The following is a 56,388-nucleotide window of genomic DNA, read 5'->3' as shown; positions in this document are numbered from 1 at the left end:
TACACACGTACCTGTTATCGTGAACGAGCAAATGGTTGGTCATAAACTTGGTGAATTCGCCCCAACCCGTACATATCGTGGTCACGGCGTTGACAAGAAATCTAAGAAATAAGGTGCTCATCATGGAAGTAACTGCAAAATTACGCGGTGCCGCCATTTCGGCACAAAAAGTACGCTTAGTTGCTGACGAAGTTCGCGGCAAATCAATCGAGCGTGCATTAGATATCTTAACCTTTAGCAACAAAAAAGCCGCTAAATTGGTTAAAAAATGCTTAGAATCTGCGATTGCTAACGCTGAGCATAACAATGGTTTAGACATCGATACATTGCGTGTTTCTACCATTTATGTGGATGAAGGTATTACGTTAAAACGTGTTTTACCACGTGCCAAAGGTCGTGCTGACCGTATTAGCAAACGTACTTGCCACATCACAGTTAAGGTAGGAGCATAATATGGGACAGAAAGTTCATCCAATCGGCATCCGTCTTGGCGTAATCCGTAAATCAAACGCTAACTGGTATGCAGATCCAAAAAAATACTCTGAATACTTAATCAACGATTTACAAGTTCGTAAATATTTAGAGAAAAAGCTTAAAGCAGCGATGATTAGCGGTATTAGCATCGAACGTCCTACGGGCGCAGCTAAAATCACCATCGCCACGGCACGTCCTGGTATCATCATTGGTAAAAAAGGCGAAGATATTGAAAGCCTACAAAAAGAACTTACCAAATTAATGGGCGTACCAGCACAAGTTAGCATTGAAGAAATCACCCAACCAGACTTAGACGCACGTCTAGTGGCTGATGGTATTGCTTCACAACTTGAACGTCGTGTGATGTTCCGCCGTGCTATGAAACGTGCTGTTCAAAACAGTATGAAAGCTGGCGCACAAGGTATCAAAGTTGAGCTATCAGGTCGTCTTGGCGGCGCTGAGATTGCTCGCTCAGAGTGGTATCGTGAAGGTCGTGTACCTTTGCATACATTACGTGCAGACATTGATTACTCAAATGTACGCGCAGAAACCACTTACGGTACTATCGGTGTAAAAGTTTGGATTTTCCGTGGTGAAGTGCTTGACGGCATGAACCGTGTATATAATCCAGTCAAAGAAGAAAAACAAGCACGTGCACCTCAAAAACGTCGTGCTCGTAATGATCGTAGCGACCGCCCACGTAGTGAGCGCCCAGCTAAAGACAGAGGTTAATCGATATGTTACAACCAAAACGTACCAAGTTTCGTAAAGTACAAAAAGGACGTAATACGGGGTTAGCTCACCGTGGTAGTAGCGTATCTTTTGGTACAATCGGACTTAAATCAGTAGAACGTGGTCGTATGACTGCACGTCAAATCGAAGCTGCTCGTCGTACGATTTCACGTCGTATCAAGCGCGGTGGTAAAATTTGGATTCGTGTATTCCCAGACAAACCAATTACCGAAAAACCACTAGAAGTTCGTATGGGTAAAGGTAAAGGTCCAGTAGAATACTGGGTATGCGAAATCAAACCAGGCAAAATGCTTTATGAAATCGAAGGGGTTTCTGACGAGCTAGCAACTGAAGCGTTCACGCTTGCAGCTGCCAAGTTGCCTTTCAAAACCACCATTGTTAAACGGACGATAATGTAATGAAGATCAGTGAACTTAAAGACAAATCAGTCGAAGAGCTGACCCAATTACTAGACGAAAAACAGTTAGAAACATTTCGTCTTCGTATGGCAAAAGCCACTGGTCAGTTAGGCAACACCCATGAGATTAAAGCAAATCGTCGTACGATTGCTCAAATCAAGACTCTTATATCTGAAAAACAGAACACCGAAAACCAAGGGGCTTAATCATGAGTGAGCAAAATACCAACCAAGCTAACGCTACTGAACAAAGTACAGTCACTGGTAAAGTTGTCAGTGACAAAATGGATAAAACCATTACTGTACTTGTTGAGCGTCGTATTCGTCATGCCAAATATGGCAAAATGATTCGCCGTTCTACTAAACTACATGCTCATGATGAAAACAATGAGTGTGGCGTTGGTGATACAGTTCGTATCAAATCAACACGTCCACTATCAAAAACCAAATCTTGGGTGTTGGTAGACGTCGTAGAAAAAGCAGTTAATATTTAATTTAACTTAAATAGATAGTTATAATTGCAAAGCAAGTCAGTAACTGCTACAATACGCCACCTTAAAAATGGCTTATTGTGGCAAAGACTTGTTTTGCCAATTTATGGAGTAACGCGATGATTCAGACTGAAACAATGCTGGAAGTTGCAGACAACAGTGGTGCAAAACGAGTTATGTGCATTAAAGTGCTAGGTGGCTCACATCGTCGTTATGCATCAGTAGGCGACATCATTAAAGTGACTGTGAAAGAAGCAATTCCACGCGGTCGTGTCAAGAAAGGTGATGTAATGAACGCGGTAGTCGTACGCACGAAGTTTGGTGTACGTCGTCCTGACGGTTCAGTACTACGTTTTGATGATAATGCAGCTGTGTTGTTGAACAACAATAAAGCACCAATTGCAACACGTATTTTTGGACCAGTAACCCGCGAACTACGTGGCGAACAATTTATGAAAATTGTTTCATTAGCCCCAGAAGTATTGTGAGGAAAACATGGCAAAATTACGTAAAGGCGACCAAGTGATTGTAATTGCTGGCAAAGATAAAGGCAAGCAAGGTACAGTACTAGCAGTAAAAGAAGACCGTGTAAAAGTTGAAGGCATCAACATCGTTAAAAAACACCAAAAGCCAAACCAACAGACTGGCGTTGAAGGTGGTATTATCGAGAAAGAAGCATTTTTACACATTTCAAATGTTGCAATTTATAATGCAGCAACCCAAAAGGCAGATCGTATTTCTTACCAATTGAATGACGAAGGCAAAAAACAACGCGTTTATCGTTCATCTGGTGAAGTTGTGGCGACTGCATAACCATCTAAGGGTATCAGTAATGGCAAGACTTAAAACACAATATAACGAACAGCTTAAGCAAAAAATTCAGCAAGAGCTTGGTTTAGCCAACGTTATGGAAATCCCTAAAATCACCAAAATCACCCTAAACATGGGTGTGGGTGATGCTGCACAAGACAAAAAAGTTCTTGAAGGTGCATTAGCGGATATGACGGCAATTGCCGGTCAAAAACCTGTAGTAACCAAAGCTCGCAAATCAGTTGCAGGCTTTAAAATCCGTGAAGAATGGCCAATTGGCTGTAAAGTAACGTTACGTGGCGAACAGATGTACGAATTTTTAGATCGTTTAATCTCAATCGCTATTCCACGTATTCGTGACTTCCGCGGTTTTACAGATAAAGCATTTGATGGCCGTGGTAACTATTCACTAGGTATCAAAGAGCAAATCGTTTTCCCTGAAGTTGACTTTGACAAAATCGACCGTATTCGTGGTTTAGATATTACCATTACGACTACCGCAAAAACTGATGATCAAGGTCGTGCATTGCTTAAAGCATTCGGCTTCCCATTCAAGGGCTAACAGCAAGGATAAGGCAATATGGCAAAGAAAAGTATGATTAATCGCGAATTTAAACGCGAAGCGACTGTTGCTAAATATGCTGAGAAGCGTGCAAAGCTTAAGGCAATTATCAGCGACATCAACGCAACTGATGAAGAGCGTATGGACGCAATGCTTGCATTACAAGCATTGCCACGTGATGCTTCACCAGTACGTTTACGTAACCGTTGTGCATTGACAGGTCGTCCACACGGTTATTTCCGTAAATTTGGTCTTTCACGTAACATGATTCGTGAAAAAGTAATGCAAGGTGATGTACCTGGCGTTCATAAAGCAAGCTGGTAAGGGGAAACAATATGAGTATGCAAGATACCGTTGCTGATATGTTGACTCGTATCCGTAATGCACAAATGGCTCAAAAAGCGTCTGTGACTATGCCAAACTCAAAACTACGTAAATCAATTGCTGATTTGCTAGTGAAAGAAGGTTATGTTGCAACCGCAGAAACTCAAGAAGTTGGTACAGGTAAAACTGAATTAACTATCGAGTTAAAATATTTTGAAGGTAAACCAGTTATTGAGACGATTAAACGTTATAGTCGTCCAGGTTTACGTCAATACCGTGGTAAAGATGCACTACCAAGTGTCCAAAAAGGTCTAGGTGTAGCAATCATCTCTACCAGTAAAGGCATCATGAGCGACCGTGAAGCTCGTGCAGCTGGATTAGGCGGCGAAGTTATTGCGTTCGTAGCTTAATCAACATTAAGAGGGACAGGCATAGTTTGTTGTGCCTGTTCGTTTTTTTATCACTTTTATAGGAATTACCCGTATGTCTCGTGTGGCTAAAGCCCCTGTAGCACTACCAAATGGTACAAGTGTTACTTTGAACGGTCAGCAGGTTGAAGTTAAAGGTAGCAAAGGTACGCTAACTTTACGCCTGCATGATTTGGTCGAGCTAAAACAGGAAGATAATCAAATTATTCTTTCACCAAAATCTGACACCAAAGACGGTTGGATGCACACTGGTACAGTTCGTGCATTATTAAGCAACATGGTTAAAGGTGTTACTGAAGGCTTCGAACGTCGTCTACAATTGATTGGTGTTGGTTATAAAGCCGCTGTTGCTGGCAATAAAGTTAACCTAAACTTAGGCTACTCACACCCAATCGAATATGTACTACCTGAAGGTGTTACTGCTGAAACCCCAACTGCGACTGAAATCGTGTTAAAATCTAGCGACAAACAAAAGCTAGGTCAAGCAGCAGCAAACATTCGTGGCTATCGCCCACCTGAGCCTTACAAAGGCAAAGGCGTTCGTTATAGCGATGAGTATGTCGCTCGTAAAGAAGCTAAGAAAAAATAAGGTGAAATGACATGTTTGATAAAAAAGCTGCTCGCCTTCGCAGAGCGAAAAAAACCCGTGCACATATCCGTGGTTTAGGCGTAAATCGTCTATCTGTTAATCGTACTAACACCCACATCTATGCACAAGTTATCTCACCAACGGGTGGTGAAGTGTTAGCCCAAGCTTCAACGTTAGATACTACTTTACGTGCTGGTCAAACTAGCAACATCGAAGCTGCAACTGCCGTTGGTAAATTAATTGCAGAACGCGCTAAAGCTGCCGGTATTACTAAAGTTGCGTTTGATCGTAGCGGTTTTAAATATCATGGTCGTGTTAAAGCATTAGCTGAAGCCGCTCGTGAAAATGGATTGGAGTTCTAATCATGGCAAAAGTTGAACAAACAGACGGTTTAGTAGAGCGCTTAGTCACAGTTGGCCGTGTATCTAAAGTTGTAAAAGGTGGTCGTATCTTTTCTTTCACCGCACTCACAGTGGTAGGTGATGGTAATGGTCGTGTTGGTTTTGGTCGTGGTAAAGCGCGTGAAGTGCCTGCAGCGATTCAAAAAGCACTAGAAGCTGCCAAACGTAATATGATTACCGTTGATTTAGCGGGTACAACCCTTCAACATCCTATTACTGCTAGCCACGGTGCAAGCCGCGTGTATATGCAACCAGCCTCTGAAGGTACTGGTGTTATCGCAGGTGGTGCAATGCGTGCAGTATTAGAGGTTGCAGGCGTAGAAAACGTATTAGCAAAATGCTATGGTTCAACCAATGCCGCTAACGTTGTACGTGCAACTTTCAACGGGTTAAAAGAAATGTCTTCTCCTGAAAAAGTTGCGGCAAAACGCGGCAAATCAGTTGAAGAAATCTTGGGCTAAGCTAAGGTGATAACATGAAAAAAATGAAAGTTACTCAAGTAAAATCGAGTGCCCATCGCCTAGCAAGCCATAAAGCTTGTTTGAAAGGTTTAGGGTTACGTCGTATTGGACATACTGTCGAAGTTGAAGATACCCCTTCGACCCGTGGTATGGTAAACCGCGTTAACTACTTAGTTAAAGTGGAGGAAGTATAATGGGTCTGCGTTTAAATGAATTGAGCCCAGCTGAAGGTTCAAGAAAAAATAAACTTCGCCGTGGTCGTGGTATCGGTTCTGGTATCGGTAAAACCGGTGGTCGTGGTGTCAAAGGTCAAACCTCACGTACAGGTTCTGGTATTCGCTCAGGTTTTGAAGGCGGTCAAATGCCTTTATACCGTCGTTTGCCAAAATTTGGTTTCACCAGTAAACTTGCAATGGTAACGGCAGAAGTGCGTTTATCAGAATTAAACCAAGTTGATGGTGACGTGGTAAGCGTTGAGTCTTTAAAAGCAGCGAATATCATTCGCCACGATATGCAACGTGTTCGTATCATCCTTTCAGGTGACGTAACCAAAGCATATACTTTTAAAGGTGTTAAAGTGACTAAAGGTGCTAAAGCGGCTATTGAAGCAGCTGGTGGTACTGTTGAGGAGTAATCCTACATGACTAAGCATTCAACATCGATGAATCCTCTAGCATTTATTCGTAAGTACGATGAATTATTTAATCGTTTACTATTTTTGTTGGGTGCTTTAGTCGTCTATCGTTTCGGTTCACACGTACCTATTCCTGGTATGGATCCAGAAAGCTTATCGAAATTTTTTCAAACCAATGAAAATACTATTTTAGGTTTGTTTAATATGTTTTCTGGTGGGGCATTAGAGCGGATGTCAGTCATGGCACTCGGGATTATGCCTTATATTTCTGCTTCAATCATTGTCCAGATGATGACAGCAGTTATACCATCACTGGATGCATTAAAAAAAGAAGGTCAAGCCGGTCAACGCCAAATCAACAAGTATACACGCCAATTAACCCTTGCCTTAGCTTTGGTTCAATCAATTGGTATGTGTACAGGGTTGATTAGTCAGAATCTTACATTGACCAGTGGTCTTGGTTTTTATATTCCTGCGGTAACCTCGTTGGTTGCAGGGTCGATGTTTTTGATGTGGTTAGGTGAACAGATTACTGAACGTGGTATTGGTAACGGTATTTCAATGCTAATTTTAGCGGGTATCGTAGCGACTTTTCCACAAGTGGTCACACAGTCAATTAACTCTGTCCAGCAAGGTCAAATGAATATGATTGCCTTGTTGATATTTAGTTTATTGGCGTTAGCGGTGGTGGCGGGGATTGTATTTATTGAGCGTGCACAGCGCCGTATCCCAGTCAACTATGCCCAAAAGCAATCGCAAGAACGAAAAATATATGCACAGCAGCAATCGCATTTGCCATTAAAAATTAATATGGCAGGGGTTATTCCAGCGATTTTTGCCAGTTCATTGTTGTTATTCCCAGCGAGTTTGGGACAGTGGGTAGGTCAATCACCCAATCCCAATATTTTTCAAAGTTTCTTGCAGAATATGGCATTAGTGTTATCACCCGGCCAGCCGCTGTATTTGGTAATTTTTGCAGCCTTGATTATTTTCTTTTGTTATTTTTATACCGCGTTGGTATTTAGTCCAAAAGAAGTATCAGAGAATTTGAAACGAAGTGGGGCGTATATTCCAGGTATTCGTCCAGGTTTACAAACTCAACGTTATTTAGATCATGTATTAAATCGCTTAACCTTTATCGGTGCGATTTATATGACAATTATTTGTTTGATGCCGATGATATTGCAATCTGCGTTTGGTATTCCGTTTCATCTAGGCGGTACCTCAGTACTGATTAGTGTGGTCGTAATTATGGACTTTATTGCCCAAGTTAAAGCGCACTTAATGACTCACCAATACCATGATTATTCGCTGATGCAAACTATGGAAGTCAAGCATTCATAACTACTACTAGGAGCTGAAAATGAAAGTTCAAGCATCTGTAAAAAGAATCTGCGGTAGCTGCAAAATTGTACGCCGCAAAGGCGTTGTTCGCGTTATTTGTAGTGCAGAACCGCGTCATAAACAACGTCAAGGTTAATCTAAATTGTTAGATTGGACTTGAAATCAGGTAGCGGATACTGTATTATCCGCTACTTGTCGTTATTTTGACACATTTATAGATAACCAAGTGTTTCAAAATGCTACATCAGTAGATGATTAACTCATCTTTTCCTTATAATTGGAGAAATGTCAATGGCTCGTATTGCCGGTGTAAACATTCCGGACAACAAGCACGCTATCATTTCACTCACTTATATTTTTGGTATTGGTCGTACCACTGCTGCTAAAATTTTAGAAGCGGTAAACATTGCACCAACTACTAAAATCAGTGAACTAAATGATACTCAGCTTGATGCTGTCCGTACCCAAGTTGCAGAGTATGCGACTGAAGGTGACTTGCGTCGTGAAATCTCGATGAATATTAAACGTTTAGTAGACTTAGGTTGCTATCGTGGCTTGCGTCATCGTCGCGGTTTACCAGTAAATGGTCAACGCACAAAAACAAATGCGCGTACTCGTAAGGGTCCACGTAAAGCAATCAGAAAATAATTAACTTAGGAAGCTAAAAGATGGCAAAAGACACTCGTAGTCGCAAAAAAGTGACTCGCCGCTCGGTAGCTGAGGGCGTAGCGCACATCCATGCGTCTTTTAATAACACCATTGTAACGATTACCGATCGTCAAGGTAATGCTTTGGCTTGGGCCACCGCTGGTGGACAAGGCTTCCGTGGTTCACGTAAATCTACACCATTTGCTGCACAGGTTGCGGCTGAAGTTGCTGGTAAAGCAGCACAAGAATATGGTGTCAAGAATGTTGATGTCTTGGTTAAAGGTCCAGGACCTGGTCGTGAGTCTGCGGTAAGAGCCTTAGGTGCATTGGGTTATAAAATAAACAGCATTAGCGATATAACCCCGATTCCTCATAACGGAACTCGTCCACCGAAAAAACGTCGCGTATAAGGAGACTTTCATGGCCCGTTATCTAGGTCCAAAATTAAAACTTTCTCGTCGTGAAGGTACTGATTTACAATTAAAATCAGGCGTAAAAGCGTACGAAGAAAAAACCAAAAAAGCTGACCGTGCCCCTGGTCAACATGGTAATCCACGTAGCAAAACGTCAGAGTATTCTGCACAGCTTCGTGAAAAACAAAAAGTAAAACGCATTTATGGTGTGTTGGAGCGTCAATTCTCAAACTACTATAAAGAAGCTGCGCGTATGAAAGGCGCAACTGGCGAAAACTTGCTTCAAATGTTAGAACGTCGCCTCGATAACGTTGTTTATCGTATGGGTTTTGGTGCAACTCGCGCAGAAGCTCGCCAATTAGTTAGCCATCGTGCTATTCTAGTAAAAAAAGCGGGTCGTGATGAGTTTGTTCGTGTGAACATTCCTTCAATCCAATTGCAAGATGGTGATGTGATTGCCGTACACGAAAAAGCCAAAGAACAATTACGTATTAAAAACGCAATTGAATTGGCGGGTCAACGTGGTACACCTGTATGGTTGGAAGTTGATCACAGCAAATTGCAAGGTACTTTTAAACAAGCGCCAGAGCGTGCTGATTTACCAACCGAAATCAACGAAAGCTTAATCGTTGAGTTGTACTCTAAATAATTAATTTTACTATAAAGTCGAGGTGACAAATGATGCTAAATGCTACTGAGTTTCTTACACCGAATGCCATTCATGTGGACACGGTCAATGAAACACACGCCAAAGTCACGCTCGAACCGTTAGAACGAGGTTTTGGGCATACATTAGGTAATGCCCTACGTCGTATTCTATTATCTTCATTGCCTGGTGCAGCTGTAATCGAAGCTGAAATCGAAGGCGTTGATCATGAGTATTCAACCCTTGAAGGGTTGCAAGAAGATGTGCTAGATCTATTGTTAAATTTAAAAGGTTTAGCGATCCAATTGCATGATCAAAATGAAGTATTCTTGACCCTTGACAAACAAGGTCCTGGCACTGTACTAGCATCAGATATTGAGTTACCTCACAATGTAGAGATTATCAATCCTGATTTAGTTTTAGGTACATTAAGTGATCGTGGTCATTTAAAAATGCGTTTACGTGTAGCAGTAGGTCGTGGTTATGAGCCTGCCAATGTACGTAAAGATTCTGGTGATAATAAAGTTATTGGTCGTTTAAAATTGGACGCTAGCTATAGCCCAATCCTACGCGTGGCATATCAAGTTGAAAATGCCCGTGTTGAACAGCGCACTGACTTAGACCGTTTGGTTATCGAACTTGAAACCAATGGTACCATCGATCCAGAAGAAGCGATTCGCAAAGCAGCAACGATTTTGCAGCAGCAAATTGCCGTATTTGTTGACCTTGAAGCGGAAGCTACCCCAGAACCTGTTAAGGAAAAAGAAGAAGTTGACCCTGTGCTACTTCGCCCAGTGGATGACTTAGAATTAACGGTTCGCTCAGCAAATTGCTTGAAGGCGGAAAATATCTATTACATTGGCGATTTGGTACAACGCACCGAAACTGAGTTGTTAAAAACCCCAAATCTCGGTAAGAAATCATTAACTGAAATCAAAGACGTCCTTGCTTCTAAAGACTTAGAGCTTGGTATGCGCCTTGAAAATTGGCCACCTGCTGATTTACGTGTTGATGACCGCTTCTCTTACCGTAGCCGTTAAAATTTAAAGGAAGTTTGACCATGCGACATCGTAACAGTGGAGTTAAGTTGGGTCGTACCAGCAGCCATCGTAAGGCCATGTTCCAAAATATGACCAACTCACTATTTGAACATGAACTCATCAAAACTACTCTTCCTAAAGCTAAAGAGCTTCGCCGTGTGGCAGAGCCGCTAATTACTTTGGCAAAAGAAGATTCAGTTGCTAACCGTCGTCTAGCGTTTAACCGCTTACGTAATAAAGCGACTGTAGGTAAATTATTCACGACACTAGGCCCACGCTACAAAGCGCGTCCAGGTGGTTATTTACGTATTATCAAATGTGGTTATCGCGATGGCGATGCTGCACCGATGGCATACGTTGAATTAGTAGACCGTGACTAATTATACTGATTAAAAAAAACCCCATAGGTTCGCGCTTATGGGGTTTTTTGTTTATAGTGATAAATCCTCAATTTACCTTTGGAAAAATGATGCAATTGAGTTTTGATGTGCTAGTGATGTTAACGTTGGTCGCGGGGATTGCAGGATTTTTAGATGCCATGGCAGGGGGTGGCGGCTTATTGACCATTCCTGCCCTGTTAATGGCAAATGTTCCTACGCTTTATACTTTGGGCACCAATAAGCTGCAAGCTACTGCAGGTTCGCTTTCTGCCTCTATTACCATGATACGCAAAGGCAAAATTCACCCCAAGCAAATTTGGCGTTCGATTATTGCCTGTTTTGTGGGAGCCGTGCTAGGCGCCATGGCTGTGCAACTTTCTCCGCCAGTGCTATTAGCCAAAGGCATTCCTTTTTTAATTGCGCTTATTGGTATTTATTATCTGTTTGCACCCACTATCGGTGAGGTCAAATCTGCACCACGAATCAGCAAAAATACATGGCAATATGGGATGTCACCCTTGATTGGCTTTTATGATGGCTATTTGGGCCCTGGTACAGGGATGTTTTTTGCACTAGGCGGTATCACCATGCGCGGCTTGGATATGATTACCGCGACTGCCAATGCCAAATTACTCAACTTTACCAGCAATGCCGCGTCGCTAATGTTTTTTATACTGGGTGGAAAAGTGCTTTGGTCAGTGGGGTTTGCTATGATGGTGGGGCAATTTATCGGTGCTTCATTAGGCGCGCAGATGGTGGTCAAAGGCGGTACCAAGTTTATTCGACCAGTGATTGTGGTGATGTGTTTTGCGATGCTAATTAAATATGTGTTTTTTTCTTAATAATTTTTATTTATGATAGCGGTAAAATTATTCATACTTTGAGTATCGAAAATATGACAACTGAAATGATTTTAAGTATCTTTCTTGGGATTGGCTTGGCAGCAAGTAGCGGGTTTCGTGTGTTTGTACCGCTGTTTGCGCTCAGCTGTGCCGCATATTTTCATATTATTCCCCTTAATGATAGCTGGCAGTGGGTAGGCTCTACGCCTGCGTTAATTATTTTAGGCGTAGCCAGTATTGCAGAGTCGATCAGTTATTTAATCCCGTTGGTTGATCATCTGTTAGATACGGTTGCTGTACCGCTCGCAGGGATTGCAGGGACATTGGTCATGGCTTCGACATTGACCGATATGAGTCCTGCTATGACTTGGGCGCTAGCGATCATTGCTGGCGGCGGCGCTGCGGCTACGATAAAAGGTACAGCTGCCACCACGCGCGTGGCTTCGACTGCGACGACGGGCGGTTTGGCAAATCCCGCTGTTTCAGTGGCAGAGACCGGGACAGCGATAGGGCTGTCGGCTTTGTCGATTTTTTCACCCATTTTTGCGATGATTGCGTTAGTCATTGGTTTACTGATGATGATTTGGGTGGTAATAATGGTTAAAAACCGCGTCAAACGCTAAGGCATCTTACCTGTTTCTTGTAAAGAAAGCGTGCCATCTTGACCCACGATGATATGGTCAATCAAAGTCATATCGACAAGCTGACACGCTTTTGCCAAACTGTGAGTAATTTCTAGATCTGCTTGTGACGCTGTGGCAGAGGTGCTTGGATGATTATGGGCGATAATAAGCTGACTTGCCCCGTATTTTAACGCACAGCGCAACACTTCGCGCACACACACCGAGCACGATGAAATACCGCCTGTGAATAATACCTCATACTGTATTAAGGTGAGTTGATTGGTCAAAAACAGCACCGCAAACACCTCGCGATTGAGCGGTCGCAGCTGCGTAGTCAGATAGTCTTTGACCAATTGGCTGGCGTTAAGGGTAGGGGCTTGTTTGACTTGGCTGGCAAGGTAGCGTTTGCCCATCTCAAGGCTTGCCAAAATCTGCGCGTATTTTGCCATGCCGATACCATGACACGCCATGACTGCTTCACTAGGCGCAGATAGTAACTGAGCTAGACTGCCAAATTTCTCAATCAAGCCACGAGCCAGTTCGATGGCGGATTGGTCTTTGGTGCCTGTGCGTAAGAATATTGCCAAAATCTCGCTATCGGATAGACTCTCAGCGCCTTTTTGTAGTAGCTTTTCTCTGGGGCGCTCGTCTTGGTGCCAGTCTTTGATTGCCATAGGCATTTCCTAATAAATGATGATTAATCATACCTAAAGTGGCGGAAAATTGTTACTATAGGCGAAATTTTTTAGTGCTTTTATCTTATGAAAAATATCCTTCTTGGTATCACAGGCGGCATTGCTGCCTACAAATCCGCCTCGTTTGCCAGACTATTGATTAAAAATGGCTATGACGTCCGTGTTATTATGACGGCAAGCGCGCAAGCCTTTATTACACCATTAACGCTGCAGGCGTTGACGGGTAACCCAGTGCATATCGACTTGTTGGATGAGACTGCTGAGCTGGGTATGGGGCATATTGAACTGGCAAAATGGGCGGATTTGTTGATTATCGCGCCTGCTACCGCGAATACGATTGCTAAATTGGCTATGGGAATAGCGGATGATTTACTCACTACTGTTTGCCTTGCTACCGCTGCACCGATTTTGGTGGCGCCTGCTATGAATCAGCAAATGTGGCAACATCCATCGGTCAAACTTAATTTGCAGACGTTAACCGATTATGATTATGAAATCATCCAACCAGCCAGCGGTGAACAAGCCTGTGGTGATATCGGTGAGGGAAGATTGCCAGAGCCAGAGCAGTTGCTTGAATACGTGCAATATTTCATCGCAAGACAAATCACCCCGCAATTATTGGCGGGTAAAAATGTGACAATCACCGCAGGTCCGACGATTGAAGCCATAGACCCTGTACGCTATCTATCCAATCATTCCACAGGTAAAATGGGTTTTGCGCTGGCAAAAGCCTGCCGTAATGCAGGTGCGAGGGTAACTTTGATCGTTGGGGGTAAAGTGCCGCTACCAACGCCACTACTTGTCAATCGTATCGATGTGTTATCGGCTGAAGAAATGCTAATGACCGCTCGCCAATGCGCCAGTGACGATATATGTGATTGCCATGACGATCACGACCATGACCACCATCATCATGACCATGACCATCATCACCACCATCATGACCATGATAAATTTGGCAATGATATTGAGGTCGAACCTGTCAGCACAGCGACCGATATTTTTATTGCCACGGCTGCGGTCGCTGATTACCGAACGCGTGATGTCGTACCCCAAAAGATTAAAAAAACGCAAGACCAGATGGCACTGGATTTGGTGAAAAATCCTGATATTTTGGCGACCATTGCCACAGAATTCCCTGAAGTTTTTGTGGTAGGATTTGCGGCAGAAACCCAAGATATCGAAAAATACGCCCGTGGCAAGCTTGACGCCAAAAACTTAGATATGATTGCCTGTAATGATGTGTCCCGCACCGATATTGGTTTTGGCAGTGATGACAATGCCATGACGGTGTTTTTTAAGGGCAAAGACGCCGCAGTCAGCCTCGAAAAAGCCAGCAAGGATATCATTGCCAATCAGCTGGTCAGCTTAATTGGTAAGCAATTAGCGGGTAAATTCACCTTGGTAAGATAGTCGCTGATGGCGATTTTTTCCGTTCAGCAAGGCGTTATGCTTTCGATGCTCATGATCCCCGCGATATTTGCCATCGCCAGTATGTTTCATGGGCTGACAGGGATTGGTGCGACGCTGATTGCGACCACAGCATTGGCAAGTTTTTATCCGATGTCGCATGTGCTGCTGCTGACAGTCGTGCCGTGTTTGGTAATTAACTTGGTGGTGTTTTTGGAGGGTGGCAATATTGGCTACTACCTCAAAAAATATTGGCTATTGGTGTTTACTAGTTTTGTGGGCAGTCTGATCGGCACAAAGTTGGTGTTTCTCATCGCACCGCATTATTTGCTGATAGGGCTTGGGCTATTGATTGTCGGATATGTGCTGACCCAGTTTTTGGCAAGTCAAACGGGCAAAAATATCCGACTGCCCAATAATCAACCAAGTTTAATCTTCAGTGGGCTGGTGGCAGGCGTGCTCGGCGGTGCGACCAATGCCATGTCGCCGCTACTGGTGATGTACTTGCTATCGGCTACCGAAGACAGCCTAGACCCCAAAACCGAGCTGATTAAAGCCAGTAACCTCTGCTATGTGGTCGGCAAAATCGCTCAGTTCATCGTGCTGTGGCAAGGGTTTTTGAGCCTACCAACGACAGAATTGGGCGTGATTGGCGTGGCGACGCTGTTGTCGTTGCTGTGTTTGTATATCGGGTTTTATTTTCGTCATAAAATCTCACAAAAAATATTCAAAAATATGACGTTGGTGATTTTATTACTGTTAGGTCTTAACGCCTTATTCAAAGCTTTTAGTGGTTAATGATTATCGTCTTTTAACATCAACGCCCTTTCATACAAAGCATTTTTTTTCGTTCCTGTGATATCGCTGGCGAGCTGTGAGGCTTTTTTCACACTCAAATCTTGCAACAGTCGTTTTAGCAACGCATCGTGTTTACCTTCATCATTGACAGAATCATTTGCCCCAGCGACCACCAGTACCATTTCTCCTTTTTGCTGATTGGCATCGCTTGCAACAAACTGCTTTAGTTCACCAAGTGTTGATGGATAAATGGTTTCAAACGTTTTGGTTATCTCACGGCAAAACGTCACTTGTCGATTGTCGCCAAGTACCGTAATCATGTCATCGATACACTCAACAATACGATGGGGTGCTTCATAAAAAATCAGCGTGGCGGTTAAATCCTTGATTTTAGTCAATTCGCTTTGTCGTCCTGCAGTTTTGGCAGGCAAAAAGCCATAAAAATAAAACTTGTCTGAAGGTAATCCTGCGACCGATAAGGCGGCTATGGCAGCACTGGCGCCGACAACCGGTGAGACTTTGATGCCGGCTTGGTGACAGGCGCGTACCAGTCGAAAACCAGGGTCGCTAATCAGCGGGGTACCGGCATCACTGATAAGCGCGATATTTTGCCCTGACTGTAATATCTCAATCAGTTTAGGGGTCTGTACTTCGGCATTGTGGTCGTGATAAGCCCAAGTTGTGGTGGGGATGTTAAAGTGGTTGAGCAGTTTGCCCGAGGTACGGGTGTCCTCACAGGCGATGATAGCCACGCTTTTTAGGCAGTCGATGGCGTGGGCGGTGATATCGGATAAATTACCAATCGGGGTGGCGACGATATAGAGTGTGCCGTTTTGCTGCATGATTTTCTCAAATTTTGCTAAATATTGGTGGTATTATAAGGTGTTTTCTGCGGAAAAAAGGATTTGTCATGAAAACAATTTGCTTTGCTATTTTAAGTGTAAGTTTAATTTCAACCGCAGAGGCTTGTTTACCCTCATCCCCGGCTGATGTGTTGGTCGGAAGAATTGCCAGTATCGAAAAAGGCGGTGAATTGCAACGTGAAAGCCAAGCAAAGCAAGGTTTTGGCTTAAAATTCACGGATTATCACTGGGCATTTCGCACGTGGTATCAACGGCTTATTTTGCCATCGGCGCAGCGTTTTGAAGGTGTTTTTGCCATTAGCTCACTAAAACCCAACGATATCGTTGTGGCATTAGCGAGTTATTATGATGGGGGTAAACCGCATAATTACCGCATTGATAGTGTGGCAAAGCTGACTTATCAAAATAACAAGCTGATTTTACAAAACCCGTTGGTGATACCGGTCAGTTGGAATCGGCAACAAAAACGATGTGGGATTGGTCAAAATTATGCAGGGATTTTGGATGGCTTTATCGACAACAACCAAGCCTATTATTTGGCAAAATTACAGCAAAAATACCCAACTTGTGCCGCTTTAGAAAAAGCCTTTGCAACAGTAAAATAACGCAACAATGAAACTCACCGCCCCAAAACAGCGCCAAGGCGACTATTATGAAACCCTCGCCAAAGGCTACCTTGAAGCGCAAGGTTTAACGTTTTTTGCCAAAAACTGGCACTACAAAAACTTGGGCGAGCTTGATTTGGTAATGCTCGAGCTGACGCAAAAAACCCCTTGCCTAGTCATTGTCGAAGTGCGTCAACGAAAAGCCAGCCAATTTGGCACAAGTTTAGACAGTATCACCCCTGCCAAACAACGTAAAATCATTAAAACCACCGAAGCTTTCTTACAGGCGCATCCACAATTTGATAACTTTGACATTCGCTTTGATGTAGTAAGTTATGAAGGCGTTTTAGCTTTAGGGCAGGCTGTCATGCCAATGCCTATGTGGATTAAGGACGCTTTTAGCGTAAATTAAGCATTTTGTATAACGTATAAACTTAGCAAAAATTATGCTATGCTACGCAGCAAAATAGTATAATTTTACCCCTCTTTTATTAGGTATTTCCCATGAACGCACAAGATTTAATTACTTTACTACAACCCCATTTTCCGAGTGGCAAAATCGAAGCTGCCAATCAAGGCAACAAATTTGATGTGCGCGTGGTGGATGACAGCTTTGAGGGTAAACGTCCTGTCGCGCGTCAGCAAGCCGTATTGGGGTTGGTGTCTGATAAATTTGCGTCAGGTGAAATCCATGCACTGAATATCCAAGCGTTGACCTATGCCCAGTGGCATGAGATGCAAGCTAAACAAGCTGCGCAATAAGCCATTTTTAGGAGAAACACATGGATAAATTTTTAATCACGGGTGGCACTCAAGTCAAAGGTGAAGTGGTCATCTCTGGTGCGAAAAATGCGGCATTACCCTTGCTTGCGGCGATGATTTTGGCAGAAACCCCAGTCACCCTGCACAACGTACCGACACTTAAAGACGTCAATACCTTGGTCAAATTGATTGCGGGCACGGGTATCACCATCGAAAAGAACGGCGATACGGTGACTTGCGATACCAGTACCATCAATAGCTACTATGCCCCATATGAGCTGGTCAAAACCATGCGTGCATCGATTTTGGTATTGGGGCCTTTGCTTGCGCGCTTTGGGCAGGCTGAAGTCTCGCTACCTGGTGGCTGCGCAATTGGCTCACGCCCTGTCGACCAACATCTAAAAGCTTTGGAAGCGATGGGTGCGACCATCACTGTTGAAAATGGCTATGTTAAAGCCAAAGCACCCGCTAGCGGTCGGCTAAAAGGTTGTCATTTCACCTTTGATATGGTCACGGTTGGCGGCACTGAAAATACCATCATGGCAGCGGCATTGGCAGAAGGCACCACGCACCTAGAAAACTGTGCGCGTGAACCAGAAGTGGTTGATCTGGCTAATATGCTTGTCAAAATGGGCACGAAAATTGAAGGCATTGGCACCGCTTATATGACCATTGAAGGCGTTGACAAATTAAATGGCTGTGAGTATTCAGTAGTACCAGACCGTATCGAAACAGGCTCATATCTTGCGCTTGCCATGATGACAGGCGGCGAAGTAACTGCCAAAAAAACCGAAGCAAGCTTGATGCAATCGGTGCTTAAAAAATTTGAAGAAATGGGCGCCCAAGTCACGGTTGGTAGCGACTGGATTAATGTCAAAATGGCAGGTCGTCCAAAAGCGGTTGATATCCGCACACTACCACACCCGGCGTTCCCAACCGATATGCAAGCCCAGCTCATGACAGTTTGCTGTATTGCAGAAGGTACCAGTACCATTATTGAAAATATTTTTGAAAATCGTTACATGCACGTCCCTGAGCTGCAACGTATGGGCGCCAATATCAAAGTCGATGGTCATACCGCCGTTGTTCAAGGCGTCGATAAGCTCAATGCCGCGCCTGTCATTGCAACCGATTTACGCGCCTCTATGTCACTGGTAATGGCAGCGGTGGCAGCCCAAGGCGAGACCTGTATCGAGCGCATTTACCATATTGACCGTGGTTATGAGTATGTGGAAGATAAACTGCGCGGCTTGGGCGTCACCATTGAGCGAGTAAAAGGCGAATAACAGGTATAAGACAATGACACAAGCAAATGATGCCAATTATAACGGTCTTACCTTAGCGTTATCCAAAGGGCGAATCTTAAAAGATACCTTACCCTTCCTAAAAAAGGCAGGTATCGAACTACTTGAAGACCCAGAAGAATCACGTAAACTGATTTTCCCGACCACGCATGCTGACGTGCGGATTTTGATCTTACGCGCCAGTGACGTGCCAACCTATGTGGAGCATGGGGCAGCGGATTTTGGTGTGGCGGGTAAAGATGTGCTGATGGAGCATGGCTCAAGCAATTTATATGAATTGCTTGACCTACAAATTGCCAAATGCCGTTTGATGACGGCAGGTAAAGTGGGGCTACAATTACCCAGTCGTCGTCTTCGAATTGCCACCAAATATGTCAATGTGACGCGCGCGTTTTTTGCCAGTCGCGGTGAACAAGTGGATGTGATTAAACTCTATGGTTCCATGGAACTTGCGCCCTTGGTAGGCTTAGGTGATTTGATTGTGGATGTGGTCGATACCGGTAATACCTTAAGAGCCAATGGTCTAGAGCCGCGCCAAGAGATTTGCCAAGTCTCTTCGCGTTTGATTGTCAATCAGGTCAGTTATAAACGTAAATTTGCGCTCCTTGAGCCAATCATCGAAAGCTTTAAGCAAAGCATCGCTGATAACACCCAGTAAGGTTTCAAAAATCACCATGATGCAGCATCTTTTTGTGTATGGCACGTTAGCGCCCAATCGCGATAACCACGCTATCATGACGCCCATCAACAATGGCAGTTGGCAGCCGGCGACTATTCGTGGGCAGTTGATACAAGATGGCGGTTGGGGCTCGGCGCTCGGATTTCCTGCAGTCATCCCAGATGAACAAGGCGACATGATAGCTGGCTTGGTGTTTTCGTCGGATGATTTGGTCAATCATTGGGCGCGGATAGATGAGTTTGAAGGTGAAGCCTATCAGCGCATTGAAGTAACCGCCACGCTTGACAATGGTGCGAAAATCCAAACCTTTGTGTATGCACTCGACAATCTACAGCATTATTAAAGCTGTCTTTGAAGATTAAAACATGGAAGATAAAAACATTAAAAACATTAAAAATTAAAACATTGAAGATTAAAAAAAGACGTTATGAAGACGTCTTTTTTTAACTGGGCGAAAACTAAAAGTGGTGACGGATTGGCTCAGTTTAGCCGATTTTGATGCGTCGATTTTGATGCGCTAGCTTTGATGCACCAATTTTGATGGATTGGCGAATGGCTGTGCAGGCTAAAAAGCCGCTTTCATCCATGAAGAAATTTGTTATGCTATGGGTTAGTCATTTTTATTCTTAGGGGAATACCATGCGATTGTTAAATAGCCAACAAGCCAGTTTTGAGCAGGAATTGACAGAGCTGCTTGCTTTTGAAACGGTAAATGATCCAGCGCTACTGGCTACGGTCGATGATATTATCGCGCAAGTGCGTCAGGGTGGGGATGAGGTGGTGTTAAAGCTGACCCAACAGTTTGACAACCATCCTGCCAAAACTTTTGCTGAGCTAGAGATTTCACAAGAAAAGCTCAAACAAGCATTTGATGGGTTAAATCCTACAATCAAGCAAGCGCTTGAACTGGCGGCACAGCGCGTCACATCCTTTCACGAGCGCCAACGGCAAGAAAGCTGGACGTATCAAGATGCGCTAGGCAATACGCTTGGACAGCAAGTTACGCCACTCGATAAGGTGGGTATTTATGTGCCAGGTGGGCTGGCAAGTTATCCATCCAGCGTCTTGATGAATGCGTTACCCGCCAAAGTGGCAGGGGTCGGGCAAATTATCATGGTGGTGCCTGCGCCTCATGGTGAACTAAATCCCTTGGTATTGGCGGCCGCTTATTTGGCGGGTGTGGATAAAGTGTTTACCATTGGGGGCGCGCAAGCGGTGGCAGCGTTGGCTTATGGTACTAACACCATCCCACAAGTCGATAAAATCACAGGACCTGGCAACAAATACGTGGCAGCCGCCAAACGCGCCGTGTTTGGGCAAGTGGGCATTGATATGATTGCAGGTCCCTCGGAAGTACTCGTATATGCCGAAGGTGTGGCAAATGATAAAGCGGACTGGTTAGCTATGGATTTATTGTCGCAAGCTGAGCATGACACCGTTGCGCAAGCAATTTTTGTCACCCCATCTGAGCCATTACTCAAAAAAGTTGCGCAGGAAATCGAAAAAGCCTTAGCAGATTTGCCAAAAGCTGAAATTGCTAAAGCGGCGATTGCCAACCGTGGTGCGCTGATTTTGGTGAAAGACCGAGCAGAAGGTATTGAGGTGATTAACCGCATTGCGCCTGAGCATTTGGAATTGTCGGTCGATGACCCAGAATCGATGGTCAAAGATGTCCGCCATGCGGGCGCTATCTTTATGGGGCGCTATACCCCTGAAGCGATTGGTGATTATTGCGCTGGCCCTAATCACGTATTGCCAACGTCAGGTACCGCACGCTTTAGTTCACCGCTCGGCGTATATGATTTTCAAAAGAAATCTTCGATTATTTATTGTAGCGAGCAAGGTAGCCAAACGCTGGCAAAAACTGCCGATATATTGGCGGTGGAAGAAAATTTGGATGCCCACGCGCGTTCAGCCCGTTACCGTGTGAAATAGGCTCAAACGCGCCTGTGGTAATTCAACAGGGCGTTTAACTCATTTAACTCATTTTAAGGGGGAAGTTAACGCTGCTTTGTCAATACATCTAGACGTAGCCGTTCTTCAGGCGTAAACATCGTCTGCTGTAACGCCACAATTTGTTGCTGTGCTTGCGGCACATTACCCAATTTGCCCAGTATTTGATTAGACTGTGTCTGATAAGTTGCCACACGCTGCGCAAATGCCGCTTCGGATTGGTCAAGCTGCTCAAGCCGTTTGACCGCTTCAGGGGAGACGTATTGACTACGCATGGCATTGATTTGGCTTTGCGTTGCCCCTTGCTGCTGCATTTGCTGCGTTTGCGCTAATAACTTGTCAATATTGCGCTGCTGGGTTAGCTTTGTCTGTAGATTTGGGTCTTTAACACTGGCGATATAGGCAGTTTGCGCCTTATCAATGATGGCTTGGCGCTGGTCATTGCTCAGTTGCGAATTTTGGTTGGCTTCGACGACCGTCATGTTGTAGTCATTGAGGGCTTGTTCATCCCCAAAAAAAGCTTCACGGGTTTTGGCGTCAAAATAGCGGGCTTGCAGCTGTTGTACTGCGCGTAGTTGGTTCTTAATCGCAGATAAATCTAATGCGCTGACGTTGGGATTGGACTGTGCTTTAGGCTTATCTAGCTGGCTGACAGCGGTCAAATAGGTTAGATAATTTTGAAAAATGTTAACCGCTTGGCTTGCGGCAGGCTCAGGCGTATGTTCACGAATATAGGCAATCACCCGTTGTTCAATCTGGCTTAACGGCTCTTCCCCTTGTGCGGACAAAAAATAATCAAACAGTCGGCGCAAACCGGCGGTCACCACCAATTGCTTGTTTTCATCGATAATAATTTCGCCATCGACTTGGGTGCCTTGTAGTGATTTGGGCAGCGATGTGGGTGAGGCGTTAGCGTTCGCGCTGACGGAGGATGCATTGGCGAGCGTGATGGTTTGATTGGAGGGCAATATACCAGATGGCATCGTACTAGCAGCATCATGCTGTAAATTATTGGCTGTTTTGACAGCGTCCTTAGGTTTTAACCAGAGTATGCAGGCTATCAATAATGCGATGATACCACTGGCTAATATGACTATTAGCCAGGTTATCGGTCGTTGGTTTGTGTCAGGGTTATTTGAAGGAACCATAGGCATAAGCTTACAATGATTGACCTTTCAAGCGATTGACTTGGTTGCGATAGACAGTCAATGGATTGGTGTCTAGCAAACTGACAATGCCAAACACCTGATTGACTGAATCCATATGATTCATTTTATAGTTATCACGAATCACTTCGCCGAGACGACTTGAACAGGGTGAGACAAGCCCATCATTGGCTTCGCCATTGAATGATAAACCCGTCAACCCCAACACTGCATCAGACGGATCGACAAGCATGGTCATAGTTTGGGCGCCACTAAATGAGTAGTAACGTACATTATTGACCACCGTGTTTTTTGGGTATCCACAATAACTGGTCGGCATTGCTGCAGGGAATTTTTGGTTAAATTTGGCTGCGTAATTGGTAGTAAGTGAATTGACGGCTGCCCAGCCATCTTGCTGCTGTAGTTGATTGAGTGGCACGCCAGATCCAATATCCATCACACCGCCCACCAATTCAAAAAACTTGATTGCCATTAAAGAGGCGGTATTAAATTCGCCAGCCGGTAAGCCATCAGCCGCGCTGCCTTCAGTCACCATTTTGACCGTCCAGTCCGCCATTTTTGAGCCTTGCTCAGGACTAGAAATCGCCGTCACAGACGAGACTAGCGATGGCGCAACCCCAGCCACATAGCGAATATCAATCCCACCGTGGCTATGACCGATTAAGTTAACCTTTGGGCTGCCGGTGATTGCAATGATGGTTTTGACTTGTTGGAGTAGCTGCTCACCGCGCACTTCGGTGTCATTGACACTTGATGTCTTGGTCACATATACACTTGCGCCATTTTTGGTGAGATCTTGAGGGATGCCATTAAAATAATCGACCAAACCAAACATTTTGCTCCAGCCACCAAGCCCGTGAGCAAGTACGATAGGGTATTTGGTTTTTGCAAAATCTGAGGTGGCGCTTAGGGAGGTGACTGCGACACAGCCAGTGGCATTGGCACAGTTGTAATAACTTGATGCATAAGAAGATGCAGAAAATGCGATGGAAGAAAAAAGCAATCCTTTGGCGGCACGGCGCATAAAGCGATGATGTGACATATACTGATCCTTGTAAAGTCATAATGAAGTTTCGCTGTCCTATCGATTAAATTAACCTAAATCAAGAATTTGTGAATCAAATAAAATGACTTATCAGTATATTTTTTGGCAATGTCAGTTGATGCAGTATGTAGGTAAGGTTTAGGTAAAGTTAAAGACCAAGTGATGTATTGGCACAATTGGCGTGCCATCTACAAAAGCAGACACAAATTATCATTGATTTTTTGCTATGATTTGTTAAGGTAACGGCTGATTTTTCGTTTTTGCTGTTTTTATTTTTTGCCCCTCATAACAAGAGAATAACTGACCCACTATGTTAGAACTACTATCTGACCCGTCAGCGTGGCTAAGCCTTGCGACGCTTGTCATTCTTGAGATTGTTTTAGGTATTGATAATCTTGTCTTTATTGCCATCTTAGCGAATAAACTCCCGCCGCATCAGCGCGCTAAAGCCCGAAATTTAGGTCTTGGCTTGGCATTGGTCATGCGGCTGTTCTTATTGTCGATTATGTCATGGCTCATTACCTTAACCGATCCCGTTGTCACGTGGGGAAGTTTTGATTTATCAGTTCGCGACATTATTTTATTGGTGGGCGGGGTGTTCTTGCTGTTTAAAGCAACAACAGAGCTGCATGAGCGGCTAGAAGGAAAACCTGAGCATACCAACCAAAGTAAAGTGCAAGCAGGGTTTATTGCGGTTGTCGCACAGATTGTGATTTTAGATGCGGTGTTCTCGTTTGACGCGGTGATTACCGCTGTAGGTATGGCAAAACACCTTGAAATCATGATGGCGGCAGTGATCATTGCCATGGCATTGATGGTGGCTGCCTCTAAAGCACTCACCGAGTTTGTCGGTCGTCATCCAACCGTGGTGATTTTGTGTTTAAGTTTTCTACTGATGATTGGCTTTAGTTTGATTGTTGAAGGACTAGGCTTTCATATGCCAAAAGGTTACTTGTATGCGGCGATTGCGTTCTCAATTTTAATTGAAGCGTTTAACCAAGTAGCCAAACGCAATAAAACCAAATATGAAAATCAAATTCCGATTCGTGACCGTACCGCGGATGCGATTTTACGTTTAATGGGTGGTAAAACTGAAGAAGCGGTTACCCCAGAGAATAATTCAGAACATTTTGATTTTGATAGTATGCCATTTGCGCAAGAAGAGCGTTATATGATTAGTGGCGTACTAGCGCTCAATGAGCGCGATGTACATACCATCATGACGCCGCGCAATGATATCTCTTGGGTCAATATCAACGGTAGCCGCGAAGAAATGCGCGCGCAATTGCTTGATACGCCGCATAGCTTGTTCCCTGTGTGCCGAGATACCATTGATAAAGTGCTTGGGGTAGTACGCGCCAAAGACTTTTTGGATTTGCTTGATAACAATGTCGCAGATATTGAAACCGCCATTAAACCCTTACTTAACAAGCAGCAGCCTGTGTTTGTGTCAGAGAGCATTGACAATCTAAAGCTGCTCAATATGCTTAAAAAAGCCAAAGGTAATTTGGCGATGGTGATTGATGAATATGGTCAGGTCGCAGGGCTAGTGACACCACTTGATGTGTTAGAGGCGATTGCAGGTGAGTTCCCTGATGAAGATGAAACCTTAGAAATTATTCCCTATGACGATTATTGGATTGTGGAAGGTACGGCAAGCTTGCACCAACTACGTTTGGAGCTTGACGATCCAGATTTGCTACTCGATGCCGATCAGTTCACCATTGGCGGGTATTTGATTTCGCAGTTGACCGATGTCCCAGAAGTCAATCAAACCATTGATATCGGTGCCTATAAGTTTACCATTCTAGAAACTTCAACATCGCGCATTTTGAAATTAAAAGTTGAACGTGAAGCCCCGATGGTGGCAACGGTTTAAATCACTGATTGGGTATAAAAAAGGGGTAATTAACCCCTTTTTTTTTATTATTTTTTTAGGGGTATAACAATTAAGGAATTTGCTTAATCGTCAAGGTGATAGTAGGCAAATTGCTCGTTGATGTGGCAGCAGATTGACTGGACACAGGCGTGGATGATAGCGCAGTCAAGGTAATATCCATATTGGCAAAACGCTGTGTTTGACGCAAGTCACCACGCAAATCCCCAATCGATAGGTTGAGGGTTTGTGGGCGAGAGGCGGTAGTCATAGCCGTGACCGCTACTGTGGCATTGCCTGCCCAAATACACTGTACGCCTGTGGCACAGCGACTATCATTGAGCACTTTATCAAAAGTCAGATTTAGCTGATGTTCTTTAACAAAGATGTTTTGACCCAGTGCAAGCGTGACCGTGCGATTGGCATTGGCTGGCTGGTTGACTGTTGAAGGCGTTGGTTTGGCGGGCAACGTAGGCGCAGTCATACAGGCGGTTAATAGGCTCGTAGTGAGGAAAGCGATGCTTGTGGTTTGAATGATTTTTTTCATCGGTAATTTCCTTTTTTTCTTAACGGTTAATTTTATTTCTGGTTTTTAGTTTTGATTTTTAGTGTTATTTTTTAGCAGCAAAAAAACGCTGTAATCCCGCCAATACCAAGTCTTGCCGAATTTCCACGCTGGCTGATAGGTGTGGCTCAAAAGTATGGGCATCACCGCCTGTCATGGTGATTTCAAATTGTGGGTAGCGATGAATTGTTTCATTGATGGCCCCAACAATGGATAACATAATACCATGATGCACCGCGTCTTGGGTATTGGTGCCTGAATCTATACTATCAAAAGTGCCATCAATAATACTAATCTGGCGCGTTCCCGAAAATAGCGACTCGCGCTGCAAATAAATACTGGGGAAAATATAGCCCCCCAAGTGATGACCCTGATCGACCAAATCAATGGTAACGGCAGTGCCGCAGCCAATTACGCATTGTTTTTTGCTAGGCTCGATGATACCGAGCATTTGTAGCCAGCGGTCAACGCCAAGTTGGGCAGGATTATAGTCGCTCGACATCAGCGCGTGCTTGGCATGGACTTGGGCAAATTCAAACGGTTTTTGCAATCGCTCTAGGCTTTCTGCGACGTGATTATTGACGGCTTGTCCAAGCACGGATGATACCCCGATAAAGTCAGGGTTAAGTCGTTCAAGCCGAAAGGTCAACCCTTTGAGCAATTCGGCAGGGGCTTGCAAATGCTGCTCAGCCGCATGATCGAGCACTTGACCGCTATCGTCCGTGAGCCAATATTTTAAGCGGGTATTACCCAAGTCTAGCCAAAGTTTTGTCATAAATAATAGCCTTTGAATGGTATGCTTTATTTGTGTTTATTTGTCTGCAATGATGAAACGGCTGAATCCAAAACTTGAATCGTGCCTGTCCAAATCGTTTGTATGCTGCCATCTGCTTGCTCAATCAGTAGACAGCCTTGCGCATCGATACCTGCTGCAATGCCTGTTATTGATTGCTCAGATAAGGCGTTATGAATTTGCAAATGCTTGTTTTTTAATACGTCTTTTTGCGCAAAATCATGGATAAATTGCTCGCTTGCTTCAGTAGCTTGCAGCTGATTAAATTGCCCAATCGCATTAGCTATGGCATCGCTAATGGGCTGATAAAAATCACTGGGCTGTAAGCGCTGCGCTGTCAAATCTTGCAAGCTTACCGCTTGGTAGTTTAAGCCTTCTTGTGTTTGCTCGGTCAATACAGGGGCATGGGCAATATTGACTCCCACACCGATGACGACCCCTAACATTTGACCTGCGACATTCACAGGCTCTATCAAAATACCCGAGAGTTTTTGAAATTGGTCAGGTAGGTTGTCTTGTGGTTGATAAAAACCCACATCGTTCACCCATTTGACGCCAATGGTTGGCAAATGCTTTGCCAGTCTTGTTTGATTGATATCTTCCATGATAGGGATTTGACTGAGCTGATAACCCACGCACAGTGACAAACGACCATCTAATCGATAAGATAAGCAAAGATTTTGCGGTAATGCATAGGCTTGTGTCGGCACATACAGCGATAAATAAACATTGCCTAGCGGTGATTGCCATGTTCTGCCATGTTGACCACGTCCGCCTGATTGGGTATCAGCAGTGAGTAAATGGGGTCGGCTAAAATGCGGTCGGTTATGGTCGGTGGGCGACTGCGCTTGATAGCTTAGCACCATCCACTCAATCAGCTGGCTGTTGGTTGAGTGGGTTGATGATAAATGGGTATGGCAAAGCGAATCAATTTTCATGGGGATGGGTACATAGGGTCGGGTTCATAAGCTTAGGCACAATGTTACAAACGACAAAAAGATAAGTTTGCTATACTAACGCTATTTTTAATCAAAGGAAATGCAAAAAATGATGTATCTGTGGTTTTTGCTGGCGGGGGCATTTGCTGGCACTTGTGCGGGTCTGTTTGGCGTCGGTGGCGGATTGATTATCGTACCCGTGCTGATGGCGATTTTTAAAGCGTATGGCTATCCAAGCGATGTCATTACCCATTTGGCGGTAGGGACATCGCTTGCCACGATTGTGGTGACATCGATAAGCTCCATGCAATCGCACAATAAGCGCGGTGGTGTGCGCTGGGATGTATGGCGCAATATGTCGATTGGCTTGGTAGTGGGTAGTTTTGTTGGTGCTTATATCGCAGATTTATTGCATGGTAAGGTCTTGGCGTTTTTGATTGCTGGCATGGCGCTGTTTATGGGGCTAAAAATGCTTCTGGCTAAAAAATCGGAAGTTGTTGCGACCACTCACTTGCCCTCTGCGCCTGTGCAAACAGGGGTTGGGGGCTTGATTGGCGCAGCATCGGCGATTTTTGGTATTGGCGGTGGCAGTTTTACCGTGCCGTTTTTGAGCCGTTTTGGTTTGACCATGCAACAAGCGGTGGGTACGTCAGCAGCCTGTGGCTTGCCGATTGCCATTGCAGGGGCGCTCGGGTTTATGTTCTTTGGTAAAGATGTACAGGGCTTGCCGGCTGAGGCGATTGGCTTTGTGCATGTCACCGCGTTTTTGTGTATTTCAGTGATGAGTTATTTATTTGCCAAAGTGGGGGCAAAATTGGCGCACCAATTGCCTGCCAACACTTTAAAGCGCATGTTTGGTGGTTTGCTGCTGATTGTGGGTGCAAAAATGATGCTGAATGTACTCGGGGTTAATTTATTGTAAAAAAACAAAAAATTAATGTTCTAGCATTTTATGAGAATGAGTGTTTATCACTCATTCTCAATCATATGCCCCATACGCGCTTTTTTGGTGTTGAGATAGGCTTCATTGTGGGGGTTGACACCCACCAACAGGGGTACGCGCGCTACCACCTCAATACCAATATCATTGAGATAGTCAATTTTGTTGGGGTTGTTGGTTATCAGCTTTACCTTATCCACACCGACATGCTCAAGCATCGGCTTGCACATTTCATAGGTGCGAGCATCGGCAGGTAAATCGAGCAGCAAATTGGCATCAAGCGTATCATGTCCTTGGTCTTGCAACGCATAGGCACGGATTTTATTGGTCAGTCCAATCCCGCGTCCTTCTTGGCGCAAATATAAAATCGCCCCACAGCCGCCATCTTTAGCATAAGCTTGAAGCATCTGCATGGTGGCATTGAGCTGAGGCCCGCAGTCGCATTTAAGCGAACTAAAGGCATCCCCTGTCAAACATTCGCTATGAATGCGTACCAATGGGATTTTGGATTTATCGGCCGTGGGCAAACCAACCGTCAGCATGACGTGTTCATGTTTGCGATTGCCAAGCGCATCGCGTGCCGTGTCGTCCGTATCTTCAAACACATGAATATCAAATAGCCCATGCGCTGTTGGTAAGGTTGCTTGCGTGATAAATTGATACGACACCCACTACTCCAAAAAAATGACCCACTGACCCAAACAACTGAACCAAGTCGGTAAACCCAAAAATAAAATTGCCCTTTACATGAAGGCATTGATTAAAATATCAAGAAGGATAGCGTCATTACCCATCTTATCAATAAGCCGCAAGCTAGGTTGGCATGCTATATGACGCAACTTTTTTGTCAAAATTTATCAAAAATTCAAGGCGCTAAGCTAAACTTTATAGAAGCTATAAGATACAATCTAAAATAGCGAGGTTTGATGTTTAATCAACAAAAAAATGCTATTATGCCACATTCATGCGCCACATTGGCAATTCAAAGCTGGTAATACTAGCTTAGCCACCTAGATTTTCAAGCGCCCAACGCTTTGGCAGTTTGTCAACTTTGTGCCCGTATTTTGTGCCAATTTTGTGCCAAAAATAAGGTGTCGATAGTCATTGTGCGTTTTACCATTTATTTTTTTCACCTGTGTCAACAGGGCTCATCGAGTGCCTGTAAGCAATGAAAAGTGTCAGCCAAGATATGTCAAAAACTAACATAGCTAACCAAAACTACTCATTAAAAACCTTTGATACCATCCCTATGCTAAAGCCGCATACGCCGCTGCTCGATGGGGTGGACAGCCCTGCTGACCTAAAAAAATTCAGTACCGCGCAATTGCAGCAATTAGCCGATGAACTGCGCGAGTTTTTGCTGTATGCAACGGGCGTCAGCGGCGGGCATTTTGGCTCTAACCTTGGCGTCGTTGAGCTTACCATTGCACTGCATTATGTCTTTAATTCACCCAAAGACCAAATTGTCTGGGACGTAGGTCACCAAGCCTATCCCCACAAAATTTTAACGGGTCGCCGTGACAAGCTTACCACCATTCGTAGCCAACATGGGCTGACTGCTTTCCCTGAGCGTCATGAGTCTGAGTATGATACCTTTGGCGTTGGGCATTCATCGACGGCGATTTCTGCAGGGCTGGGCATGTCGCTTGCTATGCGCTATTTAGGCAAACATGACAAAGTAGTTAGCATCGTCGGTGATGGTGCTATGACAGGTGGCATGGCGTTTGAAGCGATGAATGACGCGGTGCAGCAAAATGCCGATTTGATTGTGGTGCTCAACGATAATGACATGTCAATCTCACAGGCAACGGGCGGATTTTCTAAACATTTAGCCACCCTTTGGCAGCGTGGTTTGGCAGTCGATATCGATAAAAACGGTGATGCGATTTTTACCAAGCGCGTCATTTCCAGTGAAGACCGCCGTATTCGTCATTATTTGCACATGGCAAACGAAGCTTTAGATGACTGGACATCGCGCCTGCCCAATAAAATTGTCGAAAAATTGGCAGAGAAAGGTATTCCAAAACCCTCTCAGTTAGAGACATTGCCTGAGAAAATCGCCAATAAACTCATTGATGAAGTGTTCCCTGAAAACTTGTTTAAAGCCATCGGCTTTCAGTATTTTGGACCATTTGATGGGCATGATGTTGCCAAATTGACTCAAATATTTGAACGGGTCAAGCAGTTAAAAGGTGCGGTACTTGTCCATGTGCATACGGTGAAAGGTAAAGGCTTTTTACCGGCAGAATGTGACCCGATTACTTATCATGCCATTACCAAACTCAAAAAAATCAACCCAGCGCAAGAAAAATCTGTGCCAGTTGACAGCCAAAAGCCCGTACCTACCCTCGCCAAAAAATACTCGCAAGTGTTTGGCGAGTTTATCTGCGATAAAGCCGCCACTGACAAACAACTGATGGCGATTACCCCTGCGATGGCTGAAGGCTCAGGCATGACCGAATTTGCCAAGCGCTTTGCCAGCCAATTTTTTGATGTGGCGATTGCCGAGCAACATGCAGTGACCCTAGCGGGTGGTATGGCAACCCAAGGCGTCAAACCGATTGTCGCGATTTACTCCACATTTTTACAACGTGGCTATGACCAACTGATTCACGATGTGGCTTTGCAAAATCTCAACGTGATGTTCGCCATTGACCGTGCAGGCTTGGTCGGTGAAGACGGTGCCACCCATGCGGGGGTGTTTGACATCGCTTTTATGCGAACCGTGCCTAATATGGTGATTGCTTGTCCAAAAGATGAGAATGAGTGCTATAACTTACTTAATACCTGTTATGAGCATATGGGACCCGCTGCCGTACGTTATCCACGCGGTAATGGCATTGGGGCAGAGATTGATAAAAACCAAGCGATGTATCCAATCGGTAAGGCAGCGCTTGAGCAGACTATTGATGCCACTGCTGCAGGTACTGGCAACGTGGCGAAAAAAGTTGCGGTGCTTGCTTTTGGTACCATGGTAAAGACGGCGGTCACGGCGTGTCAAAACTTAGCCGAAACTTACCCAACGACGACGTTTTTTGTTTATAATATGCGGTTTGTTAAACCGTTAGACAGCGAATTACTGGATACGCTATTGGCGCAAAACTGCTCCATTGTTACCCTTGAAGAACACCAAATCATGGGCGGTGCCGGTAGTGCGGTCAATGAATACCTCGTTGCCCAAGCAGCAAAAACCAGCCAAGCCTTGCCAACGCTACTTAATATCGGTATCCCCGATAAATATATCGCGCATGGCAGCCCTGAGCAGCAATTAGCCGATTGTGGGCTAGATGTCGCGGGTGTGGTCAAACAGATGCAAACGATTTTGTCATAAATTTTAGATTTTTATCCTTCAACAAAAGGTCAAGTATGGAACCGATGGTCGTCATGGCAGCCCGCGCTGCCCAAAAAGTAGGTCAAGAGATTTTAAATGCACACAACAATCGCCACAAGCTAGAGTTCACGATTGAAAGCAAAGGCTTAGATGGTTTGGTGACCCAAATCGACCGTTATAGCGAAGAATTATTGATCGCGATGCTCAAAGAAAGCTACCCAACTCACTCGTTTTTGGGCGAAGAATTTGGGCTACAAGAAGGCAAGGGCAATGATAAAGACTGGTGCTGGGTCATTGATCCATTAGATGGTACCCACAACTTTATTCATGGCTTACCACATTTTTGTGTCTCAATCGGTGTGCAAAAAAATGGCGTCACCGAACATGGTATCATCTACGACCCAGTGCGTGATGAGATGTTCTCAGCCAGTCGTGGTAAAGGCGCGCGTCTCAACCAACGCCGTATCAGCGTCAGTGAGCATAAAACCATTGATGGCGGCTTTTTTACCACAGGTCATCCGCTTGAGCGTAACCGCGCGGAAGGTAAAGTATCGTATGCCAAAGAGCATTTTGAAAGCTTACAAAAAATCTGCGAACAAGGCGGTCAAGTGCGCCGTGTGGGTTCAGCAGCGTTAGATTTGGCATATGTAGCAGCAGGACGGTTTGATGGTTATTTTGAAATGTCTATCAAACCTTGGGATATCTGTGCCGGTGAATTGATTGTCACTGAAGCGCGCGGTACTGTGGTTGACCATACAGGCGCACACAATGCGATGCAAACAGGTTCTATCTTTGCGGCAAATATCAAACTGTTAAAACCATTGATGCAAACCGTGGTGCCAGTTTGGGGCAGTGCCGTAAAAGGCTGATGTTACTGTGACACTAAAAACGCGCTAACCAATGGCGCGTTTTTTTTCATAATCAATTTGTAAAAAAATAGGCTAAGCTAAAGAGGTTAAGTTAAGCAGATAGACAACAACGTTGGCATAATACCAAGGCTGGCATAATAAGAGATGACAATATAAAAACGGCAATCAATATTCACTGATTGCCGTCCTCGTTCTATATGCTGTTTTATAGCATCTTGCTAAAATTCACCTAAATGGCGTATGTCAGAAAGGCTATCTCTCAATATACTGTAATTTATTGGGTACGCCATCCCATTCTTTGGCATCGGGTAGTGGGTCATGCATGGCTGAGATATTTGGCCATTTTTCGGCGAGTTCTGCATTCAGTTCGATGTAGATTTCTTGACCTTTTGGTACTTCATCTTCTGAGAAAATCGCATTGGCAGGACATTCTGGCTCACACAGCGCACAATCAATACATTCATCAGGATGAATGACCAAAAAATTCGGACCTTCATAGAAACAGTCCACAGGACAGACTTCAACGCAGTCAGTATATTTACAACGAACACAGTTATCAGTAACGACGAAAGTCATGGCGGTGGCTACCTTTTTTTAGTTGCACAAATGTTAAAAGCATAAAAAATACAATCGTATTATTTTAGCGCGTTACGCTTTTTTTAACAATTCCTTTAATGAATAAATAAATTCTAACGCTTGTTTCGGCGTCAGCTCGTCAGGGTTTAGGGCTTTTAGTTGTTGAGTAAGTTTATATTCATCAGCCTTCAACGTTTGATAGTCAGCCGCTGCACTTTGCAAATCAAGACCCATTTGTTTCTCATCTTTTGGTGGATAGGGTAAAGGATGGTTTGACAAGCTTTTTTGTTCGCTTTGGTTATCCAAATAATATTGCGCCTGGGCTAATAAGTCTTGCGGCAAACCTGCCATTTTGGCGACATGCAATCCAAAACTGCGATGCGTCGCCCCCGCTGCGATTTTATGCAATAGCAGCAACTGCCCATTGATTTCTTGGGTGACAAGGTGCTGATTAAACATTTTGGGATGGCGCTCAGCCAGTTCAGTGAGCTCAAAATAATGGGTGGCAAATAGGGTCAAACAGCCGATTTTTTCTGCTAAATAATTCACGCACGCATGCGCAATCGCTAGACCATCTTGGGTGCTGGTGCCGCGACCGACTTCATCCATGAGTACCAATGAGTTGGCATTGGCTTGGTTCATGATATTGGCGGTTTCAATCATCTCAACCATAAAGGTTGATTTACCACTTGCCAAGTCATCTGCCGAGCCAATGCGGGTAAAAATCCGCTCAATACGACCGAGCGTCACCGACTGGGCAGGGACATACGCGCCACAACAAGCGAGTAGTACGATGAGGGCGGTTTGACGCATGTAGGTCGACTTACCGCCCATATTGGGGCCTGTGATGAGCATTAAGCGTTCAAGTTGGGTGGCTGTTCCCATGACACAGTCATTGGCGACAAATGGGTCAAGCGATGCCGTCTGATGGTGAGCTTGGCGCTGTTGACCTGCTTCAACCACGATATGGCGTCCGCCTTGGATATTGAGGCTTACAGTATCATCACTGGCATTAAACACGGGGCGGCACCAGTTTTTACTATGAGTAGAATGAGTGTGCAAACGCGTTAGGCTGACCCAGTTGGCAAGCACGTCCAAATATCCAATCGCTTTGGCAAGGCGCTGCACATCGCCAAGCTGTGACTTGAGCTGACCCAGCAGATTTTCATAGATACGTTTTTCAAGGGTCAACGCTTGCCCTTGAGCTGATAAATAGGATTCTTCAATGGTTTTGAGTGCTGGCGTGATAAAGCGTTCAGCATTTTTGAGCGTTTGACGGCGAGTAAAATACTCAGGCGCATTCTTGGCTTGCAGGGCGCTAAGTTCAAAATAAAATCCGCTCACTTTATTAAAGCCCACTTTGAGCATGGGCAGGTTGTTTTTTTGCCGCTCTTGCACCGCCAATGCTTCCAAAGTTTGCTCGATATTGCCATGCAGATTTTGCAATTCATCAAGCTGTGGGTCATAGCCTTTTTTTATCATGCCGCCATCACGGATGTGGGCGGGCGGCTCATCGACAATCGCTTGCTCTAGCAAGGCATGGATATTGGCAAAACTGTCAGTTAAAGCTAAATCAGGTAGCTGTTTGCTAAGCATGGCAAGCAAAGGCGTCTCGGCAGTTAGCGTCGTTATGTTGTTAAAATCAAAATATTGCTGCAACTGCTTTGACAACGCTAACGCTTGCGCCAAGCTCAGACGCAATTTGAGCAAATCGGTCGGTTTTGCTGAACCCAAGCCAATTCGTCCCCCAATGCGTTCGATATCGCTGATTTCGCTTAAGGTTTGTTTAAGCAATTCAAACGCTGCTATCGGTAATGTCATCAGTTGTTCAACCGCATCAAGCCTGCGGTTAATCAGGGTGACATTGCGTAGCGGTCGGTGCAAATGATGGACTAAAGCGCGTTTACCCATCGGCGTTTGGCAGTGGTCAATCACCGATAACAGCGAAATACCCGATGCCAACACGGGTTTAAAAATTTCCAAATTTTGCTGACTGATAGTATCAAGCTGCAAAAAATCGCCGTTATGCTCGAGCTGCAGGCTGCGAATATGGCGTAAATCAGCTTGCTGGGTCTGTTTGCCGTAATGCAGCACAACCGATGCCGATGAGATGGCAAGCGGTTTTTGCTCAATGCCAAACCCTGCCAGCGTGGTGACACTTAGATGCTGGGTGAGATGTTCAAACGCGTTATTGGGCAGAAAATAACTGTGCGGCTGTGACAAAATCGGCGGTAGGGTGGCTGTTGGGCTATTTGCGCTCAGACAATCCTGCAAAAAATGTTGCCATGCCTCAGACAGCTGGTCATCTATCAGCACTTCACTGGGATCAAAGCGGGCGAGCGCGTTAGCAAGCTCGCTTTGTAGCTGGGCATGACTGTCGCAGTTAAGCTCAGTGACGCGGATTTGTCCTTGTGCCAAATCCAGCTGTGCCAATCCCACCGACATTTGCTGTTTGGCAAAGCTAATCGCGACGACCGTTGGCGTCTGCCCTTGGGTGATGAGGTTATCATCGGTCAGCGTTCCTGCGGTTAAGGTACGGACGACTTTACGCTCCATAATCTTAGCGGCATTGGCTTTTGTTTTGCTAGTTTTTTTTGCTATGCTTTTGGCTGCAGTGTCTGTTGCTACAGTGTTTTCTTCAAAGCTGTCTTCTGGCTTTTCTTCTTCGACTTGTTCACAAACCACCACGGTTTGCCCGGCATTAATCAGCCGAGCAATATAGCCGTCTGCCGAATGAAATGGCACACCTGCCATCGGGATGATATTGCCCTGTTTATCTTTGCCACGTCGGGTCAAGGTGATGCCCAAAATATCGGCAGCAAGCTTGGCATCATCGAAAAACAGCTCATAGAAATCGCCCATCCGGTACAGCACCAAGGCATGCGGATAATCCGCTTTTAGCGTAAGATATTGCTGCATCATGGGGGTGTGATGGTCAAGATTGTGAGGCATGGTCTGGGGCATAATAGTTAAACGTTATGAAATTAAGCAACAGGTGCGTTTGTGGCACCATGTTGGGTGTGTGAGGTTGGTTAAGGCTGGCATGCACGTTACTTCTTGCTTCTTCCAGCTTATTTAAAAGCTTAAAGTGATGCGATTTTTGAGATCCAATGCTGTTTTTCAGCATCCCCTATAAAAGACGCGTTAAAGCTGTTAATCGCCAATTGTTTGATATCGTCATTTGATAGCGCTAGCGCCCGCTCAATGGCGACAAAGTTGTCATTCATATAGCCACCAAAATACGCCGGGTCATCTGAGTTCACCGTCACGCACACGCCTTGGTGCAGCATGATTTTGATATTGTGCTCGCTCATGTCTTGCACCACTTTTAGTTTAAGATTACTTAATGGACAAACCGTCAACGGCATTTGCTCCGCTATCAAGCGTTGCATGAGTTTATCATCTTCTGCCGAGCGCACACCATGATCGATACGATTGACCTTTAGCAAATCCAACGCTTCCCAAACATACGCGGGATCGCCTTCTTCGCCCGCATGCGCAACCGTCAAAAACCCAAGCGCACGCGCTTTGGCAAATACTCGTTCAAACTTGGCGGGCGGATTGCCCACTTCGCTAGAGTCAAGCCCCACGCCAATGATATTATCTTTAAAGGGCAAGGCCTGCTCAAGGGTGGCAAACGCGCTGTCTTCGCTCAAATGACGCAAAAAACACAAAATCCAATGCGAGGTGATACCCATTTTTGCTTTGGCATCTAAGCTTGCTTGATAAAGCCCTTGAAAACAGGTGGCAAAATCCACCCCCCGCTCAGTATGGGTCTGTGGGTCAAAGAAAATCTCCGTATGCACCACATTATCAGCCTGGCATTTTTCAAAATACGCCCACGCTAAATCATAAAAATCCTGCTGTTTGACCAAAACCTTTGCGCCGGCATAGTAAATATCTAAAAACGATTGTAAATTATGAAAATTGTAGGCATTTTTGACATCTTCAATGGTTTGGTAGGGTATATCGATTTGGTTGCGCTTAGCGATGGCAAACATCAGCTCCGGCTCAAACGTGCCTTCGATATGCACGTGTAGTTCGGCTTTGGGTAATTGATGAATCAGTTGTTGTGGCGTCAATGAGGCAGTCATGGCAAACTCGATAGCACAATGGCAAAGATAGGGTTAAAATCTTCCAAGAAAATTTCAACAATGAAAATTTCGAAAATAAAGCTCAATTATGGGGATGGATTGATAAAGATAAAGGTAATAGAGGCAAGCGGTTCAAACTTACAGGCTGTCATAACCTTGTATCTAAAAAAAGCAAACCCATATATAATAGCAAAATTTATTTTGAACACCTTTATTAACCGTCATCGTATTAAAAGTCATCGCACTTATTGATTTGAGCACTTTAGGAAAATCCTCGTATGTTAGGCAAAATGATAGGCAAGGTTATTGGCACCAAAAACGACCGTGAGCTTAAGCGAATGCGTAAGTTGGTCGACAAAATCAACGCCTTAGAACCCAAAATCCAGCCCCTCTCTGACGAAGCATTAAAACAGAAAACTGCGGAATTTAAAACCCAGTTTGAGCAGGGTACTAGCCTAGATACCATTTTACCTGAAGCCTTTGCGGTCTGTCGTGAAGCCTCAAGCCGTGTCCTTGGTATGCGTCACTACGATGTACAGCTCATCGGGGGTATCACCCTGCACGAAGGTAAAATCGCCGAGATGCGCACGGGTGAAGGTAAAACCTTGATGGCAACGCTTGCGATATATCTCAACGCCATTAGCGGTAAAGGCGTGCATGTCGTCACCGTCAATGACTACTTGGCAAGCCGTGATGCCGAACTAAACCGCCCGTTGTTTGACTTTTTGGGCTTGACTGTCGGCGTGATTTACTCACAGCAAGACCCGATGGAAAAGTTTGAGGCCTATGCCGCGGATATTACCTACGGTACCAACAACGAATACGGGTTTGACTACCTGCGCGACAATATGGTATTTCGCCTAGATGAGAAAAAACAGCGCGGACTCAACTATTGTATCATCGATGAGATTGACTCGATTTTGATTGATGAAGCGCGTACGCCGCTGATTATCTCGGGTCAAGCCGAAGACTCATCGGCTATGTACAGACTGATTGACACCATCATCCCGCGCCTCAAACGTTCAGAAACCGAAGAAGGCAACCGCGAAAACCGTGAGCAGGATTTTTGGATTGATGAAAAAAATCGTCAAATCGAAATCAGCGAAAAAGGCTACGAGAAAATCGAAAAATTCTTGGTGGAAAAAGGCGAGCTTGGCGAAAACGAGAGTCTATATAGCCCAACGCGCTTGCCACTACTAGCCCACGTCCAAGCCGCGATTCGTGCGCACCATTTATTTGTTAAAAACATTCACTATATCGTGCATGAAGGCGAAGTCATCATTGTCGATGAAAACACAGGGCGTACCATGCCAGGTCGCCGCTGGTCAGAAGGTTTGCACCAAGCGGTTGAAGCCAAAGAACAGGTTGAAATCCAAGCCGAAAACCAAACGCTCGCCACCACGACATTCCAAAATTATTTCCGTTTGTATGACAAACTCTCAGGCATGACGGGCACAGCGGATACTGAAGCCGCGGAGTTTAAACAAACTTACGATCTAGATGTGGTGATTATCCCAACTCACAAACCAATTCAGCGTATCGACCTTGATGACCAAATTTTCCTAAGTAAAATGGGCAAATATCAAGGCATCATCCGCGAAATCAAACGCATTCAAGAAAAACAGGCGCCAATTTTGGTGGGAACGGCAACCATTGAAGCCAGTGAAGTGCTTTCAGAGTTATTGACGCAAGAAGGCATTCAACATAACGTCCTTAATGCCAAACAGCATGAGCGTGAAGCCGATATTATCGCGCAAGCGGGTAGGCCTAATGCGGTCACTATTGCCACCAACATGGCAGGTCGCGGTACCGATATTATCTTGGGGGGTAACTGGCAAGCCGAGCTCGCCAAAATCGACAACGTCACCCCTGAAATGAAACAGCAAGCCCATGCTGAATGGCAAGTGCGAAACCAACAAGTGCTAGAGGCGGGTGGCTTACATATCATCGGTTCTGAGCGTCACGAATCGCGCCGTATTGATAACCAATTGCGCGGTCGTGCGGGTCGTCAAGGTGACCCGGGGGAGTCGCGTTTTTTCTTGTCGCTTGAAGATGACTTGATGCGGATTTTCGCTGGCGATCGCGTGGTGAATATGATGCGCGCCATGGGGCTAAAAGAAGACGAAGCCATTGAGCACAAAATGGTGTCACGCTCGATTGAAAACGCCCAACGCAAAGTGGAAAACCGCGACTTTGATGCCCGTAAGAGTCTACTTAAATACGATGATGTTGCCAACGAACAACGTAAGGTTATCTATAAACAGCGCGATGAACTGCTTGCCCAAAGTAATCTACAAGCAGGTATCGAAGCGATGCACTACGATGTGTACAATGCCTTGATTGACCAGTTCGTGCCACCCGGTTCGATTGATGACCAATGGGACATTGATGGGCTTGAAGACGAGCTTGAAAATGAGTTTCGTATTTATATGCCAATCAATGACTGGCTAGATGCCGATCGTCGTTTGGATGAAGAAGGTTTACGCCAAAAAATCATTGAGGCTGCGTTACTCAACTACCGCGCTCGCCGTGAGCAAATGGGTGAAGAAAATGCTGCCCAGCTTGAGCGTCACTTTATGCTATCTAGCCTAGATAAGCATTGGAAAGAACATCTAAACCAAATGGATCAACTGCGTAAAGGTATCCATTTGCGAGGCTATGCGCAAAAAAATCCTGAGCAAGAATATAAATCTGAATCTTTCTCATTGTTCCAAAGTATGCTCGGTGCTATCAAGTCTGAAACTGTGCAAGATTTAGCGCGCGTTCATATCCCAACGCCAGAAGAAATCGCTGAGCTTGAGCGCCAGCAACGTGAACAAGCCGAGATGATGCGTCTGCATTTTGAGCACCAGGAAATGAATGGCGTGACCGGTGAGCTGAGTGACGATGAAGACATGATTGCGCGTAACAGCCAGCAACGCACGCGAGCCACGTATTCATTTGGTCTAAGCGGCTCAGCCGCGGCAACCGCGAGTCCAGAGATGGCTGAAAATGGTGACAATCCATATGCCAACCTAGCGATTAGCCGAAATGCCCCTTGTCCATGTGGTTCAGGTTTAAAATACAAGCAATGCCATGGCAAAATTTAAGGTGACATCATTATCATCTTTGAATTAGCAACCTTGTTGATTGAACAATTTTTACTATATAGGCTATCAAGTACGTTGTCGGGTTGAGCGATTTATTGATAGTAGAGGAATACCCATGCAAAACACACTAGCAAAAATCACCATGCTGAGTTTAGTATCGGCGCTTACGTTGACAGCTTGTGATAAAAAGACTGACAGCACAGACAATGCCGCGGCAGCGTCAGCGGCAGAATCACAAGCCGTACCAATGTCAGCTGCGCCTGCCGATGAAAAAAATAGCGCCGCTGTGACCGAAGCCAATGCTAACGTGGATGCCGGTCCTGACGCTACCAGCGCCAGTGGCACCGCAGCGACCACTGTTGATGCGATGCCAGCGAGTAGTAATGAGGCAGACGCTACAGATGACGGCGGCGCCGATAATTCAGACATGGATAAGATTACGGAAAATGATACCGTGATTGATAATGCACCTGCCTCGCCCAATGCACCAAAAGCCAGCGATGATGCAGCGCCTGCCGTTGGTAACCAAAAGGTCGGTCAATAACAACTACACCCACAAAAAAAGCTGATACCCATCAGCTTTTTTTAACACTTCATCTAAACGCTGTTCAAACTAAATGCTGTTCAAATAATTATCAAAACGCACGATATCATTTGATAGGCTTAGGTTGGGCGATTGGTCGGCAAGAAAAGGCGCTGATTTGGGTCGTTTGACTACCACCATACCCTGTGGCGTTATTTGCGCTAACGCTGCTGACAATAATTGTTGTGATTGCGCAATCGACGGTGGGGTCGTCACAGTATGCAACATCTGCATATGTTTATTAACCGCCGATTTATAGCTATCAGCGGGAAACATCGGATCCAGATAGACACGGTCGACTTTTGGCAATTTAGCCAGCAACTCTATCGCGTCGCCATGATAAATCGTTATTCGACTCATCAATTTTTGCCAGTTGCGATGCTGCGCCATTTTTTGCTGCTCCAGTTGCAGTAGCAAAAACATGAGTGGCTGCTGTTCAAGCAAAGTCACACTGGCACCGGTACTTGCCAAGATTAGGCTATCATGCCCAAATCCTGCGGTTGCATCAATGACAGTCATGTTAGCTTGTAGCTGCATGGCTTTGAGTAGTAGTTCAGTTTTTTTGCCCGCTTTGACCACCCGCTGTTGTAGGTTTAGCCAATTTGGGCTGACTTTCATGCCCGCTGCGATGACAAAGACATCGCCTACCTCATCAATCAGCACACTGTTATCATCGACTGATTTCAGCCATTTTTGAGTTACTTTGCTAGTAATCTTTTGTGGTTGTAAATTGACGGATAAAGGGGTGAGTATGGTTTCAACGTTTGCCAAACGCTGCTCGCTTGGCAAAGTGTCAACATAATACAGTTGGATTGATTGATGAGATAGCATGGCGAATTAAATATAGCCCAACATGCCAGCGATGAGTACCAGTACGCCTACCACGATGCGCCACCAAGCAAAAATCGTAAAATCACGGGTACTGACCCAGTTAACCAACCATTTGATGAAAATCATAGCAAAAATAAATGAGACCACCACACCCACTGCCATGATGGTCCAGTCTTCAGCACTGGTCAAAATATGATGGTTTTTGGTCAGATCTAATAGGCCAGCACCTACTAATACAGGAATGCCTAAGAAGAAAGAATACTCTGCAGACGCCTTACGTGATACCCCCAAAAATAGGGAACCAATAATGGTAGACCCTGAGCGAGAAGTACCAGGAATCAAGGCAAGACATTGAATCAAACCAATGATAATCGCCGTTTTAATATCAATATCTTCCGCTTCGGCATATTTGACCGTATGTTTGTGTTGTTGGCGCTCTGCCCAAAAGATAATCAAACCACCGACAATCAATGAGATTGCCACCACGGTTGGGTTAAATAACGCCGCTTTTAACGCTTTATCAAACATCAAACCTATCAGCATAATCGGGATGGTGGAAATAATCAGCGAGATGCCCAATTGACGCGGGTTTTTACGCTCCGGATCTTTACCCGTAATAAGTCCCATCAAGGCACGCCATAGCCGTCCCCAGTACAAATAAATTACCGCTGAAATCGCACCTAGCTGAATGACGACGATAAACAAGTCGGCTTTGTCTTTGGTCCAAAAATTTAACAGGGAGTCGGCAAGAATTAAATGCCCGGTACTTGAAATCGGTAAAAATTCGGTAATGCCTTCAACCATGCCCATGATGATGGCTTTAAAAATCAAAATAAGATCCATAACGTATCCAACAATGTTAGTGATTAACAGTCAAAGGTAAAAATTTTTGCGCTTATAACAAGATAAAGGGTAGCGAGTCAAACTTAAGACAACATGAGTAGGCAATAAATTAAGCCTTTTGTTGTTCGGCTAGGGTTTTCCAAGCATTATTTCTTAAATAAACTGGCAACGCCAGATCAGCAGGGACGGATTGCTGCTGCTGATACAAGGCTAGCCCAAGTTTCGCAATGATAACCGCTGATGGGCGAATATCGGCAAAGATGGCCTGACCTAGCTGCGCATTGACCAAAGTCGCGCCATTACCTACTAAGGCTAAGTCTTTGTCTATCACACTGTCATAATCAAGCAACTGCTCAGTAGCACCTGCCACAAGCTGCATGATACCATCGCTCATGGCGTATTCACCGGCGTACACTTGGTTCATGCGCGCATCTGTCAGCGCCAATACGTGGGAGCGTTGATGTAGTTCAAATGCCGCTTGGGCGACAGTTTGCAGGCTTGATACCGGCAAACAGGGCACATCATGGGCAAAGGCGATGGCTTGCGCTACCGCCGTATTAATGCGTATGCCACTAAAAGCCCCGGGACCTCGATTAAAAGCAATCGCAGTCAGTTGTGACCAATCAATCGATGATGCTGTCATCAGCGCGTGTATCATCGGCAAAATTTGCTGGGTTTGTAGACGATTCCCCGTCAGAGTCTGTTCAGCGACCACATTACCTGCTAAATCCACGAATGCTACTGAGCATTGGTCAAACACACTTTCAAGTGCCAAAATCATAACAAATTGCCTTTACCGTTTGCAGTAATCATGCGCTTAAAGCACACAAATTTTGCCTAAAAAATTGCTTGGTATGATACCACTAAAAACAAATTTGAGCACAATTTAGTTAACAGGGATTTGGGTAAAAATGCCCTCAACCCCGTCAATAAAGTGCTATAATCCTCACTATTTCTAAGGGTTTAAAGACAGTTTATTGAGCCAAATAACGAACGGTTAACAATGGTTTGCAAAGTCACTCAGAGTTATTCAAAGTCACTTTGCTGGACAATTTTATAGCGTGTGTGATAGCGTTTTTTATCAGTAATTTAAGTTTTATTTATCGGTTAAATGGGTAGATAGGTTATGAGCGGTAAAATAATTTTTGATAATGGCAAGCATCAGTGCATTATGTTTAGTGATTTGGTAAAAGGCGACGGTATTCAGTCCAATCAATTTTTAATTTTGCACTCAGATGAAGAAACTGTCGGCGCTGTTATTGACCCAGGTGGTGATTTGACCTATACGCCGCTAACCCTCGCACTGCTCAAACATACGGATATCAGGCATATCCGCTATGTGATTGGCTCACACCAAGACCCCGATATCATTGCGTCATTGCCGCGTTGGCTATTGCATACCCAAGCCAATATCGTCATCTCAAGATTGTGGGAGCGTTTTTTACCGCATCTTAACTCCGCGTTTACTACTGACCGTCTGCAAGAAGGGTATCTTAAGCGCTTGATTGCGCTGCCAGATGAAGGCGCGGTGTTGCCTTTGGGAAAAACCCAGTTATTTGCTTTGCCTGCGCACTTTCTGCATTCAGAAGGTAATTTTCAGTTTTATGACCCCATCAGCAAAATTTTATTTTCAGGCGATATGGGGGCTTCGTTGCTCGGTGATGCGAATGTGCCAGTGGAAGATTTTGACGCGCATATTCCGACCATGCGAGGGTTTCATCAGCGCTACATGGTCAGTAATAAAGTCACCCGTTTTTGGGCAGATGCGGTTCGGCAGTTAGATGTCGAGATGATTGTGCCGCAGCATGGCAAATCTTTTGTTGGCAAAGCCATGATTAATCGCTTTTTGGATTGGATAGGCAATTTGCCTTGTGGGGTTGATTTGCTCACACAAGACGATTATGACTATGCAGGGCTGATTAATAGTGTTAAAGTTGACTGATTTGTTGTTTTAGTCGATGATGTCCTGTACTGTTACCCCTGTTTTTGAACAATTTGCCAACTCATACGATGCCGCCACGCCGATTCAATCGCAGGTGGCAGAGCACTTGGCGCAGCTCATTGTGCGTTACCATACCGGCGTAACCGATATGTGCGTGGTTGATGTGGGCTGTGGCACAGGAAAATTGACTCAGGCGGTGATGTCAAAGTTTTTACAAAACGCAGCGCTAGCTTCCGCTCAGTTATATGGCGTCGATACTGCTGCCAGTATGCTTGCAATTTGGCAACAGCGAGTCGAGCATCTTTTGTCGACGCCGCTGTCATCTACTCCAGTCTCGTCGCTACCAAATTCCCCAATGACGCTACACAGCCAAGCGCTCTGCGCCAATATGGCAAATATGGCATTGGCAAATCAATCAGCCGATTTGGTGATGAGTAGTTTTGCCCTTCATTGGACGTCGCCAAGCGTTATCGCAGAGCTTGGGCGCATCGTCAAAACCAAAGGTCAGCTGCATTTGGCGATTCCGGTGGCAGGTTCTTTTCATCAAGTCCGTCAGCGCTTTCCCAAGTTGCCTGTTTTTGATTTTTTACCCAGTCAAGCTTGGCTAGCGGCGATAGAGACCTTGCAGCAACAGCGTCAAGGCACGCTAATATATCACACCGAGCAATCGTTTGCTTTTTCTTATGACAATTTAAAAAGTCTGTTAAAAAATCTCAAGCAAATGGGCGGCGCCGTCTCTGGCAAAGACAGCATCGATACGGCGGTATTTAGACGCTATTTGCAAGACCAATCGCCGATTGGGCTGGATTACCAACTGCTGATGATTGGCTTACAGCTGTAAGTTTAAGGTAACAAATTTATCGACGATTTGGCTAACATTTAGCGTTACACTATTGCTTAGCGTGACACCAGTGCCTAGCGCTACGCTAGCGTCAACCTTCTACCTCTTTTTGATTAGTTTAATTAACAACTCTATGACTACACACACTCTGTCTTTTAAAGATAAGCTACAAGCCTATATTCACTTGACCCGCTTTGATAAGCCTGTGGGCATTGAGCTGGTGTTTTGGTCGACTTTATGGGCGGTGTTTTTGGCGGCAAAAGGGTTTGGGCAACTCCCCCCTTGGCATGTGGTGGCAATCTTTGCCACGGGTGCGGTGTTAATGCGAGCAGCAGGCTGTGCCATCAATGACTTTGCTGACAGAAAAGTCGATGGGCATGTGTCGCGAACCAAAGGTAGGCCGCTGGCGGATGGTCGCTTGACGGGTAAAGAAGCGGTTTGGACGTTTTTAATTTTATCTTGGGTGAGTGCAGCGCTATTAATATTTTTGCCTGTGCAGGTTTTTATTTGGTCATTTGGTGCAGTGGCGTTGGCGTTTATCTATCCGTTTATGAAACGTTTTACCCATTTACCGCAAGTATTCTTGGCAGCAGCTTTCGGCTGGGCGATTCCGATGGCGTATGTTGCGGTATCGCAAGTATTAACGGGGCAGACCGAGGTTGATATTTGGTGTTGGCTGCTGTTTTTCGGCTATATGTGCTGGACGGTGGCGTATGATACCCAATATGCAATGGCAGATCGTGAGGATGATTTAAAAATTGGGGTCAAATCCACCGCGATTTTATTTGGTAAACACGATGTATTGATAATTAGTCTACTTCAAGGGGTATTTTTGCTCAGTTTGGCGGGCGTGTTTTGGCATTATTTTGGTGCGCTTTCAGTATTGGCGCTGCTACCTATCGTTGCCATGTTTTACCGACAAAATAAACAATGTCTCACCTATGATCGCACGCTTTGCTTTAACGCATTTTTAGATAACGTGTGGGTAGGGCGCTATGTGTTTTTGCTAATCGTGATATTGAGTGTATCGGCACTTCGAGGGTAAACTGTGATAAACATAAAAAACGCCTAAATTTGATTATAGGCGTTTTTTTTGACTAGAACCATAATTTGACTATAGCCATAATTTGATAGGCAGATTGAGTCCAAGGCGGTTGTTCAGTTGGTTATTTTTCAGTGAAACAATCCGCTCAGCAAATAACCCCACCACCATAGGCAGCAGTTGGTGTTCCATCGCATGAACGCGCTGCTGTAACTGGTCAGCGCTTTCAGCCGCGTTGACGCAGGTCACCGCTTGGGCGATGACTTCCCCTGCATCGAGTTCGCTGGTTACCAGATGGACGCTGCAACCATGATAGCGCTCGCCAGATTGTAGCACGCGGGTATGGGTATCTAAGCCTTTATAATTGGGTAGCAGTGACGGGTGCAGATTTATCATCGGCACGTTTAATCCAGTGCTACTGGTGACACCATCAATAAACAGCGGCGTTAAAATCCGCATAAATCCTGCCAATACCACCAAATCAGGTTGCCACGCGCGCAATTCTTGCAGTGCCTGTTGCTCAAAACCGACACGGGTATATTTTTTGCCATTATCGTCACGCTCAATCACCGCGGTTGCAATATTGGCTTGCTGCTCATTGGCAAGGCGGATGCGCTCAAGCGCGTAGGCATCGGCTTTATTACTAATCACGCCCACGATTTGAATGTTCAATAGTTGCTGTAGCTGCTTATCAATTAATACTTGCAGGTTACTGCCACTGCCAGAGACGAGGACAGCAATTTTTAACGGGGTAGGGTTTGTCATGTTCAACTTCATAAGGATAGCAAAGCAATAGGTTGGAAAAACTAAGGTGCGTAAAAACGCACCTTTTAAATTAACTAAAGGGTAAATTGGCTCAAGGGTAAAATAGCCTAATAGTAAAGTAACCGATTGAGTCGCGGATAAAATTAGCGATAGGTTACCGCATCACCTGTTCTTTCAACGATTTCACCCAATTTCCATGCGGTTTCGCCTTGTTCATTGAGTAAGTCAATGGCTTGGTCTGCTTTATCTGCCGGTACCACGACGACAAAACCCACGCCGCAGTTGAAGGTGCGGTACATTTCCATCTGCTCGATATGACCTTTTTGCTGAAGCCATTGGAACACAGGCGGGAATGTCCAAGAACTCACATCAATTTGCGCCGCCAAATGGTCGGGCAATACGCGTGGTAGGTTCTCCGTCAAGCCGCCACCGGTGATATGTGCCATCGCATGCAAGCTTGCGTTGCCCAAGGTTTTTTGCAGGTGTCCAATGGCTTTGACATAGATTTTTGTCGGTGCCATCAACACGTCTTTTAATGCTTTGCCGTCTAATTGTTCAGTGGCAACATCGGCACCGCTGACTTCAATGACTTTACGCACCAGCGAATAACCATTTGAATGCACGCCGCTAGAGGCGATACCGATTAATACATCACTGTTGGCAACGTTTTTACCCGTGATAACTTCCGACTCTTCGACGACGCCCACACAAAAACCTGCCAAATCATAGTCGTCATCTTGGTACATACCCGGCATTTCAGCCGTCTCGCCACCGATGAGCGCGCAATTTGCCAATTTACAGCCGTCACCGATACCGGTAATAACCGTTGCCGCGGTATCGACGTCCAGTTTTCCTGTGGCGTAATAATCTAAGAAAAATAACGGCTCGGCGCCACAGACTAGCAGGTCATTGACACACATCGCTACCAAGTCTTGACCAATAGTGTCGTGCTGCTGCAGTTGTAAAGCCAGTTTGAGTTTGGTACCGACACCATCAGTCCCTGAGACCAATAAAGGGGATTTATAGCCTTGTGGAATACGGCACAAGGCACCAAATCCACCCAAACCACCGACTACTTCAGAGCGGCTAGTTGCTTTGGCAACTGATTTAATGCGCTGAACTAACGCTTCGCCAGCATCGATATCGACGCCAGCATCTTTATAACTTAACGAAGTGGGTTGTGTAGTCATGGTCTTCCTATCGCCAGAATCATTGGGAAAAGTAATACGCGCATTATACCCAAATTCCCATCAAAAAGAAAAATAATCCATCGCTTTCTAGCTGGCTAATATTGGGCTGTTTATCTTTCCTGACGCCTTCTAGCCCCACAAATGTGATAGGGCTTTATAACATAGCTTTGAATATTTGTATGAGTTGTGCAGTTTGCGCTATCTATTTTTGTCAAATTACCTAAAATTAGTCGAAAATACAACGATGGCAGTGACCGTCTTTTATTTAACTTTACCCTTATATTTTTGGCGTATTTGGCTTTTTTGAGGAACCTATGTACAACCCATTCCCTTATCGATTTACGAAAGATGTGTTTTTCAAACGGGTATTTATATCGCTGTTTTTGGTTGCAATAGGCTATATCATTTATCAATTACAATCGGTGATTTTGCCATTTTTGGTAGCATTTATTTTATCGTATGCGATTAATCCGTTGGTGCAAAAATTACAGGACAAGGCGCATATTCGCCGCTGGGTGGCGATTTTGCTGGTATATTTGTCCACTGCGCTGATGATTGGATTAATACTTTGGTGGCTCATTCCACTGGTGTGGGAGCAGTTACAATCGGCATGGAAGTATGTACCGACGGCAATTGACTATTATAACAATACGCTACGAGGCTGGGTGCGTTCTCACACGCCCATACGCTTGCCTGCCATGCAAGTACGTGATATGTCCAAAGGCTTGGTCGATTTTCTCAAAGAAAACTACAATATCACCGATGCCCGGTCATTTTTTACCAATTTAATGTTATCAGGCATGAATGTAATCAACGTGGCGGGCATTGTGGTGCTGGTGCCGATTTTGATGTTTTATTTTCTATATAATTGGGATGAGCGCTTGGTAAAAATGCGTCATATGATTCCCAACCGTTATATTCCATCGGTCTATCGTATCGCCAAAGAAAGTGATGAAGCATTGATGTCATTTATCAAAGGTCAGTTACTGGTAATGGTGCTGCTCGGTATGGTGTACGCGGTGCAACTGCAACTCATTGGACTTAAAGTCGGTCTTATTATAGGTATGATGGCGGGTATCGCAAGTTTTGTGCCTTATCTTGGCTTTACTCTTGGCTTTATTGCGGCGATTATTGCAGGGCTGTTTCAATTTGGCGTAGACTGGGTACATTTACTACTAATTATCGGTGCCTTTATGGTAGGGCAGGCGGTTGAAGGTTATATTCTGCAACCGTTATTGTTGGGTGATAAAATTGGTTTATCACCATTGTGGGTGATATTTGCGGTCCTTGCAGGGGCGGCACTGGCAGGCATTGCAGGTATGCTGATTGCTTTGCCGCTCGCCGCTGTGCTCAATGTGCTATTCAAACATGCGTATGACAGTTACCGTGAAACTGAGTTTTATAAAGGCGATGCCCAATATGGTTTATTTAAAGAAAAAAATCTGATGGACATCAAGCTTGAGGAGCAGCAAAAACAAATTAAGGAGCAAATAAAAAAAGAAAATACCAGTTGGATGACGCGGATAAAAAATATCTTCTAAAACAGCAAGATGTCATTCAAATGACTACAAGCGCGTAATTTTACCGTATAATAGCCGACTATGTGATAGGCGTTTTCTATCTGATAGGCGGCTATAGATACGCTCAATCAAGCATTTATTGTGGGTGGTATTTTAGTCCGCCTTATGTTAGATGCTTTTTTTATTTGCAATTTTCCCAATAAATGACGCGTCATTGATAGCCGATAGCGTCCTCATAGGTTTATTTATTGGTTTATCATCAGTTAGGTATCTTATGCAATCAAACAATTCTGTAAGCCCAGTAGCAGCCATGTCTGTCGCTAAATTAAATCCCCAATTATCAGCCCAACTATTAGAGAGTGACGTAGACATGCTTGATGATAAGGATTGGGATGATGATGCGTCAGACAGTGACGAGCAGCAAAGCTTGGTCGATGCTAAAGATAACAGCCAAGGCGATGACATCAAATCCGCGCGTTTTCGCAAGCTACAAAAAAAATTACGTAAGCTGGTCTCTTGGGCGATTCGTGACTACAACATGATTGAAGACGGTGATGTGGTCATGGTGTGTATTTCAGGCGGTAAAGACAGTTTTACCTTACTGGATATTTTATTGTTCTTAAAGAAAATAGCACCGATTCAGTTTGATGTGATTGCCGTCAATCTTGACCAAAAGCAACCTGACTATCCTGAAGATGTTTTGCCCAACTATCTGACCAAGCATGGCATTCCGTATTATATTTTAGAAAAAGACACCTATAGCGTGGTCAAGCAAATCGTACCAGAAGGTAAAACTTACTGTTCTGCGTGTTCACGTCTGCGCCGTGGTTCGTTATATGGATTTGCCAAACAAATCGGCGCAACCAAAGTCGCACTGGGTCATCACCGTGATGATATCATGGCGACGTTTTTCTTAAATTTATTTCACGGCGGTAGTCTCAAAGCGATGCCACCAAAACTGCTATCGGATGATGGGCAAAATATTTTGATTCGTCCGCTTGCGTATGTGGAAGAAAAAGACATTATCAAATATGCCAATTACAAGCAGTTTCCGATTATTCCTTGTAACCTGTGCGGCAGCCAAGAAAACCTACAACGGGCAATGATTAATGACATGCTACGCACATGGGATCAACAATACCCAAATCGCTTGGATTCGATATTCGGCGCGATGCAAAATGTCGCACCGTCACAGCTCGCTGACCGTGAGTTGTTTGACTTTGAAAATTTGCAGTTAAAGCGTGATGAGCATATCCGTGTATTTGAAGGGGAAAACATCCAAGCGGGGCAGATTGATGAGCAGCTTCAGCAAAAAGGGATGCCAACCGCACCTGATGTGCAAACCTTTGACCCCACCAAATCTCAAAAAAACAAAGCGCCTCAAAAATCCAACGCCAGCCAAAACGCTGAGAGCCAAAAAATACCGACAATCAATCCTTTGATTTGATAAACAAGCGGGTCAAGCACACGGCTATTTTGGTTGTTGTAATGAGTTAGGCTATTGAGGTGATAAGCGGTTGATTTAATAAGTTACTGGTTTAATAAAAAAGTTCGGTTAAATACACCCGAACTTCTTTTTTAGTTTTAATTTGTAAATTATTGTCATCACGCAGCGAGTTATATTGTTCAATGAGATTGCGCAACAAAATTTCACAACGAGTTGTCATGTTATTTTTTATCTTAGCTGCGATTATTTTTTTGAACCTATGGTCGCATCATTGCTAGGGGTAATAGGGCTAGGCGCTACAGGTTGGCTTGATGTAGGCTGATGGGTATCGCTGTATTTTGGGTAACGGTTGTTAGGTACACTCCGCGGATAATACGGACGTGACCTTCTATCTAAACCGCCCCAACCACCAAAACGACTACCGTAGAAGGGTGAGCCCCAAAATGGGTCGGTGTTGTACCACAGTTGATTTAGCCTTTGCTCACGTTGGTAGTTGAGATAACCTTCGTCATGCGCTTTTAACAAATCAAGCGTCATCGATTGTGGGCATACATCATTGTAGTCATAGCCTTCACGTCCCAACTGGTAAGCGCGTAGCGGTGTGCAATAACGTTTTAATCCTTCTTCACGACCTTGTCGCCACTGTTGCTGATCAGGCACAGTATTGGCTTTAGCGCATTGCTTGATATGCTTTTGAATATAATCTTGACTGCGACCCAGTAAACCATCTTGATAACCAATGGTTTGCCAATTGCTTTGTTGGCATTGAGTGGGTGTTAATCCGCCGCCTAAGGTGGCACAACCTGTCATCGAGGCAGTGACAGCAAACAGTCCAAGCATTTTTTTTGAGGTGGTTGCTGGGTGATAGGTCTCTATAAATGAAAGCATCGTCATGGTGGCACCTTTGAGGTTTACGGTCGCCATTAGTCAGTCAAAAACTGGCTAAACCGATCAAACCGTTAATGAATTGATATTTTTTAATTTAGCAGATTATTTATATAAAAGCATTTATCAATGGTTAAAATTTTGTTAGGCTACTTAATACAACCAAATGAATAGCGTCAAATTAACAGCGTCAAAATTTGGGTTAATGTGGTGATATTGCATTAATTTTTTATCAACAGGGTGAGGGTCATGCAAAAAATTTTAATCGCCAATCAAAAAGGGGGATGTGGTAAAACCTCGATTGCGGTAAGTCTAGCGGCGGCATTGGCAAACCAAGGCAAAACAGTGGCATTGGCAGATGCAGACCCCCAAAAATCAAGCCTACAGTGGCTAAAAATGCGCCCAGCGGACGTACCTGCCGTTATTGGTATTGACTGGCGCGATAGCAATGATATAGGTGATATCCCAAAAACCTTGGGTAAAAACGACTGGCTGATTATTGATGCCCCAGGTGCGTTATCAGGCACTAAAGCCGAGCAGCTGATTGCCGAATGCAAGGCGATTTTAATTCCTGTTTTACCTGCTTTTTTTGATATTGACAGTACCAAACGCTTTTTAAAAAGCCTAGAAGACATCAAACGTATCCGCAAAGGCAAAGTCGATATTTATCTGGTTGCCAATCGCGTGCGTAGTCAATTGATGCAGGACAATGAACCGACTGAAAAACTGATGGCGTATTTTGCTGATATCGGGCAGCAGCCACTGGCTTGGCTATCTGAGCGTAGTATTTATCAAGCCTTGGCAGAGCGCGGCTTGACGATTTTTGATAAAAGCCAAAAACCGTACCGCGACATTCAAGCCCAGTGGCAGCCGATTATGGATATGCTAGCTTCCGAGCCGCAGCCGACTGACAAAGTTGACGCCAAAGCCGAAAACAAAGCTGACACCAAAACTGAAGCAAAAACCTCATCTAAAAAATCCAAAAATAGCAGCTGGTACGAGTAATATAATCAATGGGAATATGGATAGCCATCGCCATCGGGGTGTTTATTGTCGGTAGTATCATGGGGTTAAAACCATCTGCTCGCGAGACCATGCGTGATAATCTGCGTATGGCAGCCAGACGCGTGGGCGTGCAGCCAAAACTGGTCGCATGCCCCGATTGGATTATCGGCGATACAGGCGAACGCGGTAAAGGCATGATGGCGCAATACGGCGTGGTGATTGAGGACGCGAAGATGCGCCCCTGTGATTATCAAGTGATTGAGGGCAAATGGCGACCCTTTACTGGGCATTATCCCGCTAATTTTGCGCTTGATAATCGGGACGTGGATTTACCGGCATCCATCGCAACAACCGTTAAAGGTTTAAGCTGTAAAGCCAATTTTTTGTGTATTTATTGGCAAGAAAATAGCCAACTGGGCATGAAATCAGAACTTGAAACCACCGAAAAAGACCTAATCATGTTAAAAAGTAAATTGCATGATTATGCCAAATTGGTGCAGAATAACTAACTTTTCGTATTTTAACTTACCCTTTTTAATGATTTTGTGAACCCAACATGAGTAAAACACCGACAGCGAGAAAATCAACCAAAACCACGGATACGGCTGATACAAAAGCAGACACCAAAGCTGCCGCGCCCAAATCAACAGCCACATCAAAAGCATCAAAAACAACGCCTAAAACGTCGGGGCAAGGCAAAGCCTTGGTGATTGTGGAATCCCCTGCCAAAGCCAAAACCATCAATAAGTATCTGGGAAATGATTTTATCGTTCGCTCTAGTGTGGGGCATGTGCGTGATTTACCTGTGTCGGGTTCTGGCGCAGCGAAAACCGATGATAAGTCGGATACCAAACTCACTAAAGAGCAAAAAGCGCAGCAAGCCTTGGTACGGCGTATGGGGATTGACCCCGAGCACGACTGGGTGGCACATTATGAAATTCTACCCAGCAAAGTTAAAGTGATTAAAGAATTAAAATCCCTTGCCAAAGACGCCAAAGAAATTTATCTTGCAACCGACTTGGATAGAGAAGGGGAAGCGATTGCCTGGCATCTTAAAGAAGTCATCGGTGGCAGTGATGACAAATACAGCCGTGTGGTATTTAACGAAATCACCAAAAACGCGATTCAAAATGCTTTTAAAAGCCCCACCAAGCTAAACTATGACCGTGTCAACGCGCAGCAAGCCAGACGATTTTTAGACCGTGTTGTTGGTTTCATGGTATCGCCATTGCTATGGCAAAAAGTAGCGCGGGGATTGTCGGCAGGGCGAGTACAATCTGTTGCCACGCGTCTAGTGGTGGAACGTGAACGTGAAATTCGCGCTTTTACCCCAGTGGAATATTGGGAAATCCACAGCAATACCCACAGTCAGCAAGCCAAACAAGAGACCATTCGCCTAGAAGCGGTAAAAAAAGCGGGCAAACCCCTGTCGCTAGAAAACGAAGCGCAGACCCATGCCGTTGTTGCATTGCTTGAGAAATCCGATTTTATCGTGGCGGATCGGGAAGAAAAACCCACCCAGTCAAAACCCGCTGCACCCTTTATCACCTCGACACTGCAACAAGCTGCAAGTACTCGCCTTGGTTTCCCTGTCAAAAAAACCATGATGCTGGCTCAGCGCCTGTATGAAGCAGGTCATATCACCTATATGCGTACTGACAGTACTTTTTTGTCAGCGGATGCACTTACCAGTGTGCGCGGTTTTATTGACAAGCAATACGGCGCAAAATATGTCCCAAAATCGCCCAATGTGTATGGCAACAAGCAAAACGCCCAAGAAGCGCACGAAGCGATTCGCCCCTCAGACGTTTTGGTGCAATCTGCCTCGCTAAAAGACATGGAGCGAGATGCCCAGCGCTTATATGAGCTGATTTGGCGCCAGTTTGTGGCGTGTCAGATGCCACCTGCGCAGTACCAATCCATGACGTTGATTGTCAACGCTGGTGAGATTGAGCTGAGAGCCAAAGGTCGCGTGATGACCTTTGATGGGTATACCAAAGTACAGCCCCCTGCCAAAAATGAAGACAATCTATTACCTGATGTAAAAATCGGGGAAAAATTGGTGGTCGATAGTATCGAGCCTACCCAACATTTTACCAAGCCACCGGCCCGCTATACTGAAGCGAGCTTAGTCAAAGAATTGGAAAAACGTGGGATTGGTCGTCCGTCCACGTATGCCGCTATCATCTCAACCATTCAAGAACGTGGTTATGTCAAGGTAGAAAACAAACGTTTATTCGCCGAAAAAATGGGTGATATCGTCACCGACAGATTGGTCAACAGCTTTCCACATTTGATGGATTATACTTTTACCGCAGGGCTTGAAGAAAACCTAGATGAAGTCGCTGAAGGTCAGCAAAACTGGAAAAAAGTGCTGGATGATTTTTATGGCGATTTTAAAGGCAAATTAGAGCGTGCCAAAGACGAAGACGGCATGAAGCCTAATGACCCAACCGATGTCCCAGATATTCATTGTGACTTATGTCAGCGCCCAATGCAGATCCGTACCGGTTCAACAGGGGTGTTTTTGGGTTGTACCGGCTATAATTTACCACCCAAAGAGCGTTGTAAAGGCACCAAAAATTTGATGCCTGTGGAAGCCTTTCATAGCCAAACCAGTAAAGAGAGCCAAAATCTCGGTGAGGACGACGCGGACAACAACGACGAGATACAAGCGCTACTTGAGAAAAAACGCTGCCCGAAATGCCATACCGCGATGGATGGGTATATCGTCGATGGCGGGTTAAAACTCCATGTCTGTGGTAACAATCCTGACTGTGATGGCTATCTATTAGAAAAAGGCGTCTTTGAAACCGCAGGCAATGACGATGTGCCTACCATACCTTGTGATAAATGCGATGGGCAAATGGTGCTCAAAACTGG

General features: G+C 44.9%; 65 protein-coding genes (1 of these 65 only partly in view). 48 read left to right on the top strand and 17 right to left on the bottom strand.

What is annotated here, in order from left to right:
• From rpsS to RT143_RS02725, 25 genes are all read left to right on the top strand, one after another.
• Positions 1-112: the final stretch of a 30S ribosomal protein S19 gene (gene rpsS, locus RT143_RS02845; protein WP_007115549.1), read on the top strand. Its footprint begins 164 nt before the window's first position; only the last 112 of its 276 coding nucleotides appear in the window; the start codon falls outside the window, past its left edge; its stop codon occupies positions 110-112.
• Positions 113-122: 10 nt separating this feature from the next.
• The gene (gene rplV, locus RT143_RS02840) at positions 123-452 is read left to right on the top strand and encodes a 50S ribosomal protein L22 (protein ID WP_007115550.1); all 330 of its coding nucleotides are present in this window, start codon (positions 123-125) and stop codon (positions 450-452) included.
• A 1-nt stretch (position 453) separates the two neighbouring features.
• On the top strand, positions 454-1,206 hold the full coding sequence (gene rpsC / locus RT143_RS02835; protein ID WP_007115551.1) for a 30S ribosomal protein S3: 753 nt from the start codon (positions 454-456) through the stop codon (positions 1,204-1,206).
• 5 nt (positions 1,207-1,211) lie between these two features.
• Positions 1,212-1,625 carry a 50S ribosomal protein L16 gene (rplP, locus tag RT143_RS02830; RefSeq protein ID WP_007115552.1) on the top strand — a complete coding sequence of 138 codons (414 nt, stop codon included), beginning with the start codon at positions 1,212-1,214 and terminating at the stop codon, positions 1,623-1,625.
• Positions 1,625-1,831, top strand: coding sequence for a 50S ribosomal protein L29 (gene rpmC, locus RT143_RS02825; protein WP_007115553.1), 207 nt, complete (start codon positions 1,625-1,627; stop codon positions 1,829-1,831). The genes rplP and rpmC overlap by 1 nt, the downstream gene beginning before the upstream one ends.
• Before the next feature lie 2 nt (positions 1,832-1,833).
• A complete protein-coding gene (gene rpsQ, locus RT143_RS02820; RefSeq protein WP_007115554.1) occupies positions 1,834-2,118 on the top strand; it encodes a 30S ribosomal protein S17 in 285 nt (94 codons plus the stop codon).
• 116 nt (positions 2,119-2,234) lie between these two features.
• Entirely contained in the window at positions 2,235-2,603 is a 369-nt protein-coding gene (gene rplN, locus RT143_RS02815; protein ID WP_007115555.1) for a 50S ribosomal protein L14, read from the top strand.
• A gap of 7 nt (positions 2,604-2,610) precedes the next feature.
• Positions 2,611-2,928 (top strand): 50S ribosomal protein L24, encoded by a 318-nt coding sequence (rplX, locus tag RT143_RS02810; protein WP_036593426.1) that lies wholly within the window; start codon positions 2,611-2,613, stop codon positions 2,926-2,928.
• A gap of 19 nt (positions 2,929-2,947) precedes the next feature.
• Positions 2,948-3,487 (top strand): 50S ribosomal protein L5, encoded by a 540-nt coding sequence (gene rplE, locus RT143_RS02805; RefSeq protein ID WP_007115557.1) that lies wholly within the window; start codon positions 2,948-2,950, stop codon positions 3,485-3,487.
• 18 nt (positions 3,488-3,505) lie between these two features.
• On the top strand, positions 3,506-3,811 hold the full coding sequence (gene rpsN / locus RT143_RS02800; protein WP_007115558.1) for a 30S ribosomal protein S14: 306 nt from the start codon (positions 3,506-3,508) through the stop codon (positions 3,809-3,811).
• Positions 3,812-3,822: 11 nt separating this feature from the next.
• Entirely contained in the window at positions 3,823-4,221 is a 399-nt protein-coding gene (gene rpsH, locus RT143_RS02795; RefSeq protein WP_065253364.1) for a 30S ribosomal protein S8, read from the top strand.
• A 73-nt stretch (positions 4,222-4,294) separates the two neighbouring features.
• Positions 4,295-4,828, top strand: coding sequence for a 50S ribosomal protein L6 (rplF, locus tag RT143_RS02790; protein WP_007115560.1), 534 nt, complete (start codon positions 4,295-4,297; stop codon positions 4,826-4,828).
• An 11-nt stretch (positions 4,829-4,839) separates the two neighbouring features.
• Positions 4,840-5,190 (top strand): 50S ribosomal protein L18, encoded by a 351-nt coding sequence (gene rplR / locus RT143_RS02785; RefSeq protein WP_007115561.1) that lies wholly within the window; start codon positions 4,840-4,842, stop codon positions 5,188-5,190.
• A 2-nt stretch (positions 5,191-5,192) separates the two neighbouring features.
• A complete protein-coding gene (rpsE, locus tag RT143_RS02780) occupies positions 5,193-5,690 on the top strand; it encodes a 30S ribosomal protein S5 (RefSeq protein ID WP_007115562.1) in 498 nt (165 codons plus the stop codon).
• A 14-nt stretch (positions 5,691-5,704) separates the two neighbouring features.
• Entirely contained in the window at positions 5,705-5,884 is a 180-nt protein-coding gene (gene rpmD, locus RT143_RS02775) for a 50S ribosomal protein L30 (RefSeq protein ID WP_007115563.1), read from the top strand.
• Positions 5,884-6,324 carry a 50S ribosomal protein L15 gene (gene rplO / locus RT143_RS02770; RefSeq protein ID WP_007115564.1) on the top strand — a complete coding sequence of 147 codons (441 nt, stop codon included), beginning with the start codon at positions 5,884-5,886 and terminating at the stop codon, positions 6,322-6,324. The genes rpmD and rplO overlap by 1 nt, the downstream gene beginning before the upstream one ends.
• A 6-nt stretch (positions 6,325-6,330) precedes the next feature.
• On the top strand, positions 6,331-7,668 hold the full coding sequence (secY, locus tag RT143_RS02765) for a preprotein translocase subunit SecY (protein ID WP_007115565.1): 1,338 nt from the start codon (positions 6,331-6,333) through the stop codon (positions 7,666-7,668).
• Positions 7,669-7,687: 19 nt separating this feature from the next.
• Positions 7,688-7,804, top strand: a complete 117-nt coding sequence (gene rpmJ / locus RT143_RS02760) for a 50S ribosomal protein L36 (protein WP_040403280.1) — start codon at positions 7,688-7,690, stop codon at positions 7,802-7,804.
• Positions 7,805-7,959: 155 nt separating this feature from the next.
• Complete coding sequence (gene rpsM, locus RT143_RS02755; protein WP_007115566.1) at positions 7,960-8,316, top strand: 30S ribosomal protein S13; 357 nt, start codon at positions 7,960-7,962, stop codon at positions 8,314-8,316.
• 20 nt (positions 8,317-8,336) lie between these two features.
• Positions 8,337-8,726 carry a 30S ribosomal protein S11 gene (rpsK, locus tag RT143_RS02750; RefSeq protein WP_007115567.1) on the top strand — a complete coding sequence of 130 codons (390 nt, stop codon included), beginning with the start codon at positions 8,337-8,339 and terminating at the stop codon, positions 8,724-8,726.
• A 10-nt stretch (positions 8,727-8,736) separates the two neighbouring features.
• The gene (gene rpsD, locus RT143_RS02745) at positions 8,737-9,378 is read left to right on the top strand and encodes a 30S ribosomal protein S4 (protein WP_007115568.1); all 642 of its coding nucleotides are present in this window, start codon (positions 8,737-8,739) and stop codon (positions 9,376-9,378) included.
• A 29-nt stretch (positions 9,379-9,407) separates the two neighbouring features.
• Positions 9,408-10,415, top strand: a complete 1,008-nt coding sequence (locus tag RT143_RS02740; RefSeq protein WP_007115569.1) for a DNA-directed RNA polymerase subunit alpha — start codon at positions 9,408-9,410, stop codon at positions 10,413-10,415.
• A 20-nt stretch (positions 10,416-10,435) separates the two neighbouring features.
• A complete protein-coding gene (gene rplQ / locus RT143_RS02735; RefSeq protein WP_036593417.1) occupies positions 10,436-10,795 on the top strand; it encodes a 50S ribosomal protein L17 in 360 nt (119 codons plus the stop codon).
• Positions 10,796-10,884: 89 nt separating this feature from the next.
• Positions 10,885-11,637, top strand: coding sequence for a TSUP family transporter (locus tag RT143_RS02730; protein WP_313091004.1), 753 nt, complete (start codon positions 10,885-10,887; stop codon positions 11,635-11,637).
• 53 nt (positions 11,638-11,690) lie between these two features.
• Positions 11,691-12,260 carry a DUF4126 domain-containing protein gene (locus RT143_RS02725; RefSeq protein ID WP_313091003.1) on the top strand — a complete coding sequence of 190 codons (570 nt, stop codon included), beginning with the start codon at positions 11,691-11,693 and terminating at the stop codon, positions 12,258-12,260.
• On the opposite strand, the gene radC is transcribed toward RT143_RS02725, so the two are convergent.
• Complete coding sequence (radC, locus tag RT143_RS02720; protein ID WP_313091002.1) at positions 12,257-12,934, bottom strand: RadC family protein; 678 nt, start codon at positions 12,932-12,934, stop codon at positions 12,257-12,259. The two genes, RT143_RS02725 and radC, sit on opposite strands and share 4 nt — an antisense overlap.
• Before the next feature lie 87 nt (positions 12,935-13,021).
• On the opposite strand from radC, the gene coaBC reads away from it, so the two are divergent.
• Together coaBC and RT143_RS02710 are read left to right on the top strand one after the other, a co-directional pair.
• Positions 13,022-14,368, top strand: a complete 1,347-nt coding sequence (coaBC, locus tag RT143_RS02715) for a bifunctional phosphopantothenoylcysteine decarboxylase/phosphopantothenate--cysteine ligase CoaBC (RefSeq protein ID WP_313091001.1) — start codon at positions 13,022-13,024, stop codon at positions 14,366-14,368.
• Positions 14,369-14,413: 45 nt separating this feature from the next.
• Positions 14,414-15,163 (top strand): TSUP family transporter, encoded by a 750-nt coding sequence (locus RT143_RS02710; RefSeq protein ID WP_313091000.1) that lies wholly within the window; start codon positions 14,414-14,416, stop codon positions 15,161-15,163.
• Here RT143_RS02710 and rsmI read toward each other — a convergent pair.
• Positions 15,160-16,005 carry a 16S rRNA (cytidine(1402)-2'-O)-methyltransferase gene (gene rsmI / locus RT143_RS02705; RefSeq protein WP_313090999.1) on the bottom strand — a complete coding sequence of 282 codons (846 nt, stop codon included), beginning with the start codon at positions 16,003-16,005 and terminating at the stop codon, positions 15,160-15,162. The two genes, RT143_RS02710 and rsmI, sit on opposite strands and share 4 nt — an antisense overlap.
• 68 nt (positions 16,006-16,073) lie before the next feature.
• Here rsmI and RT143_RS02700 point away from each other — a divergent pair, with 68 nt between their 5' ends.
• The 7 genes from RT143_RS02700 (at position 16,074) to hisD (ending at position 21,311) form a co-directional block, all read left to right on the top strand.
• On the top strand, positions 16,074-16,631 hold the full coding sequence (locus RT143_RS02700; protein WP_313090998.1) for a hypothetical protein: 558 nt from the start codon (positions 16,074-16,076) through the stop codon (positions 16,629-16,631).
• A gap of 7 nt (positions 16,632-16,638) precedes the next feature.
• Positions 16,639-17,043 carry a YraN family protein gene (locus RT143_RS02695; RefSeq protein WP_313090997.1) on the top strand — a complete coding sequence of 135 codons (405 nt, stop codon included), beginning with the start codon at positions 16,639-16,641 and terminating at the stop codon, positions 17,041-17,043.
• Between the two features lie 92 nt (positions 17,044-17,135).
• Positions 17,136-17,393, top strand: a complete 258-nt coding sequence (locus RT143_RS02690; protein ID WP_065263076.1) for a BolA/IbaG family iron-sulfur metabolism protein — start codon at positions 17,136-17,138, stop codon at positions 17,391-17,393.
• Between the two features lie 20 nt (positions 17,394-17,413).
• Positions 17,414-18,679 carry a UDP-N-acetylglucosamine 1-carboxyvinyltransferase gene (gene murA / locus RT143_RS02685; RefSeq protein ID WP_313090995.1) on the top strand — a complete coding sequence of 422 codons (1,266 nt, stop codon included), beginning with the start codon at positions 17,414-17,416 and terminating at the stop codon, positions 18,677-18,679.
• 13 nt (positions 18,680-18,692) lie between these two features.
• Positions 18,693-19,355: an ATP phosphoribosyltransferase gene (gene hisG / locus RT143_RS02680; protein ID WP_313090994.1), complete on the top strand. Its 663-nt coding sequence runs from the start codon at positions 18,693-18,695 to the stop codon at positions 19,353-19,355.
• A 16-nt stretch (positions 19,356-19,371) separates the two neighbouring features.
• On the top strand, positions 19,372-19,719 hold the full coding sequence (locus tag RT143_RS02675; protein WP_313090993.1) for a gamma-glutamylcyclotransferase family protein: 348 nt from the start codon (positions 19,372-19,374) through the stop codon (positions 19,717-19,719).
• A 296-nt stretch (positions 19,720-20,015) separates the two neighbouring features.
• A complete protein-coding gene (gene hisD / locus RT143_RS02670) occupies positions 20,016-21,311 on the top strand; it encodes a histidinol dehydrogenase (protein ID WP_313090992.1) in 1,296 nt (431 codons plus the stop codon).
• 65 nt (positions 21,312-21,376) lie between these two features.
• Here hisD and RT143_RS02665 read toward each other — a convergent pair whose 3' ends face one another.
• Together RT143_RS02665 and RT143_RS02660 are read right to left on the bottom strand one after the other, a co-directional pair.
• Positions 21,377-22,477, bottom strand: coding sequence for a lipase secretion chaperone (locus RT143_RS02665; RefSeq protein WP_313090991.1), 1,101 nt, complete (start codon positions 22,475-22,477; stop codon positions 21,377-21,379).
• A 10-nt stretch (positions 22,478-22,487) separates the two neighbouring features.
• Complete coding sequence (locus tag RT143_RS02660) at positions 22,488-23,537, bottom strand: esterase/lipase family protein (RefSeq protein ID WP_313090990.1); 1,050 nt, start codon at positions 23,535-23,537, stop codon at positions 22,488-22,490.
• Between the two features lie 313 nt (positions 23,538-23,850).
• On the opposite strand from RT143_RS02660, the gene RT143_RS02655 reads away from it, so the two are divergent.
• Positions 23,851-25,419: a TerC family protein gene (locus tag RT143_RS02655; RefSeq protein ID WP_313090989.1), complete on the top strand. Its 1,569-nt coding sequence runs from the start codon at positions 23,851-23,853 to the stop codon at positions 25,417-25,419.
• A 70-nt stretch (positions 25,420-25,489) separates the two neighbouring features.
• On the opposite strand, the gene RT143_RS02650 is transcribed toward RT143_RS02655, so the two are convergent.
• The 3 genes from RT143_RS02650 to RT143_RS02640 all read right to left on the bottom strand — a co-directional run bounded on the left by RT143_RS02650 (position 25,490) and on the right by RT143_RS02640 (position 27,712).
• On the bottom strand, positions 25,490-25,963 hold the full coding sequence (locus RT143_RS02650) for a hypothetical protein (RefSeq protein ID WP_313090988.1): 474 nt from the start codon (positions 25,961-25,963) through the stop codon (positions 25,490-25,492).
• A 64-nt stretch (positions 25,964-26,027) separates the two neighbouring features.
• A complete protein-coding gene (locus RT143_RS02645; protein WP_219299085.1) occupies positions 26,028-26,756 on the bottom strand; it encodes a pantothenate kinase in 729 nt (242 codons plus the stop codon).
• 26 nt (positions 26,757-26,782) lie between these two features.
• Positions 26,783-27,712, bottom strand: coding sequence for a biotin--[acetyl-CoA-carboxylase] ligase (locus RT143_RS02640; protein WP_313090987.1), 930 nt, complete (start codon positions 27,710-27,712; stop codon positions 26,783-26,785).
• Positions 27,713-27,821: 109 nt separating this feature from the next.
• Between RT143_RS02640 and RT143_RS02635 the strand changes: the two genes are divergently transcribed.
• Entirely contained in the window at positions 27,822-28,634 is an 813-nt protein-coding gene (locus tag RT143_RS02635; RefSeq protein ID WP_313090986.1) for a sulfite exporter TauE/SafE family protein, read from the top strand.
• Positions 28,635-28,681: 47 nt separating this feature from the next.
• On the opposite strand, the gene ribA is transcribed toward RT143_RS02635, so the two are convergent.
• On the bottom strand, positions 28,682-29,320 hold the full coding sequence (gene ribA / locus RT143_RS02630) for a GTP cyclohydrolase II (protein ID WP_313090984.1): 639 nt from the start codon (positions 29,318-29,320) through the stop codon (positions 28,682-28,684).
• Positions 29,321-29,841: 521 nt separating this feature from the next.
• Here ribA and RT143_RS02625 point away from each other — a divergent pair.
• Entirely contained in the window at positions 29,842-31,983 is a 2,142-nt protein-coding gene (locus tag RT143_RS02625) for a 1-deoxy-D-xylulose-5-phosphate synthase (protein WP_313090982.1), read from the top strand.
• 35 nt (positions 31,984-32,018) lie between these two features.
• A complete protein-coding gene (locus tag RT143_RS02620) occupies positions 32,019-32,852 on the top strand; it encodes an inositol monophosphatase family protein (RefSeq protein WP_007115595.1) in 834 nt (277 codons plus the stop codon).
• 252 nt (positions 32,853-33,104) lie between these two features.
• Here RT143_RS02620 and fdxA read toward each other — a convergent pair whose 3' ends face one another.
• From fdxA to RT143_RS02605, 3 genes are all read right to left on the bottom strand, one after another.
• Positions 33,105-33,428, bottom strand: coding sequence for a ferredoxin FdxA (fdxA, locus tag RT143_RS02615; RefSeq protein WP_007115596.1), 324 nt, complete (start codon positions 33,426-33,428; stop codon positions 33,105-33,107).
• A gap of 72 nt (positions 33,429-33,500) precedes the next feature.
• Positions 33,501-36,392, bottom strand: a complete 2,892-nt coding sequence (mutS, locus tag RT143_RS02610) for a DNA mismatch repair protein MutS (protein ID WP_313090980.1) — start codon at positions 36,390-36,392, stop codon at positions 33,501-33,503.
• 119 nt (positions 36,393-36,511) lie between these two features.
• Positions 36,512-37,522, bottom strand: a complete 1,011-nt coding sequence (locus tag RT143_RS02605; protein ID WP_409519680.1) for an adenosine deaminase — start codon at positions 37,520-37,522, stop codon at positions 36,512-36,514.
• A gap of 278 nt (positions 37,523-37,800) precedes the next feature.
• Between RT143_RS02605 and secA the strand changes: the two genes are divergently transcribed.
• Both secA and RT143_RS02595 read left to right on the top strand, forming a co-directional pair.
• Positions 37,801-40,611, top strand: a complete 2,811-nt coding sequence (gene secA, locus RT143_RS02600; protein ID WP_313090979.1) for a preprotein translocase subunit SecA — start codon at positions 37,801-37,803, stop codon at positions 40,609-40,611.
• Positions 40,612-40,726: 115 nt separating this feature from the next.
• Positions 40,727-41,155, top strand: coding sequence for a hypothetical protein (locus RT143_RS02595; protein ID WP_313090977.1), 429 nt, complete (start codon positions 40,727-40,729; stop codon positions 41,153-41,155).
• Positions 41,156-41,224: 69 nt separating this feature from the next.
• On the opposite strand, the gene RT143_RS02590 is transcribed toward RT143_RS02595, so the two are convergent.
• From RT143_RS02590 to tsaB, 3 genes are all read right to left on the bottom strand, one after another.
• Positions 41,225-42,025: a class I SAM-dependent methyltransferase gene (locus RT143_RS02590; protein WP_313090975.1), complete on the bottom strand. Its 801-nt coding sequence runs from the start codon at positions 42,023-42,025 to the stop codon at positions 41,225-41,227.
• Positions 42,026-42,031: 6 nt separating this feature from the next.
• A complete protein-coding gene (locus tag RT143_RS02585) occupies positions 42,032-42,868 on the bottom strand; it encodes an undecaprenyl-diphosphate phosphatase (protein WP_096489281.1) in 837 nt (278 codons plus the stop codon).
• 109 nt (positions 42,869-42,977) lie between these two features.
• The gene (gene tsaB, locus RT143_RS02580; RefSeq protein ID WP_313090974.1) at positions 42,978-43,649 is read right to left on the bottom strand and encodes a tRNA (adenosine(37)-N6)-threonylcarbamoyltransferase complex dimerization subunit type 1 TsaB; all 672 of its coding nucleotides are present in this window, start codon (positions 43,647-43,649) and stop codon (positions 42,978-42,980) included.
• A 345-nt stretch (positions 43,650-43,994) separates the two neighbouring features.
• Here tsaB and RT143_RS02575 point away from each other — a divergent pair, with 345 nt between their 5' ends.
• From RT143_RS02575 to ubiA, 3 genes are all read left to right on the top strand, one after another.
• Complete coding sequence (locus RT143_RS02575) at positions 43,995-44,810, top strand: oxygen-binding di-iron domain-containing protein (protein ID WP_007115604.1); 816 nt, start codon at positions 43,995-43,997, stop codon at positions 44,808-44,810.
• A 16-nt stretch (positions 44,811-44,826) separates the two neighbouring features.
• Positions 44,827-45,651, top strand: a complete 825-nt coding sequence (locus RT143_RS02570) for a methyltransferase domain-containing protein (RefSeq protein WP_313090972.1) — start codon at positions 44,827-44,829, stop codon at positions 45,649-45,651.
• A 133-nt stretch (positions 45,652-45,784) separates the two neighbouring features.
• Positions 45,785-46,696 (top strand): 4-hydroxybenzoate octaprenyltransferase, encoded by a 912-nt coding sequence (ubiA, locus tag RT143_RS02565; RefSeq protein WP_313090970.1) that lies wholly within the window; start codon positions 45,785-45,787, stop codon positions 46,694-46,696.
• Between the two features lie 69 nt (positions 46,697-46,765).
• Here the strand turns inward: ubiA and purN are convergent, their stop codons facing one another.
• Both purN and purM read right to left on the bottom strand, forming a co-directional pair.
• Entirely contained in the window at positions 46,766-47,458 is a 693-nt protein-coding gene (purN, locus tag RT143_RS02560) for a phosphoribosylglycinamide formyltransferase (protein ID WP_313090968.1), read from the bottom strand.
• A 143-nt stretch (positions 47,459-47,601) separates the two neighbouring features.
• Positions 47,602-48,648 (bottom strand): phosphoribosylformylglycinamidine cyclo-ligase, encoded by a 1,047-nt coding sequence (gene purM, locus RT143_RS02555; RefSeq protein WP_313090967.1) that lies wholly within the window; start codon positions 48,646-48,648, stop codon positions 47,602-47,604.
• Between the two features lie 314 nt (positions 48,649-48,962).
• Here purM and RT143_RS02550 point away from each other — a divergent pair, with 314 nt between their 5' ends.
• Together RT143_RS02550 and ttcA are read left to right on the top strand one after the other, a co-directional pair.
• A complete protein-coding gene (locus RT143_RS02550) occupies positions 48,963-50,189 on the top strand; it encodes an AI-2E family transporter (protein ID WP_313090965.1) in 1,227 nt (408 codons plus the stop codon).
• A 289-nt stretch (positions 50,190-50,478) separates the two neighbouring features.
• A complete protein-coding gene (gene ttcA, locus RT143_RS02545; protein WP_409519682.1) occupies positions 50,479-51,615 on the top strand; it encodes a tRNA 2-thiocytidine(32) synthetase TtcA in 1,137 nt (378 codons plus the stop codon).
• A 243-nt stretch (positions 51,616-51,858) separates the two neighbouring features.
• Here the strand turns inward: ttcA and RT143_RS02540 are convergent, their stop codons facing one another.
• Positions 51,859-52,509, bottom strand: coding sequence for a DUF2799 domain-containing protein (locus RT143_RS02540; RefSeq protein WP_313090963.1), 651 nt, complete (start codon positions 52,507-52,509; stop codon positions 51,859-51,861).
• A gap of 240 nt (positions 52,510-52,749) precedes the next feature.
• On the opposite strand from RT143_RS02540, the gene RT143_RS02535 reads away from it, so the two are divergent.
• The 3 genes from RT143_RS02535 to topA all read left to right on the top strand — a co-directional run.
• Positions 52,750-53,505 carry a ParA family protein gene (locus tag RT143_RS02535; RefSeq protein ID WP_313090962.1) on the top strand — a complete coding sequence of 252 codons (756 nt, stop codon included), beginning with the start codon at positions 52,750-52,752 and terminating at the stop codon, positions 53,503-53,505.
• An 8-nt stretch (positions 53,506-53,513) separates the two neighbouring features.
• Complete coding sequence (locus RT143_RS02530) at positions 53,514-54,014, top strand: hypothetical protein (RefSeq protein WP_313090961.1); 501 nt, start codon at positions 53,514-53,516, stop codon at positions 54,012-54,014.
• 47 nt (positions 54,015-54,061) lie between these two features.
• Positions 54,062-56,388, top strand: a 2,327-nt coding sequence (gene topA / locus RT143_RS02525) for a type I DNA topoisomerase (protein ID WP_313090960.1), incomplete at its 3' end; no start/stop codon positions are given.

Origin of the sequence: Moraxella sp. CTOTU48268 (assembly GCF_032069585.1) — a bacterium.
GTDB classification, from domain to species: domain Bacteria; phylum Pseudomonadota; class Gammaproteobacteria; order Pseudomonadales; family Moraxellaceae; genus Faucicola; species Faucicola cinerea.
Note: the sequence above shows the minus strand (reverse complement) of the source record. Positions and strands in the feature narration are given on the sequence as shown.

Coding starts and splice junctions, on each gene's coding strand:
- rplV (WP_007115550.1), top strand. CDS start 123: ATGGAAGTAACTGCAAAATTACGCGGTGCCGCCATTTCGGCACAAAAA.
- rpsC (WP_007115551.1), top strand. CDS start 454: ATGGGACAGAAAGTTCATCCAATCGGCATCCGTCTTGGCGTAATCCGT.
- rplP (WP_007115552.1), top strand. CDS start 1,212: ATGTTACAACCAAAACGTACCAAGTTTCGTAAAGTACAAAAAGGACGT.
- rpmC (WP_007115553.1), top strand. CDS start 1,625: ATGAAGATCAGTGAACTTAAAGACAAATCAGTCGAAGAGCTGACCCAA.
- rpsQ (WP_007115554.1), top strand. CDS start 1,834: ATGAGTGAGCAAAATACCAACCAAGCTAACGCTACTGAACAAAGTACA.
- rplN (WP_007115555.1), top strand. CDS start 2,235: ATGATTCAGACTGAAACAATGCTGGAAGTTGCAGACAACAGTGGTGCA.
- rplX (WP_036593426.1), top strand. CDS start 2,611: ATGGCAAAATTACGTAAAGGCGACCAAGTGATTGTAATTGCTGGCAAA.
- rplE (WP_007115557.1), top strand. CDS start 2,948: ATGGCAAGACTTAAAACACAATATAACGAACAGCTTAAGCAAAAAATT.
- rpsN (WP_007115558.1), top strand. CDS start 3,506: ATGGCAAAGAAAAGTATGATTAATCGCGAATTTAAACGCGAAGCGACT.
- rpsH (WP_065253364.1), top strand. CDS start 3,823: ATGAGTATGCAAGATACCGTTGCTGATATGTTGACTCGTATCCGTAAT.
- rplF (WP_007115560.1), top strand. CDS start 4,295: ATGTCTCGTGTGGCTAAAGCCCCTGTAGCACTACCAAATGGTACAAGT.
- rplR (WP_007115561.1), top strand. CDS start 4,840: ATGTTTGATAAAAAAGCTGCTCGCCTTCGCAGAGCGAAAAAAACCCGT.
- rpsE (WP_007115562.1), top strand. CDS start 5,193: ATGGCAAAAGTTGAACAAACAGACGGTTTAGTAGAGCGCTTAGTCACA.
- rpmD (WP_007115563.1), top strand. CDS start 5,705: ATGAAAAAAATGAAAGTTACTCAAGTAAAATCGAGTGCCCATCGCCTA.
- rplO (WP_007115564.1), top strand. CDS start 5,884: ATGGGTCTGCGTTTAAATGAATTGAGCCCAGCTGAAGGTTCAAGAAAA.
- secY (WP_007115565.1), top strand. CDS start 6,331: ATGACTAAGCATTCAACATCGATGAATCCTCTAGCATTTATTCGTAAG.
- rpmJ (WP_040403280.1), top strand. CDS start 7,688: ATGAAAGTTCAAGCATCTGTAAAAAGAATCTGCGGTAGCTGCAAAATT.
- rpsM (WP_007115566.1), top strand. CDS start 7,960: ATGGCTCGTATTGCCGGTGTAAACATTCCGGACAACAAGCACGCTATC.
- rpsK (WP_007115567.1), top strand. CDS start 8,337: ATGGCAAAAGACACTCGTAGTCGCAAAAAAGTGACTCGCCGCTCGGTA.
- rpsD (WP_007115568.1), top strand. CDS start 8,737: ATGGCCCGTTATCTAGGTCCAAAATTAAAACTTTCTCGTCGTGAAGGT.
- RT143_RS02740 (WP_007115569.1), top strand. CDS start 9,408: ATGATGCTAAATGCTACTGAGTTTCTTACACCGAATGCCATTCATGTG.
- rplQ (WP_036593417.1), top strand. CDS start 10,436: ATGCGACATCGTAACAGTGGAGTTAAGTTGGGTCGTACCAGCAGCCAT.
- RT143_RS02730 (WP_313091004.1), top strand. CDS start 10,885: ATGCAATTGAGTTTTGATGTGCTAGTGATGTTAACGTTGGTCGCGGGG.
- RT143_RS02725 (WP_313091003.1), top strand. CDS start 11,691: ATGACAACTGAAATGATTTTAAGTATCTTTCTTGGGATTGGCTTGGCA.
- radC (WP_313091002.1), bottom strand. CDS start 12,934: ATGGCAATCAAAGACTGGCACCAAGACGAGCGCCCCAGAGAAAAGCTA.
- coaBC (WP_313091001.1), top strand. CDS start 13,022: ATGAAAAATATCCTTCTTGGTATCACAGGCGGCATTGCTGCCTACAAA.
- RT143_RS02710 (WP_313091000.1), top strand. CDS start 14,414: ATGCTCATGATCCCCGCGATATTTGCCATCGCCAGTATGTTTCATGGG.
- rsmI (WP_313090999.1), bottom strand. CDS start 16,005: ATGCAGCAAAACGGCACACTCTATATCGTCGCCACCCCGATTGGTAAT.
- RT143_RS02700 (WP_313090998.1), top strand. CDS start 16,074: ATGAAAACAATTTGCTTTGCTATTTTAAGTGTAAGTTTAATTTCAACC.
- RT143_RS02695 (WP_313090997.1), top strand. CDS start 16,639: ATGAAACTCACCGCCCCAAAACAGCGCCAAGGCGACTATTATGAAACC.
- RT143_RS02690 (WP_065263076.1), top strand. CDS start 17,136: ATGAACGCACAAGATTTAATTACTTTACTACAACCCCATTTTCCGAGT.
- murA (WP_313090995.1), top strand. CDS start 17,414: ATGGATAAATTTTTAATCACGGGTGGCACTCAAGTCAAAGGTGAAGTG.
- hisG (WP_313090994.1), top strand. CDS start 18,693: ATGACACAAGCAAATGATGCCAATTATAACGGTCTTACCTTAGCGTTA.
- RT143_RS02675 (WP_313090993.1), top strand. CDS start 19,372: ATGATGCAGCATCTTTTTGTGTATGGCACGTTAGCGCCCAATCGCGAT.
- hisD (WP_313090992.1), top strand. CDS start 20,016: ATGCGATTGTTAAATAGCCAACAAGCCAGTTTTGAGCAGGAATTGACA.
- RT143_RS02665 (WP_313090991.1), bottom strand. CDS start 22,477: ATGGTTCCTTCAAATAACCCTGACACAAACCAACGACCGATAACCTGG.
- RT143_RS02660 (WP_313090990.1), bottom strand. CDS start 23,537: ATGTCACATCATCGCTTTATGCGCCGTGCCGCCAAAGGATTGCTTTTT.
- RT143_RS02655 (WP_313090989.1), top strand. CDS start 23,851: ATGTTAGAACTACTATCTGACCCGTCAGCGTGGCTAAGCCTTGCGACG.
- RT143_RS02650 (WP_313090988.1), bottom strand. CDS start 25,963: ATGAAAAAAATCATTCAAACCACAAGCATCGCTTTCCTCACTACGAGC.
- RT143_RS02645 (WP_219299085.1), bottom strand. CDS start 26,756: ATGACAAAACTTTGGCTAGACTTGGGTAATACCCGCTTAAAATATTGG.
- RT143_RS02640 (WP_313090987.1), bottom strand. CDS start 27,712: ATGAAAATTGATTCGCTTTGCCATACCCATTTATCATCAACCCACTCA.
- RT143_RS02635 (WP_313090986.1), top strand. CDS start 27,822: ATGATGTATCTGTGGTTTTTGCTGGCGGGGGCATTTGCTGGCACTTGT.
- RT143_RS02625 (WP_313090982.1), top strand. CDS start 29,842: ATGTCAAAAACTAACATAGCTAACCAAAACTACTCATTAAAAACCTTT.
- RT143_RS02620 (WP_007115595.1), top strand. CDS start 32,019: ATGGAACCGATGGTCGTCATGGCAGCCCGCGCTGCCCAAAAAGTAGGT.
- fdxA (WP_007115596.1), bottom strand. CDS start 33,428: ATGACTTTCGTCGTTACTGATAACTGTGTTCGTTGTAAATATACTGAC.
- mutS (WP_313090980.1), bottom strand. CDS start 36,392: ATGCCCCAGACCATGCCTCACAATCTTGACCATCACACCCCCATGATG.
- RT143_RS02605 (WP_409519680.1), bottom strand. CDS start 37,522: ATGACTGCCTCATTGACGCCACAACAACTGATTCATCAATTACCCAAA.
- secA (WP_313090979.1), top strand. CDS start 37,801: ATGTTAGGCAAAATGATAGGCAAGGTTATTGGCACCAAAAACGACCGT.
- RT143_RS02595 (WP_313090977.1), top strand. CDS start 40,727: ATGCAAAACACACTAGCAAAAATCACCATGCTGAGTTTAGTATCGGCG.
- RT143_RS02590 (WP_313090975.1), bottom strand. CDS start 42,025: ATGCTATCTCATCAATCAATCCAACTGTATTATGTTGACACTTTGCCA.
- RT143_RS02585 (WP_096489281.1), bottom strand. CDS start 42,868: ATGGATCTTATTTTGATTTTTAAAGCCATCATCATGGGCATGGTTGAA.
- tsaB (WP_313090974.1), bottom strand. CDS start 43,649: ATGATTTTGGCACTTGAAAGTGTGTTTGACCAATGCTCAGTAGCATTC.
- RT143_RS02575 (WP_007115604.1), top strand. CDS start 43,995: ATGAGCGGTAAAATAATTTTTGATAATGGCAAGCATCAGTGCATTATG.
- RT143_RS02570 (WP_313090972.1), top strand. CDS start 44,827: ATGATGTCCTGTACTGTTACCCCTGTTTTTGAACAATTTGCCAACTCA.
- ubiA (WP_313090970.1), top strand. CDS start 45,785: ATGACTACACACACTCTGTCTTTTAAAGATAAGCTACAAGCCTATATT.
- purN (WP_313090968.1), bottom strand. CDS start 47,458: ATGACAAACCCTACCCCGTTAAAAATTGCTGTCCTCGTCTCTGGCAGT.
- purM (WP_313090967.1), bottom strand. CDS start 48,648: ATGACTACACAACCCACTTCGTTAAGTTATAAAGATGCTGGCGTCGAT.
- RT143_RS02550 (WP_313090965.1), top strand. CDS start 48,963: ATGTACAACCCATTCCCTTATCGATTTACGAAAGATGTGTTTTTCAAA.
- ttcA (WP_409519682.1), top strand. CDS start 50,479: ATGTCTGTCGCTAAATTAAATCCCCAATTATCAGCCCAACTATTAGAG.
- RT143_RS02540 (WP_313090963.1), bottom strand. CDS start 52,509: ATGACGATGCTTTCATTTATAGAGACCTATCACCCAGCAACCACCTCA.
- RT143_RS02535 (WP_313090962.1), top strand. CDS start 52,750: ATGCAAAAAATTTTAATCGCCAATCAAAAAGGGGGATGTGGTAAAACC.
- RT143_RS02530 (WP_313090961.1), top strand. CDS start 53,514: ATGGGAATATGGATAGCCATCGCCATCGGGGTGTTTATTGTCGGTAGT.